The sequence below is a fragment of the Marivirga lumbricoides genome, from assembly GCF_014636295.1.
Lineage (GTDB): Bacteria > Bacteroidota > Bacteroidia > Cytophagales > Cyclobacteriaceae > Marivirga > Marivirga lumbricoides.
This window is the reverse complement of record NZ_BMEC01000007.1, coordinates 115,344-173,014: the sequence shown is the minus strand read 5'-3', so window position 1 is coordinate 173,014 and position 57,671 is coordinate 115,344. Positions and strand designations below refer to the sequence as shown.

Sequence of the window (57,671 nt, the reverse complement as noted above, 5' to 3'; positions counted from 1 at the left end):
TTCACTATCCTCCAATAGAAAACCCTGATGCTTTACCCGATGGAGCTGTACGTGCCGCTCAACATGGCGACATCAACCTGATCACTCTTTTAATGGGAGCAAGCGCAGATGGTTTACAAGTATTAAGAAGAGATGGTGAATGGATACCTATTACTGCTTTACCAAACCAGTTAGTAGTTAATGTGGGCGATATGTTAGCTCGATTGACCAATGACAAGCTGAAATCTACTATTCATAGAGTGGTTAACCCTCCAAAAGAGCAGATGAAAAACTCAAGGTTTAGTATTCCATTTTTCATGCACCCTATTTCTCAAATGGATTTAACATGTCTGGATAGTTGTGTTGATGATGAAAACCCTAAACATTATAAAGACATGACTGCCGGAGAATTCCTGCAAGAACGTTTGGCAGAGATAGGCTTATTGAAGAAAAAATAAGTGGTTCGGAGCATCCGATATTATATTTTTCTTAAAGATATATTTATCATATCTGTCACTGCTTTTGGAGGAGTAACAGCAACTTTTGCTCTTTTTTTAGATTACCTCGTCAAAAAAAGAGGGTATTTAACCGAGGAAGAACTAATAGAGATGAATGCCCTGTGTCAAATTTTACCAGGACCTTCCTCTACGCAGATTCTTTGTGGATTAGCTTATAAAATTGGAGGAGCTCCTTTTGCTTTCCTGACATTATTTGTATGGGCCATCCCCGGAGTGGCTCTGATGACGGCTTTTGCCATCCTCATGTCTAATATACAGTCAAAGGAGCTTTCTACTGAGTTTACTCGTTTTATCCAGCCAATTGCAGTTGGATTTGTGGGGGTAGCTGCTTACAGAATTTGCCTAAAAGTTATCCATACAAAAAGCAGCTTCATTTTATTGGTGATATCTGCAGTGATTACTGTTTTTACAAGTTCACCTTACTTATTCCCTATACTGATTCTCTGTGGAGGTTTAGCAACTACCTTCAAATATAAAAGACAACCCATTCAGCAAAAAAATAAAATGAATGTTCGGTGGACAGCTTTAATTATTTGGATAGGAGTACTTGTTCTTATCGCTATCATCGGTACAATTACATATTCACTACCGATCAGGCTTTTAGAGAACTTTTATAGAAACGGGAGTCTGATATTTGGAGGAGGGCAGGTATTGGTGCCATTTCTCTACACTGAGTTTGTGGATTTTAAAGACTATTTAAGTTCAGAAGAATTCTTAAGTGGTTTTGCAATTGCTCAAGCCATTCCGGGGCCAACCTTTTCATTCGCTTCATATATTGGCGCACTCTCAATGAGAGAATATGGCACATGGGGAGAGATATTGGGTGGATTTTTGGCAGCAGTAGGTATATTTGTACCGGGCACCTTAATGATATTCTTCCTGGTACGTTTCTGGGATGAACTAAAAAAGTATAGAATCATTAAAGCTTCTTTGGAAGGAATTACTGCTGTGAGTTCCGGAATGGTAGTAGCTGCAGTTATTCTATTGTTTGAGCCTGTAGAAAATACCGCACTAAACTTCTCAATTATTATCGGCACTATTTGTATATTAATTTTCACAAAAATACCAGCTCCTTACATAGTAATAGCTGGTTTGCTAGCCGGATTTATATTCAAATAGGGTGTTTAGGTAGATAAATGATCATTTGTATTTGAGAATAAAAGTGATGATTTACCCATGGCAACAGTCAACTGTACATTCCCACCATGCATTAATGGTACATTTTCATCACCATGGCCAAAGGGGAAATTAAAACCCACTGGGAAGTTATAGTCAGAGCAATGCCTTAGAATAATTTCTTCAACACACTCACCATACAATTCTTTACTCTCACTCGTATTCGTAAATTGACCTACTACCAGCCCTCTTAAGTACTGGAGCTTTCCTGCACGTTTCAATTGCACCAACATGCGGTCTACATGATATAGTGGTTCAGCTACCTCCTCAACAAAAAGAATTCTATCCTTATAATCAATTTCAGTAGCAGACCCTAATTGGTGCACGAGAAGAGACAAATTTCCACCAATCAAATCCCCTTGAGCCTCTCCTACTTTATTAAATTTACTTAATGCAGTTAGAATTGAGAAATCCCCCTTTAACGTTTTGATGACTGCTTCCTTATTTGCACTGTTCAATTTGGAAAGACCCTGTACCACACTGGCATGAATGCTGGCAAAACCTTGAATATACGCAGCATGAAGCAAAGCAGTAATATCACTAAAACCAATAATCCATTTAGCATTCTGCTGAAACTTTTCCCAATTCAGTTGATCAATAATATGGGTAATACCAAAACCACCCCGGGCACAAAAGATAGCTTTTGCCTCTGAGTGATCCATAGCATATTGCAAATCATATAAGCGTTGAATTTCCGTACCTGCAAACTTGTAATGCTTGGTAAAAACATTAGATGCCAATTCAACTTTAAAACCAGCCTTCCGCAATAAGAAAATCCCTTCCTGTACTGCTGCTTCATTTACTACACCAGAGGGACTAACGACAAGAATTAAATCTCCTGCTTTCAGAAAAGTGGGAAGTTGAATCATAAAAAAAGCCCTGAATTTTGTTCAGGGCTAATATCACTATTATTTAATAAATTTCTAAAATTTTACTCTTCAGTTTTTGCTGGTGGCTCTACTCCTAATTTTCTCAATACCATATCAGAAATATCACCTTTTTTCTCATCTGAAATAAAGAGTAAAGCTTCTGCTCTTAAAATATGAGTGTAACCATTCTCAGCAGCCACTTTATCAATTGCTGTTTGAATTTTTCCATATAATGGCTGGTACAACTCCTGCTGCTTCTTTACAATAGATTGCTCAGCATCTTGCTGAAACTTTTGCAAACTTTGGTTTTCAGCTTGTAACTCCTGTTCCTTTTGTGCTCTTACCTGCTCCGTCATAGTAGGCGCATTTTGCTGATATTCAGCAACTTTAGTTTGAAAATCCTGATATTTTTGTTGTATAGAATTAGTGAATTGCTTTTCATATGCTGCTATTTGAGATTCTACTTCTTTAGTCTCAGGCATCAAGCTCAACACATAATCTGCGTTCGTAAAACCTATTTTTGTGTTCTGCGCATAAGCATTAAAGAATAACCCGAATGCTAACATTAATACTAAAACCTTTTTCATCGTTTTTCTCAATTTTTAATTTTTATTTAAATCATTGTCATCTATTAAACCCAGTTCTTCTAATACTAAATCAGTATAATCATGAATAGGATCCGTATAAATCATTATTAATTCACCGGATTTATCAAACACAATTTGTAGTCTTTCCTTCTTAGCAACTATTTCAGCAGCCTCAAATACTTTATCCTGAACCGGCTTAATTAATTCTTTCTTCTTAAGGAAAAACAAGCCATCAAATCCAAAAACCTTTTTTTGATACTCTTTTACCTCCAGTTCTTTTTTCTCGATTTCGGCTAAACGCTCATCTTTTAATTCCTTTGTAAGAAGCACTTCCTCCGCTTTTAGTTCGGAATACATAGATTCAATTTCTTTCCTCATTCCTTGAATTTCATTTTGCCATGCCGTTGATAAAGCTTCAATTTCCTGCTGAGCTTCTTTATACTCTGGCATTTTACTCAAAACAAACTTTGAATCAATGTATCCAATCTTTTGTGCTTTCACATTCTGAAAACACAGCACCAAAAATACAATGCTTATACCAATATTAACAAATCTCATACCAATTTATCTAATCTGATTTCCGATTGTAAAGTGAATTTGTCCTCCGCTTGCTACATTTGTTCCAGGAGCCGGGTCAAACCCGTAACCCCAATCAATACCAATAGTACCAAATGCAGGCATAAATATTCTGGCTCCTACTCCTGCAGACCTCTTCAGATCGTAAGGATTATAGTCCTTAAAGTTAGTCCATGTGTTACCAGCTTCTCCAAATCCTAATACATAAATTGTAGCAGAAGGGTTCAAAGATATTGGATAGCGTAGTTCCATTACAAACTTATTGTAAATCGTTCCACCTGTAAGGGTCCTCACATCTGTTTCCCCTCCTTCAAAACTGGTTACAAATTCAGTTGGTCTTAGAGAGTTATCTTCATACCCTCTTAAACCTATTATTTCAGAGCCCAGCAGGAAGTTTTGACCTCCTAAACCTGAACCACCTAATGTAAATCGTTCAAAAGGACCTACACCAACTCCTTTTTGATAACTTCCAATCAAACCGAAGTTAGCCCTTGTATTAATAACCAAATCCCCTACTATTTTATTGAAGAAAGAAGCATCAAACATCCACTTGTGGTATTCAATGAAATTGATTGACTCATCAAAAGATATTCTGTCATAGTCCTTATTGTTCAATAGACTGTAAGGAGGGGTTAGTGACAAGCTTAAGCTGATATTAGAGCCAGATCTTGGGAAAATAGGATTATCTACACTATTTCTGGCCAAAGTTGTTTTGAAAAGAATATTATTTGCTTCACAATCTGTACAACCTAATTGAAGACCCGCAAAGTTATTAATAGTATATTTTGAATATTCTATACTATTAGCCAAAGTAAAGAAGTTATCCGGCCACTTTAATCTTCTTGAAAGGCTAACAAATCCCCTTGCAATAGTAAATGAGCCTGTAGCATCTGCTCTTGGATTTCTGAAATTAATATTTGCTCTGTAAGAATAGCTCCCCCCAACAGTTAAAGCATTCGGCTTTTTACCTCCTAACCAAGGCTCAGTGAACGAAGCATTGTAACTTTGGAATTGTCTTCCATTTGCCTGAAAAGACAAAGAAAGAATTTGACCATCACCAACTGGTAAAGGATCCCAGTTGCCGAAATCCATAAAGTTCTGCAAAGAAAAGTTGTTGAAAGTGATTCCCAAACTACCCACAAAACCTATCTGGCCACCCCAGCCACCGGATAGTTGAATTTGATCGTTAGAAACCTCTTCTAATTCCCAATTAATATCCACTGTTCCATCAGCCGGGTTAGGTACTGGAACAGGATTTACAGTTTCAGGATTGAAGTAACCTAATTGAGATAAACGTCTTTGTGTTTCAATAAGATCTCTTCTACTAAACTTTTCCCCCGGAATAGTTTGCAGTTCACGGATAATCACATGATCGTTCGTTCTGGTATTTCCTGAAATATTTACCTGATTAATAGTTGCCTGTGGACCTTCTGAAATTCTGAGCTCCACATCAATAGAATCATTTTCAACCCTTACCTCAACCGGAGTTACGTTGAAGAACAAATATCCGTTATCCATATAAAGGGAGCTGATATCATTTCCGGTAGGATCATACTGCAATTTTCTATTAATTTTTTCAAGGTTATAAACATCTCCGCTCTCAATACTCAAAATAGTACTAAGCACTTTATCGGAATAAGTAAAATTACCTTCCCAATTAAGGTCTCTGAAATAATACTTTTTCCCTTCGTAGATACCTATTTCAATAGCCAAGCCTCCTTTTTCAGTAAAAATACTGTCATAGGTAATCTCAGCATCTCTAAATCCTTTTGAATTATAGAAAGCAATGATAGCTTCCTTATCAGCCTCATAGTCAGACTTAACTAATTTGGAGGATTTAAAGAAATTCACATTTACATGCTCTCCTAGGTAATCCAGTAATCTGTTGGGGGAAACTGAATCTTGCTTAAAAAAGAACTGGAAGTAATTTTTTGGCTTTGAATGAAGCGCACGGCTAAAAATATCAGAAAATAGTGTAAATTTTAATTTCTCACTTGTCTCCTTCATTCTTGATTTCAGCCTCCTATCACCAAATTCTTTATTACCTACAAAGTAAATCTCCTGAATCTTTACCTTGTTCTTCTTATCAACATCAAATATGAGCTCCACGCCATTTCCTATTAATGTATCAGGTCTTTGCCTGGAACTAACTTCAACATTTAAGAAACCTTTCCCTTTATAAAATCTCTCAATATTTAATTCTGCATTTTTTATGGAAGCATCAGTGAGAATTCTACCTTTCACTAAGGTAAGTTCATCAGATAACTCTGTTTGTTTTGACTTTTTAACTCCCCTAAATGTATACTGGGTTAATCGAGGGCGTTCCAAAAGGTCAAGGATTAATTTTATTTTTCCTTCATCTACTATTTCATAAAGAATGGTAACATCCGCAAAAAGACCCTGTCTCCATAATTTTTTAATAGCAAATGAAATATCATCACCGGGAATATCAATTCTGTCCCCCACCCTAATTCCTGTTATTGAAACAACAGCGTTGGAGTCAAGATACTCCAGTCCTTTGGTTTGGATTTCAACTACTTCATATTTCCTCGGATTATTGTAATCCAGGGATTTGTTGATTTGGGCAGATAATGTTGTGCTTGCAAATATTAATAAGATTATCGTAAATATATTCTTCATTCACTTAGTACTTTTCCGAACCTTCTTTCGCGTTTCTGATAATTTTTTAATGCTTCTATCAAATGTTCCTTTCTGAAATCAGGCCATAAGATTTCTGTGATATAAATTTCTGTATAGGCCATTTGCCACAACATAAAATTACTAATTCTGAACTCACCGCTTGTTCTTATAAGCAACTCGGGGTCAGGTACTTTAGCGGTAGAAAGATAAGACTCAAATAAAGAGTGGTCAATATTTTCCGGCTCAATATTTTTCTCCTTTGCATATTGAGCTACTTTTTGAACTGCCTGCAGTATGTCCCATTTACCGCTATAATTCAAAGCAAGTATTAAATTCAGCCCATCATTAGAAGCCGTATTTTCAATAGCATATTTCAACTCTTTAAAACATTTAGCAGGTAATTTGTCAATATCGCCTATTGCAGTAAGTCTTACATTATTATCCTGCAATGTTTTCATCTCATTTTTAATAGTACTTACCAGCAATTGCATAAGAGCATCGACTTCCATTTTTGGTCTTGCCCAATTTTCAGTTGAAAAAGCATACAAACTCAGGTGCTTTATCCCTAATTCTGCTGATCCTTCCACAGCATCCCGCACTGCTTTTATTGCATTTTTATGTCCGAAAACCCTGGCAGCACCTTGCTTTTTTGCCCATCTTCCGTTGCCGTCCATTATAACGGCTATGTGTTCTGGTAAATTGCTTTTATCTAATTCTTTCTCCATGTAATAAAAAGGCTGGGAAATAAGGTCGCAAGGTACAAAATTGATTCTTATTAATAAACCACTGGCACACTTGTTATCTTATTATTTTGCAAGAGGAACAGGGCAATGTACATTCCAAAAAGTATAACTTATAGAGAGACCCGTGAAATAATACCAATCATTATCCTCCCAGTTTCCGAATTGGAATTCAGAATTTCTCTTATCTGTAACCTGTTCCTCCGAGATATTATCTATGTAGTCATAAAATAGCTTCCTTGCAGAAAACTCAAAGTTAATTGTCCAAAATGGATTAATTCTATATTTAACACCTCCACCAAAGGGAATCATTAATTGAATATCGCTATACTCTGCATTTTTATCAGCTCTGTTAATTAACATAAATCCAGCTCCTACACTTACATAAGGACTGAATTTTACGAGTGCTTTATCTGATCTGAAGTCCAGAAAATCATAATTTACCTGAGCAGAAATTTCGGTTAAAAACTCTTTAAAGGAGGCTGATCTAGCCTCAGCCAAAGGATCAATAGGGTTTTTATCGCTTCCCTTTATATTGCCTGCTGCCAGTGCAAGTTTTCCACTCCATCCTCTTTGATAATTCTTTACATAATAAATCTGAGCACCCAGCGATTGATTAGTAATATCATATTGACGAATAAGATCCCCTGTATAATTAAAACTTGCTATACCCCCACCTATCTCTTTAGACTGGCTAAAACTGTTGAAGCTTAAGATGCATAATATAAAAACTAAAAAAGGAAAGCAACAAAGCTTCCCTTCTGTGAAAGTCTGTCGGATCATAAATTATCTAAATTTAGCTCCTCTAACGAATGAACGTCCTAAAATGTATGTCAATTGAATATTTGTTACAATAAAAATATCATTATCACTATTGTTTCCTCTTATGTTGCTTCTTGTATCATTATTCCCAAACCCTGCTGCGTTACCGTATCCGGCAGCTCTTCTCCAGGTAAGGTCAGGATCTAAGAGGGAAGTATTATTAGTTATATTATCACTATAAGTAAATTCCTGAATTCGGTTAAATTCTTCTTGAGTAAACTGGTTTGACATGTCAGACATGGCCATAGCAGTATAATCTGGATTACCTTCAGAGTCTACAAATCCTCCTAAGTCTACATATTCACCACCTACATCATCTAGATAGTCCGTAAATGTATGTCTGTAGCTAATTTCCAATGCGATATCAAAGTTACTACTAAGTTTATATCTTGCTCCTAATCCTACGGGGATTACAATTTGTATTCTGCTGTATGGCTTAGGTAAATCTTTACCATATAATTCTTTATACTGAGCTTTATCAAAGTTCTGCCCTTCAGTTCCTAACTCTCTTAAGCTAACCCACTGCCCGGCATTTTCAAGGGCTACCTTCTCACCTGGAGCGTCCATATGCTCTCCACCATAATAAAATTCAGGCACCTGAGCTTTCGGATTATGATACAAAATACCAATGCCTCCAAACGCATATAAGTTCATAGGAGCCCTGGATGTATACCTGCCACTATGACTGAATAAATCAATTTGAGTTGTTGCAGATAGCTCAAAAATATCATTTCTGAAATTAAGATTTCTTAAATATCTATTGGCATTTTCAGTGGTGAAATTATCTGTACCGACAACTTCAGTATCGCTCGCTTGCAACCTGCCCCACATAAAATTGGCTCTCCAATGATACCTGTCACCAAATTTTTGCTTTACAAAAAGATTCACCCCGGGGCGAGTAAAAGAAATATCAGTACTTAATATTCCTGATGTTGGTGCTATATCCCCAAAATAATTAAGCGCATTTACACCGCCACCAAACCCATAATAGGAAATAGCAGGATTAACCAACCTTTTAGTTCCTGCAAAAGATCCAATTTTTTTACTGCCCCCTCTTCTTCTTCTTTGTGCTTCTACATTATCAGGAAGTATGGTTAAAACAGCTAGCAAAAATACAACTAAAAGATAAAATTTTCTCATGGTAATGGAATCAAACAATTCGAGCCTCAAAAATAAGACAATTATTTTAAATAAATGACAATCAATTTCTTAAATCCAATCCCCAATTTAATTTTTGCCTGAGTGTGTCAAAATAATTGAGGTGGTTAAACGTAATAAGTTTTGCCTGAAAATCCTCTTTTCTTACTGTTAATTTCACATAAGAATCGACAGACTCTGATTTTGAGTCGAGGGAAATCAAAAATTTGTTGCTGCGCGCCTCTACTTTAAAGGAAATTTCACTTAAGTCAGATACGATCAGAGGTCTTACATTTAAATTATGAGCACTTACTGGGGTGATTACAAAATTGTTAGAATGCGGTAAAACAATTGGCCCCCCACAGCTTAAAGAATAACCTGTTGAGCCAGTTGGGGTAGAAACAATTAAACCATCCGCCCAATAGGAATTGAGATACTCCCCATCTACATACGTATGAACAGTAATCATTGATGAAGAGTCTGTTTTAAGTATAGCCATTTCATTCAGTGCAAACCTGGCTTGTTTAAAAATATCTGCGTTTGTTTCAAGCTTAATTAATGTTCGGCAATCCAACTTATAATTCTTTTGTAGCAGATCTTTTAATGATTGGTCAATGAGGTCTTTAGGAGTGGTGGCCAAAAACCCTAAACGCCCGGTATTTATACCTAATATGGGCGTTTCTGTTTTGCCTACTAAAGATACGGTCTCCAACAAGGTACCATCTCCACCCAAACTAATGACATAATCTACCTTGTGTGAGGGTGTAATTCTTCTGAAAATCTCAAAGTTTCCAGGCTGGGAAAATGATTGAACGTATTTATCAGAAAATTTTTTGGAAATTATAATCTCTATGCCATTGGCTTGCAAAAAACCTATTACTTGCTGGATGCAGGGCTTAACTTCCTCATTAAAAACATTTCCATGTAAAGCTATCCTCATAAGCTATTAAGTCTCAAGGTACCGCATCAAAATATCAAATCTCTCCTTTTCGTTAGTTATCGCTCCGGCTTCCTGGTACTTAGCCACAACTTTGTAATCAAATCTTTCCAAAGTGGCAATAATGTGGGTAAGATCAACTTTATTAATTTTTAATGTAAGCCTGAATTTGGTAGGATCATTTTTATCAATGTTCATGCTTGAGCCTAATACCCGGGCATTATTAGATTCTACCAGTCGTGCCACTTCACTTAAGGAATAATCTATTTGGTTAATTGCCAAAACGATTACTCCTCCCGGACTTTGAATTGTTGCTGATTGAGAAAAAACCGACAAAGCATCGGACAAAATAATTACGCCCTTATAGTCAAAGTTTTCATCCACTACCACCACGCAATCAAAATGATGATCTGTAGCTTGTTTTACGCCATCATAAATATGTTGATGAACCTGAATAAAGCATTTTTCACCTTTCAGTTGAAAATCACCAACTTTCTTATATACATCATTATCTTCAATGATCATATCTTCTGTGAGAAAACCCAGAAATTTACGATCAGTTACCACAGGCAAAACATGTAGCCGAAGTTCTTCCATCCACACTAATGCTTTAGCAGCATCATCAGTTACCTTAAGAGGTGGAATCATTTCGTTTATTAATTCTACAGTCATTCGCTTGTTAGTACTTCTTTATTTTCCAAATATTCTTCCAGGATGCTATTAAACTCTTCTGATTTTTCCATCATGGGAGCATGTCCGCACTGATCTATAAACTTCAACGTAGTATTCGGAATAAGTTTATCAAATTCATGTGCCACCATAGGTGGGGTAATTGTATCGTTAAGTCCCCAGACTAAAAGAGTAGGTACTTTTATTTTCGTGATCTCCTCTGCCATGTTGTGCCTTTGAGCAGATTTGGCAATGGCTACTATTCGCATACACTTAGGAATACTCTTGGTAGTTTCAAATACTTCATCTACCAACTCTTTAGTAGCGGTTTTAGGATCATAAAAAGTATAAGCTACTCTTTCTTTGATGTACTCATAACTTCCTCTCTTCGGAAAAGAACCTCCCATTGTATTCTCAAACAATCCACTACTGCCTGTTAAAACAAGGCGTTTAATCTGGTCCTGATGACGTAAAGTATAAATAAGCGCTACATGACCTCCTAATGAGTTACCTATTAGCGTCATGTTGCTGAGATTTTTCATCTTCACAAAACCTTCCACAAAATCTGTTAAAGCCCCAAGACCTGCCTGCTTAATAGGCATGTCATAAATTGGAAGTAAAGGTATTAATACTCTGTAGTTAACAGAAAATCTATTTACCACCCCTTCCCAGTTACTCAAAGCTCCAAATAAACCGTGCAATAAAACTAATGGTTCACCTTCTCCCTCGTCAATAAAACTATAATCTCCTTCTTTATGAATTTTCATTTTCTTAATCATTTTACTGGCAGTACCAGACAACTAATAACTGCCTTAAGTAAACAGTAGTTTAAATCCGCTACTCTTCACTACTATAATTACGTTTTAATTATACCTGTAGATTTTTTGCTTGTAAAGCTTATTTATTGCCACAATAAAAGTGCCTAAAGCGCTAAAAAATCCTAAACAGATGCTTAAATATATTAAAATAGTTGATAAACCTACAATTTTATAGGTATTGCCAACTCCTGATTTCTAACATTGATGAGCCAATTTTTTAATATTTCTATCCCACACTCAGTAAGTGCGGCTTCAGGATGATACTGTATTCCATAGATTTCCAACCATTTATGTTTTAGAACCATGAGTTCATCATCTAAAGTCACAGCCAAACTCATTAACTTTGTTTTTTCTAAGTTTTTCACCACCAATGAATGATATCTTACCACATTCCAAACAATTGGCAATCCCTTAAAAATTGGATCTTCATTTGTTTTCTTTATAGATGATAGTTTACCATGCATTGGCTTAATAGCCTTTTCTATTTTTGCTCCAAAATATTGCGCAATGGCCTGATGTCCAAGGCAGATACCCAAAATAGGCAATCTATTTTTAAAGTGCTCTAAATAGTCTAATAAAAAACCAGCTTTCTCAGGGACACCGGGCCCGGGTGATAAAACCAATTTAGTAAATTTTAAATCAGGTAAATCTACAGGCGAAATATCATTCCTTACTATGTAGCACTGTTCTCCCAACTGTTCGAAGTAATCGACCAGGTTGTAAGTAAAGGAATCAAAATTATCAACCAATAGAATCATCCGCTGGCAATCAGAACAAAAATTTTGATTTCAAACTATCAAAAACTTCACCGATAAAAGGTAAATAAGCTGAGAATAAATCTAACACATAAGGAGCAAATGAAGCTACTGTAGGGTAAATATAGGTTCCTTCAGCCATTTCAGCAGGAACACTAATATCAATAGATTCCGCTAACCACAATACAAGGCTTACTCCGAATGCCCACTTAAACAAGCCTAAAACTGCTCCGGCAAAGTTATCCAAACCACCCAATAATGTGAGGTCCAGAATTTTTTTCACCACTTTACCAATCAGGTTCACAACCAACAAAATAATTATAAACAGTAAAATAAATGAAAAAATTGGCAGTGCCTGATCCCACTTTGCAAAATATGGTTTCAAAATATCTATACCAAAATCAAGCAATTTGAATGCTCCAATTATAGCCAGAAAGAAAGCTACTAAAGAGACAATTTCAAGTAAAAGTCCTTTTCTGAAACCTAAGTAGGCTCCAAATAATAAAGGGATCAGAAGCAGGATATCAAGTGTTCTCAAGAATTCAGCACATTTTTAACTGTAGTAGAAATAGCTTTCCCATCTGCTTTTCCTGCTAATTCTTTGGTAGCAACTCCCATTACTTTACCCATATCTGAAGGACCTGTTGCACCTACTTTCTTTACAATTTCCTCAATTTTGGTCTTTAATTCCTCATCGGACATTTGTTTGGGCAGATAGCGCTCTATTACTCTCAACTCTACTAATTCAGCTTCAGCCAACTCAGGCCTATTATTAGCCTGATAAGTCTCTGCAGATTCTTTTCTTTGCTTGGCAGCCCTCATTAACAATTTCATTTCAGTATCTTCAGAGATACTTTCCTTACTTCCTTTTTCCGTTTCAGCTAATAAAATAAGAGATTTGATAGAGCGTAATGCCGTAAGCTCCTCTTTATTTTTAGCTTTCATTGCCTCTTTAATATCTGAATCAATTTGTTCTTTTAAGCTCATAGTAAATTTTTAAAATCATTAACTTGCACGCAAAGTTATCATATAAAACTAAAATTATGACAAGACTTAGCGTCAATATCAATAAGATAGCTACTTTGCGTAACGCACGCGGAGGAAATAACCCTAATGTAGTACAAGTGGCAAAAGATTGTGAAAGATTTGGTGCTCAAGGAATTACTATCCACCCCAGGCCGGATGAAAGGCATATAACCACTCAGGATGTTTACGACTTAAAGCAGGTAGTAACCACTGAGTTTAACATTGAAGGATATCCGGATCAAAGGTTTATGGATTTAGTGAAGGAAATTAAACCTGCACAAGCCACCTTAGTACCGGACCCTCCTCACGTACTTACTTCCAATGCTGGATGGGATACTATCAAACAAAAGTCATTTTTAAAAGAAGTAATTGCGGATCTAAAAGAAGCCGGCATCAGAACTTCTATTTTCATCGGGACTGAAACTCATTTAATTGAAGCTGCCGCAGATACAGGAACTGACAGAATAGAGCTCTATACAGAACCTTATGCCACTAATTACGCTAAGAATAAAAAAGAGGCTGTTGTTCCTTTTGTAAATGCAGCGGAAATAGCCTTAAAACAAAATTTAGGTATAAATGCAGGCCATGACCTAAGCTTAGAAAACTTGAAATATCTATACGAACAAATTCCTGAAATGGAAGAGGTTTCGATAGGTCATGCATTAATATCAGATGCTTTGTATTTTGGCTTAGAGAATACTATTCAGCTTTATTTACGACAACTGAAACAGTAATAATCATTTTTAGAATATTTAATAACATGAAATTACATTACCAGGAATTGGGAGAAGGGAAACCGCTTATCATCCTTCATGGTCTTTTCGGCTCTTCAGATAATTGGATGACCATTGGTAGAAAGCTGGCTGACACCTTTAAAGTATATTTAATTGACCAGCGCAACCATGGGGACTCCCCACACTCAGATACACACAATTACGAGGTGATGGCTGCTGACCTTAAAGAGTTTATTGAGACAGAGAAAATTCAAAACCCTCATATTATGGGGCATTCAATGGGAGGGAAAACTGCAATGCAATTTGCTGTTGAAAATCCAGACATGTTCGATCAACTGATTATAGTTGATATAGCTCCAAAAGCTTACCCTGTACACCACGCCACCATATTAAAGGGTTTAAAGAGTATTAATTTATCAGAATTAAAGTCCAGAAATGATGCCGATAAAGCTTTGGCGGAATATGTACCGGAAAAAGGAGTGCGCCAATTTTTACTCAAAAACCTCACCCGGGATGATGATAAAAATTTCACATGGAAAATAAATCTTCCTGTTATTGAAGCTTCTATTGAAACTATAGGGCAGGGGTTAGAGAAAAAGCTTGCCACAGAAAAAGATGTTCTTTTTATTGGAGGAGCTGATTCGGATTACATAAGAAAAGAAGATAATATTACTATAATTAACTTCTTCCCAAATGCCAGTGTAAAAATGATTGAGGGGGCAGGCCACTGGATTCATGCCGAAAAGCCTGAAGAATTTCTAGAGATAGTTTTAGGCTTTTTAAGTAAAAAATGAAAAAAGGAACCCTCTACCTGATTCCCACAGTAATTGCTCCTGGCACTGAAGAAAAAGTGCTACCTCCTGACCTTAAAGCGCTATGTAATGGAATTAGTTATTATTTGGCAGAAAATATCAGAACAGCAAGACGCTGCTTAAGTGCCATGAGAATTGACAGAACTATTGAAGAGCTGGAGTTTAAAGAACTAAGTAAAAAAACTCCTGCAACAGAGATTGACTCACTTATGGCTCCCCTACTCAAGGGAGAATCTATTGGAATTATGTCAGAAGCAGGATGCCCGGGCATAGCTGACCCTGGAGCTCAGGCTGTAGAATATGCCCACCGGAATGGAATACAGGTGATACCTTATGTAGGACCTTCCTCTATTTTCTTAGCACTAATGGCTTCAGGCCTAAGCGGACAGTCATTTACATTTAGTGGTTATTTGCCCATTGATAAAAGCGAAAAAATCCAAAGCATAAAACAGTTGGAAAGCCTGGCTTCCAAACTAGGTCAAACACAAATATTTATGGAAACTCCATACAGGAATAATCAATTAATGGAAGACCTTCTAAAAACCTGTTCGGGAAACCTTAAACTTTGTATTGCCAGAGATATTACTGGCAGTAATGAGATGATAGTTACCGACACCATCAATAATTGGAAAAAGAAAAAACCTGACCTGCATAAACAGCCGTGTATTTTTCTAATTGGCTCTAATTAAAAGAGAAGGTATACAGCAGTTTTATTACCTTTATGATGCTATAAATCAATGTTGTATAATAATCAGTATAGTATTTAAATAAATCTAAATAGTCTGCTAAATTTGCGGACTGAAAAAATATAAGATACATGTCATATTTATTTACCTCGGAGTCCGTTTCTGAAGGACATCCGGACAAAGTTGCCGATCAGATTTCAGATGCTCTTTTAGATAATTTTCTAGCTTTTGATGCAAAATCCAAAGTTGCTTGTGAAACATTGGTGACAACGGGATTAACTGTATTAAGCGGGGAAGTGAGAAGCAGCTCATATGTAGATGTGCAGATGGTTGCACGTGAAGTGATTAATAGAATTGGCTACACCAAAGGCGAGTATATGTTTGATGGTAACTCATGTGGGGTTATATCTACTATTCATGAGCAGTCTCAGGATATTAACCAAGGGGTAGATAAAGCAAATCCGGAGGAGCAAGGTGCAGGTGACCAGGGAATGATGTTTGGATACGCAACTAAAGAAACAGAAAATTACATGCCGCTGGCTTTAGACTTAAGCCACAAAATCCTAATGGAACTGGCGCTTTTAAGAAGAGAAAATAAAGACATTACTTATTTACGCCCAGATGCAAAGTCGCAAGTAACAATTGAATACTCTGATGACAATGTGCCTCAGCGAATTGTTGCTATAGTTGTTTCCACTCAACATGATGAATTTGATGCAGATGATGCTATGTTGAGCAAAATTAAAAGTGATATCATTAATATTCTTATTCCAAGAGTTAAAGCACAATTAAAACCCGAGTTACAAAATCTCTTCACCGATGATATAAAATACCACATTAATCCGACCGGAAAGTTTGTGATTGGTGGCCCACACGGAGATGCCGGACTTACAGGAAGAAAAATTATTGTTGATACTTACGGAGGAAAGGGAGCCCATGGTGGTGGTGCATTCTCTGGCAAGGATCCTTCCAAAGTGGATAGATCAGCTGCTTATGCCACAAGGCATATTGCTAAAAATTTGGTAGCTGCTGGTGTGGCTGATGAAATTCTTGTACAGGTATCCTACGCTATTGGTGTGGTTGAGCCAATGGGTATTTATGTAAACACTTACGGATCCGCGAATGTGAATCTTTCTGATGGAGAAATAGCTTCTAAAATTGAAGAAATTTTCGATATGAGACCATATGCTATTGAAAAAAGATTAAAACTCCGTAATCCGATATATAGCGAATCCGCAGCTTATGGACATATGGGAAGAGAACCTAAAATGGTAACCAAAACTTTCAACGCCAGCAATGGGGATAAAATAACAACGGAAGTTGAGTTGTTTACCTGGGAAAAACTTGACTATGTTGATAAAGTTAAGTCAGCCTTTGGCATTTAACCTAAGCTGTCTTTTAAAATCAGAAAAGGCCTCTCATTTTTGAAATGAGAGGCCTTTTCAGTTAAAGAAGTCATTTAAATGCTCTATCTTACATTTTGCTTTCTTATAATTTTCGCAAATAAATTTGGCAGAAAACGTTTTAAAAGAATGCCATATTTCTCTTTACCGCCTATTACTACCTCAAGCTTTTCCTTTTCCACTGCCTGAATAATTTTTTGAGCACAAATACTGGCTGGCATTCCATTGGCCTGTGCATTATCCATTTCACCGGTAGGCTTTCCATCAGCCCCTAAAGCATTTACCGATACATCCGTTTTAATAAAGCCGGGACATATCAGAGTAACCTTAATATCATGATCAAAAACTTCTGTTCTTAAAGAATCGAAGAACCCATGGAGAGCATGTTTTGCAGCCGCGTAGGAAGAGCGCCATGGTGAACCAAACTTCCCAACCAGGCTGGTAGTAACTGCTATATGTCCTGATTTCTGCTTTACCATTTGAGGCAAAACAGCTTTTGTTAAGGCTATAGTACCAAAATAGTCAATCTCCATTATTTTTCTGTCAACTTCCAAAGGAGTATCCAGCGCCATACTTCTTTGGCTAATGCCTCCATTATTAAAAAGCATGTCAATCTGACCAAAATGGTTGACCACTTCTTCTACTTTGCTATCAAAATCACTTATTTGAGACAAGTCTAATGGAAGAATGAATACATCAGAAGAATTTTCACACCTAGCCTTCACCTCTTCAAGAACTTCCTTCCGTCTGGCTGAAATAATCAGCTTTGCTCCTCTTTTAGATAGCTCCAAGGCCAGCGCTTCACCAATTCCTGAACTTGCCCCGGTGATCCATGCTACTTTTCCACTAATTTGAGTCATATGCTAGTACTTTAATATTTGCTTAAAATCAGAATTTCACGATAAAAGCTCCTGGAAAGCGATCGATAACTTTCAGCTTTAAATCATCAGCCTTTTTTCTGCTATTATATTGGCCTAAAATAATAGCATATGCCTTTTTATCCTGCAGATCTTTCACTTCAATAATAATATCTTCCCTATAGGATTTCTGAAGGTTCTCTGATAAACGCAGCATATTGTCGAAGCCTTGAAAGCTGCCAACTTGCACACCCCACCCTTTAGGCTCTTCCTGTCTAACATCCAGTGCAAAATAGCTCTTTATGTCTACAGTCTGATCTATTTGAAAAATACGGTTACTCCCTGACCTTCCATCTCCAGCATCTACAACCTCAATTTCTACCTCGGTAAGACCTTGAGCTGTAAATTTCAACTTCTCAGCAGCTGAACGGGAAACATCAACCACCCTTCCTTCAACAAAAGGGCCCCTATCGTTCACTCTTACTTCTACAGATTCATTATTGGAAAGGTTGGTCACTTTTATTAAGGTACCAAAGGGCAGGAATTTATGTGCTGCTGTTAATTTTTTATGATCATACTTTTCTCCACTTGCTGTCAATTTTCCATCAAATTTATCGGCATAAAAAGAAGCAATGCCTTTTTGTTTCTGGGCAAAGGCCGAAGAAGTTAGTAAAAGAGTAAAAATGAAAAATTGAATAATATTTTTTTTCATACAAATAATGATTTTTAAATTACCATAGCATTTTAATTAGCCATTGCTATGCAAAAGATTATATTATTTAAAGCTATAATTTTGTAACAACATCTACATAATAATATAGCTACTTTGCGCTGCCAAATTTATGACATTCTTGAGTAGATAAAGCCAGAAGTGTAAGAATTTCATTTTATTTTAAAATAAATTCTGATAAATGCATGAAAATAATGTTTGTCGTTCTATTTTCACAAAAAAATATTAATCTGTTAATTTGCCCTCGATAAAGCTTACTTTTAAAACATTGATTTCAGAAAAAGGACTTTTACGATTATCATTACTTTTCGCCATTCTATTTTGGCTGGCACTTATAGTATCAGACCTATTTCTACTCTTTGCGCAAATAAATCAGGCAAATGCCGGAATAACTCAGGAAATACCTTATTTATTTCTGCTACTTTTTATCATTTTCGTTTTCTTTTATTTTCGTTTAAGAATCCAAAAAGCAGAAAGTATTAATTTTATTGATCTGCTATGGCATGTGTTTTCCACAGGTTTAATTGTTTCATTGGTTCAGCTTGCTATTGGCCTGTTCTTCTACTTATTAAGCGATAGCAAGCTTTTGCAGAACGATTTAGCAGTAAACTTCTTTTACCACATCAATATTGCTGCAATTATCGTTTTTCTCACTTCAACTTTTGTGGTTTGGAAGCGCCTGATTCTTTATCAGAAAAATAAAAGACTTTTACTTATTTGGCAGTTTTTCGAGTACGGGCTACTTGCCACACTGCTTTTCAATTTCTTTCAAAGTGAATTTCAGGATTGGGTATTTATAGGATTATTAGGCATTTTCTTCCTTTTTGGACTTATACTTTCCTTTAACCTCAAATGGATAGCCTATCTTAATTTTAAGCAAAAATGGAGAAGCATCTTGTTGTTAGCCTTGGTGCTACTGTATCTCTATTATTTTTTAACCAACCTTTTCAATTTCTCAGAAGAGTTTAACCTAATTCTGGACCTATTGCCAAATGTATTTGTACTTTCTCTTTCTGCCTTCATTTTTATATATGCATTAATCTCTATATTGGTAATTTTATTCAATTTACCCACTTCTTCTGTTTTTGAACAAAAAATCAGTGAAGTCTTAAACTTTCAAAGATTAAGTCAGTCTATTCAAAAAGGGGACAATGAAGACCAGGTATACAATGTATTGCTAGAAAGCTCTACCAACGCAGTTTTTTCCCTTAGTGCATGGTTAGAAATTTATGAGAAAGATAGAAAAACAAGAATATTTAAGTCAAATATTACAGACGCCAAAATACAACAGGTAAAAAAGAGTATTCAGGAGAGTCAGATTTTTCCTTATTTACATAAACATCAATCGGAAAGCTTTCAAAAAAACCTAAACCCCAACAAGCTTACCGCTAACCTCAACGATCCTGACTATCCCTCAACATTAGTAGTACCATTAGTTATACAAGACAGGCAAATAGGGCTTCTGGTGCTTCTGAAGGATGTTGAAGATGGCTTTAACAAAGAAATGATTGATATTATCAATTCTTTTGTAAGCCAGGCATGTATATCAATAGAGAATTTTGAACTACTTTCAGAGGCTTTAAAAAATGAACGATATAAGGAAGAGCTGAAAATTGCCATGAGGGTACAAAAAAGCCTCCTGCCACAGGAACTCATCAATGATGATAATTTTGAGATGTTCGCTTTTTATGAATCGGCAGATGAAGTAGGTGGCGACTACTACGATTATTTTCGAGTTAACGAGAATAAAACTGCTATTATAATAGGAGATGTGTCGGGCAAAGGAACTTCTGCCGCTTTTAATATGTCTCAAATGAAGGGAGTTTTTCATAGTTTGGTTCAACTGGAATTAGATCCTCAGTCTTTTCTCACAAAGGCAAACAGCGCACTCAGTTTCTGTCTTGAGAAAACCTCTTTCATCACAGCTGCTTACTATATGATTGATTCAGTGGAAAAAACAGTTACCTTTTCCAGAGCAGGACATTGCCCTGCTTTATTCTACAATCATGAAGGCAAAAGCGTGAACTATTTCCATAATCGCGGCTTAGGTTTAGGAATAGTAAGAAGTAATAACTACGAGAAGTATATTGATGTAAACCAAATAAGTTACAAGCCGGGAGATAAACTTTTTCTTTACACAGATGGTATAGTAGAAGCAAAAAATCCCGAAGGCGAAGAATTTGGTTATGATCGTTTAAGTGATGTTGTATCCACATATGGCAGCGAAAGCCCGGAAAAAATTAAGGAGAAGGTTATTGAATCGCTTTATAGTTTCATCGACTCAGAAGGTCTTGATGACGACTATACAATTGTAATCATCGGCTTTTTCTGACATGCCACCAACCTACTGATAATAAGCACGTAATAGAGTTTGTATGATAAATATTGAGATAACAAAAGAAGATGAAATTAGTATTATTACTGTGGCCGGAGATGTTGATGCCAGTTCCAGTATTCACCTGGACGAAGCGTTGACAAAACTGGTGAAGGAATCTTCCGTTAAGCTAATAATGATAGATGGAACGCAGTTAGATTATATTTCTTCTGCCGGTTTGGGAGTATTTATGTCATATATTGATGATTTTAAAACAAATAATATTAAAATGGTATTATTTGGATTAAGTAAAAAAGTACAAAATGTGTTTGAAATACTAGGATTAGATCAGCTACTCAATATTGTAGCAGATAAAAAAGAAGCGAAGGAGAAGTTATATGAAATTCAATCTTAAAGTATATTGCGAAAAGACGCGCCTTAAAGATATTCGGGATTTTGTAGAAGAAAAGTTAAAGCCGCACACTGATGATGAGCTTATCATTAATCAGTTAGTGCTAGCTGTAGATGAAATTTGTGCAAACCTTATTATTCATTCAAATTCCTGTAATCCTGCCGAAGAAATTAACCTACAGGTAAGGGTAGATACAAATGGCGTTACTTTTAAAATTACTGATAAAGGAAAGCAGTTCAATTTTAAAGATTATAAGGAACCTTCCATTCAGGAAGTAGTTGAAACCAAAAAGAAAGGTGGAATAGGTTTACTTTTAGTAAAAAGAATAATGGACAGAGTAGAGTTTTCTTCCAAAGAGCAAAGCAATACCTGCATATTGTACAAGCAATTCTCTAAATAAGTAGACTGCCCCGTCTTACTATCCCCAATTACAAAGCCTGCATTATTTATTGACACAAATCTCCAGCTTTACTTTATTAAAATAATTTAATTATCAGTATTTGTAAATTGCTTCTCTCAATAACTTTCTCAAATTAAACTGTTTGTATAAATTGCTGCTTGAAATATAACAGGATTTATATGCGCTATATAATATTATTTTTAGTCTTCCCTATATTACTTGTTTCCTGCAAAAGCTCTCAGTCAGGCAAAAAAGCTGTGAAGCCGGAAGTAAAGCCACCACTCTTTTCTATTAACGAAACAAAAGTATACCCTGATGAGTTTATGTATGCTTACGAAAAAAGCAATAAGAATAAAGGTGAGACCGAAGCCATTGAAGACTATCTTGAGCTATATGTCAATTTTAAATTAAAAGTTGAAGCTGCTAAAAAAGCAGGCCTTGACACGCTTCCATCCTACCAAAGAGAATTGAAGGGCTACCTGGAGGATATTAAAAAGCCTTACTTAGCAACGGAACAGGTCACTGAAAACTTAATTGAAGAAACATTTAAGAGGTTACAGGAAGAAATAAATGCCTCTCACATACTTATAAAGGTAAGTGAAGATGCCCAACCGGAAGATACCTTAAAAGCCTATCTAAAAATAAAAGATATCAAGCAGAAGCATGCTGAAGGCAAAGAATTCTCTGAACTTGCTTTTCAATATTCTGAAGATCCTTCTGCTAAGGCCAATAATGGTGAATTAGGCTGGTTTACTGCATTTCAAATGGTTTATCCTTTTGAATCAGCGGCCTACAATACTCCTGAAGGAGAAGTATCAGACATAGTAAGAACAAAATTCGGCTATCATATTGTAAAAGTTAACGAAAGAAGAGAAACACTCGGTAGGATAAAGCTGGCCCACATCATGTTACGCTACCCTCAGAATGCAAATCAACAGGATAGCTCTGCAGTCGAAGAGAAAATTTTCACAGTGTATGACTCTCTAAAAAATGGCGGTGAATGGTTCTCTTTGGCATCCCAATATTCAGAGGATCTGAATACTAAAAATCAGGGTGGCAGCTTACCCTGGTTTGGTGCAGGAAACCTTCCTGCAAGTCTGGAAAAAGTAGCTTTTGATCTATCTCAGCCTAATGAAATTTCAGAACCAGTACAGAGCCCGTATGGTTGGCATATTTTAAAATTAGAAGAAAAAAGGGGAGTAGGAAGTTTGGAGAGTATGAGGGAAAGCCTGGAAAGAAGAATTCAAAGAGATCAAAGATCGGAATTAAAAATATCTCAAATCCTTGACACGCTGAAAAAAGAAAATAAATTCCGAAGAAATGAAGTGATTTATAAACAATTAAATACTACCAACCTTATGTCTGACAGTGCTCTTACAGCTATCAATAAAGAGGAAGTTCTTTTCTCTATTGCTGATGAAGACTATAAGGTAAGGCAATGGCTTGCCGAGAGCTCAAAGAAAGGAAAAGTTAAAGATGCATTACAGGAATTTGAAAAAAATAAACTTTTGGCTTACGAAGACGATCATCTGCCTGAAAAATATCCTGAGTATAGAATGTTGGCGAATGAGTACCGTGATGGCTTACTTCTATTTGAAATTATGAGCAGAAAGGTTTGGGATAAGGTAAGTTCAGATACAATAGGTCTGAAGCAGTTTTATAATGAGAATAAGGAGGCATATAAAAGAGAAGCAGCTGTAGTTGCAGATATTTTTATATTTAATGACACATCACAAATTGACCGATTTAAAAATCCAATCCAAAATAACTTCTATAGTTTATCTGAGCCAATTCTTTACACCAATAAGGCTTCAATAACTAAAGCATTAGATTCACTGAAAAAATATTCTGACACAATTTTTGTACAGGTTGAAAGACCAGTGATGATGAAAAAAGCTGACTCCCTACAGCTATACACAACATTAAAAACCACTATTAATCAGATGGAATTGCTGAATCCTATCAATTCCGGTGAAAATAAAATATATTTGCATTTCTTGGGGAGAGCAACAGAAGAACTTCTTAAGGTGTATGACGGTTTGAAGGCTGTAAAAAGCGGAGAATTTAGTGAAGAAGAAAAGCTTTACGGTATGAAAATACCATCAAAAACGGGGTTCTCTCAATCATTTAATAATAATGGAGATCTTCAATTAATATTTGTGAAAGAAAAAGTTTCTGTCAGATTAAAATCTTTTGAAGAATCTAAACCTGAACTAATCACCGACTATCAAAATTATTTGGAAAACAAATGGATAGAACAATTAAAGCAGGAAAACCAAGTTACTATTAATCAGGAATTATTAGATCAATTAAAAAGTGAAGTTGAGGAACAAAATTTATAAATCATCTTTTTTATTATGCCTCCTGATTATATTAGGAAGCTGCGACTATATTAACCTAAAGCAATATTCTTCGGATGAAAAAGAGGAAGAGAAAACACCGATAGCAAGGGTTAAAAATTCCATCCTTTACCTGGAGGACTTAAAAGGTATAGTATCCAAGGAGACTTCCAGCGCGGACAGTGCCAATATTATGAACAGGTATGTAAATTCCTGGGTTAAAAAGCAGTTGCTTATTAATGAAGCGTCCGAAAAAATAAACTTTGATGTGGCTTCTATCGACAGAAAAGTTCTTGATTATAAGTATGCCCTTATGGTACATGAATACAAGAAATATTATGTTGATCAAAAGTTGGATACCTCAATTAGTGAGTCAGAAATTCAAAAGTATTATGAAGAGAATAAAAGTAACTTTGAACTGAAGCAGAATATCATAAGAGGACATTTTATTAAGATTGCTAAAAACGCTCCAAAAATTAAGCGACTTAAAAGTCTGGTGACTTCTACTAAAGAAAGTGATATGAATGAGCTAAAATCATACTGCTTTCGTTATGCAGAAACATATTTTCTTGAAGATTCAGTTTGGATTAATTTTGATGAAGTGATTAGAAATACTCCTTTTGTGAGTGTCACCAATAAAGTGCAGTTTCTGAAAACGAATAATTATGTGGAAGAGGAAGATGACAAATACCTTTACATCCTAAAAATTAAGGAATATAAAATCTCTGATCAAATATCTCCACTTGAATTTGTCAGGAATGATATCAACCAAATTATCTTAAATAAAAGAAAAGTGGCTATTGCCAATCAACTAGAGGAAGATGTGTTTGAAAAAGCACAGCAGGCGAACAAATATGAAATTTATAATTAACAGAATGAAATTAATAAGTGCATTAATAATTATTTGCTTAGCACAATTACCTGCTGCCTATTCACAACAGGCTCAGGTAGCGGACCAAATAATTGGCAAAGTAGATAATTTTATAATCCTTGAGTCTGATTTAGAATTAGCCTACAAAGATTACCTTTCGAGAGGGAATAATGCCAATGAGTCTTCTGTATGCACAGTACTTGAAGGGCTTATTGTAAACAAATTAATGCTGGCCAAGGCAGAAATAGATTCTGTGGTAGTTAGTGACCAGCAAGTTGATGCACAATTAGAGAACAGAATGAAAATGATGGTAAATCAAATTGGTTCTGAGGAAAAAATTGAAGAATACTACGGTAAAACTTTGGAGGAATTTAAAGTTGAAATCCGTGATGATATTAAGGAGCAGCTAGTAATGAGTGAAATGCAAAGAACCATTACTCAGGACATTGAAGTAACACCAAAAGAAGTACAGGAGTTTTTCAGAAATATACCAAAGGATAGTTTACCTTATTATTCCACTCAGGTTCAGGTTGGGCAGATTGTCCGCAATCCTGTAATGAGTAAAGAAGCTAAAAATAGTGTAAAAGCGAGATTAGAAGGCCTCAGAGAAAGGATTTTAGAAGGTGAAGATTTTGAAGAGGTAGCAAGATTGTATTCACAAGAACCAGGTGCCAGAAAAACTGGTGGTAATATTGGTTTTTTTCAAAGAGGCGAACTTGCTCCTGAATATGAAGCTACCGCTTTACGCTTAAAGCCCGGAGAAATATCTAAACCTGTGGAAACAGATTTCGGCTTTCACTTGATTCAATTGATCGAGAGAAGAGGGAATGAATTTAATACGAGGCATATTCTTATCCGACCAACTTTTAGAGAAGCTGATCTTCAAATAGCCAGAAACTTCCTTGACAGCCTGCGTACTAATATTTTGAATGACAGTATAAAATTTGAAAAAGCAGCTAAAGAATATTCTGATGACATGAATACTTCTTCCAGTGGAGGTTATTTTCTTGATGGGCAGTCTGGAAGCACAAAAATTTCAGTTGAGGATCTTGATCCTAATGTATTTTTCACAATTGATACTATGAAACTTGGTAGCATCACGAAACCACTTACTTTTACTAAACAAGATGGCTCCCAGGCTGTTAGAATACTTTTCTATAAGGACAGATTGAGGCCACATCAGGCAGATATCAGGTTGGACTACCAGCGTATTCAAAAAGCTGCTCTCAATAGAAAAAGAAGTGAAATCCTTAATAAATGGTTTGAAGAATCGCAATCTGAAGTTTTCGTTACAATAGACGAAAAATATGATAGCTGCAATATTCTTAAAAAATAAGTATGGAGAAATTCAAAAATGAAGTTGAAGCGGCTGATGCTTTGCACAAAAAATACGAGGAGTTAAGAAAAGAAATTAATAAGGTAATTGTAGGGCAAGATGAAGTAGTAAAGCTTGTGATAAGCTCTTTATTCTGCCATGGCCATAGCCTCCTTATTGGGGTTCCCGGCCTTGCTAAAACCTTGCTCATAAAAACAGTAGCTTCTGCAATGAGCCTCAAATTTAACAGGATACAGTTCACCCCGGACTTAATGCCTTCTGATATTTTAGGCGCAGAAACTCTTGACAAGGACAGGAATTTCAAATTCATTAAAGGAGCTATCTTTAACAACATTATTCTGGCAGATGAAATCAACAGAACGCCTCCTAAAACGCAGGCTGCATTGTTAGAAGCCATGCAGGAGAAAAATGTAACTGTGGCAGGCCAAACGTATGAACTTCCGAACCCATTTTTTGTACTAGCTACACAAAATCCAATAGAACAAGAAGGTACTTACCCTTTACCGGAAGCTCAGCTCGACAGGTTTATGTTTAATATTACTTTAGGTTATCCAACTTATCAGGACGAGATTAACATAGTTAAAAATGCTGCCTCACAATCGGATCAAATAATTAATCCTGTACTCACAGCAGAAGAAATTCTTGCATTCCAGGCATTGGTGGAGAAAGTTCCTGTGCCTGATAACGTAGTGGAGTATGCCGTAAGATTAGTTCATAGCACCCGTCCAAATACAGAAATGGCCTCAGGTTTAACTAACAATTATATTGAATGGGGTGCAGGTCCAAGAGCTTCTCAGTTCTTAATCAAAGGAGCTAAATGCCATGCATTACTAAATGGAAAATACTCGCCAGATATCGAGGATGTAAAAGCTATCGCTGTTCCAATTTTAAGACACAGGCTGGTGAAGAATTTTAAAGCCGATGCTGAAGGTATTTCTATTGAAGAAATAATTACTGAGCTAAGCAAGGAAAAATAGTTGTCACAAGTTTTTTAATAGCTTTAATTATCAGAAACTATAAGGTTATTCCCTGACAACTGAGTTCTGTATTCTCTTAATTTACGAGGAGATGGGCCACTGGTGGGGAAGCCTTTATCATTGTAGAAAGATTCTCCACAACCGCACTCTAGGTAGGAGCCAGTAGGGCCAAGGTTAACATGTGATACAATAGCACAATCTCTTTCAGGCTCGTGGGGGCAATTTCTCTCAAAAGCCGCATAATCGCTTTCTCCTCTCTTAATTACTACTACACCTTTTAGGCCCACATCATCTAAGTACAAGTGATTTTCTGTTTGTAGCGTTTGATTACTAATAAGGCTTAAATTCAAAAAAACTTCAAATGGTGGGGTAAGCGGTAGCTCATCAATGAAAGCCTCAGAATTTTCTTCTTTACATGATGTGAAACAGAAAAACGATAAAATCACAACTGCTAAAATACTTCTATTTATACTCATAAAATCCCTTTCCGGTTTTTTTACCATGATGGCCTGCATCTACTTTCTGTTGTTGAATCCGGCTTGGCCTAAATTTTGGATCATAGTGAAATGATTCAAACATGGAGGTAGTGACGGAGAAATTAGTATCCACTCCTATCAAGTCCATTAACCTAAAAGGCCCCATTTTAAATCCCGAACTTTCTACTAATTTGTCAATCGCTTCAAAATCTGCCACTCCTTCTTCAGCAATTTTTAAACTTTCTACATAGAAGTGCCTTGCCACTCTATTAACGATAAAGCCAGGTGAATCTTTTGCCATCACTGCTTTTTTACCCAGCTTTTCTGCCAGCTGTTTAATAGTTACAGCCACATTTTGATCTGTAGCTACTCCTGAAATAACTTCTACCAGCTTCATAATATGAGCCGGATTAAAGAAATGCATGCCCACTAACCTATTGGGGAACCTCAAACCAGCACCTATTTGGGTGATTGGAATAGAAGAAGTATTTGTAGCAAAAATGGTACTTTCAGAGTTTATTTCTTCCAATTTTGAGAACAAGTCTATTTTAACTTGCAATTTCTCTATTACTGCCTCTATAATCACATCTGCCTTAAGCTTTAATAAATCTGAGACAAAAGTAATTTTGGAAAGGCACTCTTCTTTTTGTTGTTCAGATACCTTCCCTTTCTCAATTCCTTTTTCTAAGTTTTTTGAAATAATCTCCTTAGACTTAAGTAAAGCCTGCTCATTAATATCAAATAGAAAAGTACTATAACCTGACATTGCTGCTACCTGAGCTATCCCGGCCCCCATAGTGCCTGCCCCTATTACTGCAATTGATTGAATATTCTCTAATTTCATATTAATATATTTTATGATTTACTACATCATACAACTTGTCTTGGAAAGTAATTTTTAACTGATGTTCTTAAACTGGTTAAGAAACCTCACATCATTTTCAGAATACAAGCGTAAATCGTTCACCTGAAACTTTAACATAGCGATTCTTTCAATCCCCATTCCAAACGCAAATCCTGTGTATTCTTCAGAATCGATACCACAATTTTCCAATACGTTAGGATCAATCATTCCTGAACCTAAAATCTCTACCCAGCCTGTATATTTGCATACATTACAGCCTTTACCTTTGCAGATATTGCAAGAAATATCCATTTCAGCACTTGGCTCGGTAAAAGGAAAGTAGGAAGGTCTGAAACGCACTTGAGTATCCTGACCGAAAAGCTCCTTAGCGAAGTAATATAAAGTTTGTTTTAAATCAACCAGGCCAACATTCTTATCAACAAAAAAGCCTTCTACCTGATGAAAAAAACAATGTGCTCTGGCAGAAATCGCTTCATTTCTAAATACTCGTCCCGGAGCCAGCGTTCTGAAGGGTGGCTTCTGGTTTTCCATCACCCTTATTTGAATAGAAGAAGTATGCGTTCTTAAAGCAATATCCGGGTTGCTTTCTATGAAGAATGTATCTTGCATTTCCCGTGCGGGATGATTCTCAGGGAAATTTAAAGCAGTAAAGTTATGGAAATCATCTTCTATTTCAGGTCCATCAGCTACATTAAACCCTATTTTCTGAAATATCTCTACTATTCTATTGTGGATGATAGTAAGAGGATGAACTGTACCTAAATTAACAACCGGAGGCAGAGAGAGATCAATGGGAGCCTTTGAAGCTGAACTTTCACTACCATTTTCCAACTCTTCAATTAAAGCCCGGAATTTCTCTTCCGCCAATTGTTTCACCTCATTAACAGCCTGACCATATGCCTTCCTGTTTTCGGGTGCTACATTTTTCATCTCACTAAATAAGTCGCCCAGCACGCTCTTTCGGCTTATGAATTTAATGCGATATGCCTCCAGTTCTTCCTGATTTGCTGCAGTAAACTGTTTGATTTCCTCGCTCAGCTCTTGTATTTTATCCGCCATTTATATTATGAATGAATAATTCTTTATTATAAATAACAAAGTTAAAGTATTTAGTGGGATTAATAAATTGCATATTACCTTTTCCCCTACAAAAACAAAAAGCCTGAAGATTTACTCCCCAGGCTTTCAATAGATTTATAGAAAATTAAATAATCATACCAGCACCCACTGTCTCATGAGTAAACTCATCAATAATAATCAATGAACCAGTATTCCTGTTTTTCCTGTAAGAATCATATAATAATGGACGTGCAGTTTTTATGGTAATCCTGCCTATATCATTGGCAGAAATGCTCTTATCTTCCTCATTCTTTTCCAGTGTATTTACATTCACTTTGTATTTCACATCCTTTATAATGCACTTTGCCTCATTAGTAGTATGCTTAATTAAATATTTACCGCCCAACTTAAGCGGATTTATATTTAACCAGCAAACCATTAACTCTATATCCTGACCTACAGTGGGCTGGTTATTGGGCTTAGCCAGCATATCACCTCGGCTAATATCTATTTCGTCTTCCAATTGAATAGTGACAGACATTGGAGGGAATGCCTCTTTTAATTCACCATCCATGGTTGAAATGGACTTAATTTTAGAAGTAAATCCGGAAGGCAAAACTGTTACCTCCTCCCCTTTTCTAAATATGCCTCCACTAATCAAACCGGCATAGCCTCTAAAGTCATGATATTTATCTGACTGTGGTCTAATTACCCACTGAACAGGCATTCTGCTATCAATAAAGTTTCTATCAGAGGCAACTTGTACATTCTCTAAAGTCCAAAGGAGAGATGGACCTTTGTACCAGTCCATATTAGTCGATTTATCTACAACATTGTCTCCATTCAATGCTGAAATAGGGATAAATCGAATGTCAGGAATTTCAAGTTTAGCATCAAAACTGAGAAAGTCTTTTTGAATCTGGTTAAAGACTTCTTCAGAATAGTCAACCAAATCCATTTTATTAATACAAACTACTATGTGTTTGATTTGCAACAAAGAAGCTATAAAAGAATGGCGTTTAGTCTGCTCAATCACTCCTTTTCTGGCATCTATCAAAATAATAGCAAGATTAGCTGTAGAAGCACCGGTAACCATATTTCGGGTATACTGGATGTGTCCTGGAGTATCTGCTATAATAAATTTTCTTTTTGGAGTAGCGAAATAACGGTAGGCCACATCAATAGTAATCCCCTGCTCTCTTTCTGCTTTTAATCCATCCGTTAACAAAGCAAGGTTTACATGTTCATCTCCCCGGTTTCTGCTGGATTCCTCCATTGCGTCCATCTGATCCTGAAAGATAGATTTTGTATCATACATCAACCGTCCAATCAATGTACTTTTACCATCATCTACGCTTCCAGCGGTTGAAAAGCGTAATAAATCCATGTCGAGATAGCCTGCAGTTGCAGTATTATTAATATCTTTTACTTCTTCCATTTTTTGAAATTCTAGAGGTTAACTCCCAGGTTTTAAAATTTTATTTACTAGCACTGTGAGGGAGATTGAGGTTAAATGTATGTTTAGAAATATCCCTGTCTCTTTCTGTCTTCCATTGCAGCTTCAGACCTTTTATCGTCAGCCCTATTACCACGTTCTGTTTGCCTGGCCGCAGCTACTTCCTCAATAATTTTATCAAGGGTATCAGCGTCAGAATTTACAGCTCCGGTAATTGTCATACATCCCAGCGTTCTGTATCTGATAATTTGCTTTTCGTACTTTTCACCTTCCAGTAAAGTATTGTAAGGAGATTCAGCAATTAATACTCCATTTCTGTTGACTACATTTCTTTCATGTGAGAAATATATGCTAGGCAATTCAATTTTCTCCTTTTTAATATACTGCCAAACATCCATTTCTGTCCAATTACTGATGGGGAAGATTCTAAATGACTCCCCTGGCGCTTTCATTCCATTATATAGGTTCCAAAGTTCAGACCTCTGATTTTTAGGATCCCACTGTCCAAAGTCATCTCTATGGGAGAAAAATCTTTCTTTTGCTCTGGCCTTTTCTTCATCTCTTCGTCCCCCACCAAAGGCAGCGTCATATTTGCCTTCCTCCAGCTTTTCGAGTAGCGTAATTGATTGTAAAGTATTTCTGCTAGGATTAAGTCCCTTTTCCTCTTTTGCAGTTCCCCTATCTATAGAATCCTGAACCAGACCTACATCTAATTTCACATTGTATTTCTTCGCCAGATTATCTCTGAATTCTATTGCTTCAGGAAAATTATGTCCAGTATCAATATGAAGTAATGGGAAAGGTATCTTAGCAGGCCAAAAAGCTTTTTGTGCCAGGTGTACCATTGTGATAGAATCTTTTCCACCGGAGAATAAAATCACCGGTTTTTCGAATTGTGCTGCTACTTCTCTAAAAATGTAAATAGCTTCTGATTCCAGCTGTTCAAGATGTGATAAGTTGTATGATCCCATTTTAATATTTTATTCTCTCTATTATCTGATTTACTAATTGCTGATGGCTGCTCTCCAATTCCTGGTTAGCAGTATCAATTTTAATTTCAGGCTGTTTCGGTATTTCAAAAGGTGCGCTGATCCCTGTAAATTCTTTAATTTCTCCTTTTCTTGCTTTTGCGTAAAGACCTTTAACATCCCTGCTTTCACACACCTCTAAAGGACAATCAATATATACTTCCACATAACCTTCACCAATAATCTCTCTGGCCATTGCTCTGATTTCTTCAGTAGGGCTGATAAAAGAACAAATTGTTACCAAACCTGCATTCATAAAAAGTTTGGCAGTTTCAGCAGCACGCCTGATATTTTCCTTTCTATCTTCAGGACTAAATGTAAGGTTATTATTAATACCAACTCTTAAATTATCCCCATCCAACAGTTGAGTTAAATTACCTCTGGCATGTAAAGAATTTTCCAAAGCTGTAGCCAAGGTACTCTTGCCAGAACCTGACAGCCCTACCATCCATACTACTAAGCCCTTCTGTTTTAGCAGCTTTTCCTTATCATTTCTGGTAAGGACAGTGTCGAAAATTGGATATATATTATTCAAATTATTTTATTTCCTACAAAGTTAATAGACTATTACTATTAATATCAAATAATGTCATGTAATTTTAAGGCACAGAAAGAAAGAAATGAAATTAGGCAGTGATTAATCTCTATAAATTGCCTTAAAACCTCACCTTTTTTTTTATTGTCTGAAATTTGAAAAAAATAAAATTATGAATACCCAAGAATTACTGATTGAACTTAAAAATATAGCTAAAGATGCTGGAGATGCTATTATGCATATTTACAATGATGCTGATTTAAGTACTGTAGTAGACCATAAAGCAGATGATAGCCCGCTTACTTTAGCAGACAAAGCTGCGGATGATGTAATAAAGAAAGGTTTGGAATCACTGGCTGTCAAATATCCTATTTTATCCGAGGAAGGCAAACATATTGGCTATAGTGAAAGAAAAAGCTGGGATACCTTTTGGTTAGTGGATCCCTTAGACGGAACTAAAGAATTTATAAAAAGAAATGGACAGTTCACTGTGAATATTGCCCTTATAAAAGAAGGCTATCCTTTGCTTGGAATGATCTATGTTCCTGCCACTGAAACATACTATTATGGAAGTGAATTGGGGGCTTACAAAGTAGAGGGTTCAAAAGAAACTCAACTAAAAGTGAACCATAAGCAAGCTAATAGAATCGCTGTGAGGAGTGCTTCACACGCTTCACCTGAAGAAGATACTTTATTAGCTAAATATGATGTGACAGATAATATTTCCAAAGGAAGCTCTTTAAAATTTTGTATGGTGGCAGAAGGTAAAGCAGATATTTATTATCGACACGGACCTACTATGGAATGGGATACTGGTGCTGGTCAGGCGGTTTTAGAAGCTGCCGGAGGAAAAGTATTCAAAGGTGATAAGGAAGAGGAAAGGTTTAATTACAATAAGGAAAACTTGTTGAACGGGAGTTTCTTGTGCTTAGGGTTTTGATATGATTCGCATCGAGCATTTCCAAAAATTGATACCTGGAAATGCTCTTACTACTTAATCTCTTCGAAACTTTTTGATCTCTCTTTTCTTTCTGGCAATTGAAGATTTCACTAAGGTATCCAAGCTTACGCTAAGGATTACACAAATACCAATAACAATCGGAACAAGCAGATTATCTCCCAAAAAATCTAACGCTAAAGCAATGCCGATTATCACCAGGTTCAGCACAATCATTATCAAAGTAGTTTGGGCATGACTATAACCCAACCTCATCAGCATGTGGTGGATATGGGTTTTATCCGGAGAAAAAGGCGATCTTTTCTTCATAGCCCTGGAAATAAATACTCTTAAAGTATCAAATAACGGAATAATTATAATTGCCACTGCCACTCCTACAGAGGAATGTAGTTTAAATGGTGTTTCTTCGGGTAAGAAATAATTAAAATCAATAAATTTTATAGAAACTACAGAAAGTACAAACCCGATTAATAAAGCTCCTGTATCACCCATAAAGATTCTTGAGGGCTCCCAATTAAAATTCAGAAACGCGATTAAAGCCCCAATAAAGCCAAAGCAGATCATGGCAAAATAGATCTGGCCTACCAAAAAGAAGAAGATTCCAAATACAAAGAATGCAATGATTCCAATGCTGCTGGCCAGCCCATCTAAACCATCAATAAGATTATAAGAATTAGTGATAACAATAAATGTAAATAACGTAATCAATACGCTGAGCCCATATGGTATTTCACTTACAGTAAAGATATCGTAAAGTGCTCTCAATCTTACATCCATCAAAAAAACCACCATGCACGAGGATAGCAATTGAGCCGCTAACTTTACAGAAGGCCTTACTGGCACCAAGTCATCCCTTAGGCCTACTACAAACATAATAGCAATGGCTCCAAAGAAAAATTTAAAAGTTCCCAATCCTCTTAGAGGCATCCAGATCAGGATAGCAAGGATAACACCCAAAAAGATAGCTATCCCACCCATGCTTGGGGTATTGTCAGTGTGAATTTTTCTACCGCCTGGTATATCCATGATATTCTTCTTTTTGAAGAAGCCAATCACTAATGGCGTCAACAAAAACGTAAGAATAAAGGATGTTATAAGACTAGCTAGGGTTTGGGGCATTTTTTAAGTTTGATAACTCAGTCATTTATTAATGATTGCAAATTTAGAGGGTTTTAGGGAATTAGCTAATTTTCTAAAAAGACCTTTTAAAACTAAATTCAAAGCAACTCTTTTAATTCTTTCAACATTTGTTTAGCCAAATTTTTACGATCATAGGCTTTGGCGAGATATGAACAATTATTTTTGATTTGATCTTTTAATTCTAAATTATCGATTAACCTATTAAGCTTCAAACTAAAATCATCAAAATTTCCTGGTTCAAAATACAGGCCAGCATCGTGCTCTTCCATTATTTCCCGGGCCTGACCATCAACTCCCAGCAATATAGGCTTTCCCATGGCTGCAGCCTCAAATATTTTTGATGGGATCACTGTTTTAAAAGTATCATCCCTTTTTAGGGGGATCAGTGCAAAATCTGCTAAAGCCCAGTATTTTACTATCTCAGTTTTAGGCACCGGGTCTAAAAATTGAACATTTTTTAAATTCAATTCTTCTGCTTTCTGAACTAATAGTTTTTTGTTGGCTCCATCTCCAATAAATAGAAATTCCACCTTGCTATTTTCGATTTTATCAAGATTTGATACATACAGCTCTAAATCATGAGCTAGTCCATGAGTTCCTATGTAAGAAACTACAATTTTATCATTCAAATTTAACTTGTTTCTAAGTTCGGAAGCATCCACTTGGGGGTCAAATAATTCTAAGTTACAGCCATTTGTAACCACAACTATTTTTTCAGCATCTATACCTCTATTAATAAGATTACTTTTAAAAGCATCAGTTACAGCTATAATTAAATTAGCATTTTTATAAAGTCTTAACTCTATCTTTTCTAGAAGGTTGAGTATCCACTGGTTGCTCATAGAAGTAACAGAGCGAATCGAATCAGGCCAAAGGTCACGAAGTTCGAAAATCCATTTTTTTCTTTTAAAGAATGCTAACCAAAAACCCGAGATTGCTGTAAAGAATTGGGGAGAGGTAGCCACTATTAAATCTGTTTTTTCAAATAAGCCTACTATAAATGCTGACAATGAATAACTGATATAATCTATTGTTCTTTTAAAGAATCCTTCATTCTTAGTAATATAGGACCATACTCTAATAACATTAATCCCTTCTACTACTTCTTTTTGTGGGAGAAATCTATTTTTGTATCCATCATAAACTTTACCCTGTGGAAAATTAGGGTTGCAAGTTATAACAGTAACCTCTACTCCTTCTTTTATCCACTCCTTACAATGCTCAAAGGTTCTTGTAGCAGGAGCATTTACTTCCGGCGGGAAATTATCTGTAAGGAATAGGATTTTCATCTAAAAAATTTGGGTCTCAAGTGATTTATTAAAATGAACTGCTAATTTATCACATGTAATATAACTATTAAAGCCATCAGGACAATTATATTTTTCAACATCAATTGAAATAGCATTTGCAAACTTCATTATAACACCATTATCAAAAGAGATTTCGTCAGTTCCTTTATCTACAATTTTTATACTCTTTGACAAATGGAAATATGCTATGGCACTGCAATTACGACTTCCTATCGATAATACGTCTTGAATTGTGATAAGAGTGTCAGAAAACTGAAACTCTCTTATGTGATCACCACAAATTGATTTGTAGCCATTATGAGATAATTTCAAATAGCTACCTGACTCCTTTAGAATTTTTACTTCTGCTCGTTTACCTAATCTAAAACCTCCCCAAACATCCGATTGATTTTTAGCATCTACTACTACAGTATTGTGGAATTCAGTTGATCTTTCTAAATTTCTTCTTCCATTTTTTTCATAAGTCGAAATGCCTGGATCTATTATAAATGGTTTATTATTATTATACAATATAAAATTACCTATGTCGGCATGCGAATGTCCTGGTATATACTCAGGCCCTGGCTTTCCAGCATCAGTAATTAATTCCCAATTTGGACTTTTATATTTTCTATATCCACTAGACTTTAATATTGTATTTTCAGATGCAGTTACTCCTATGCTCTGGGCATATTCAATTAATGCATCGGCAGATTTAGCAATTTCAAGACCTGAATCATTTAAAAGAGGCATATCGCCATTGCTCATTTTCATTTTCTCCATCCAGCTGAGCATTACTTCAGCTTTTTTTGATAGAAAATCTAAGAATGTTTGATCTTCGAATTCGGTCGAAGATTTTGCAAAATTTATAGAATCTAATAATCGCTCTAATAGAATATGATGATACATTGGAGACAACTCAAAATGAGCACCATCATCTAAAATTTGTTCTGTCAATTCGGTTTTTAAATTTCTTTTTGCTCTCTCATACAGCTTTTCATCATTAAAATAAATTGACCCCATGAATATTGAAAAGGCATTTTCAAGTAAATGGTTTCCCAATAAATGATACTCTAAGTTCTTTAGTAAATGGAGGTAACATGAATAGATAAAAGAATCAATCTTTTTATTACTAATGTGATGAATTGTTAAGAATTTTATCCAATTAATATTTCTCAAGGATATAGGGTAAGGCTCTAGTCCATCTTTAAGGACTTCTGCTTTAGATATGTAGTCATTGATAAGTTTTAAGCCTTCTTCTTTTGACAAATCTTGTTGTAGCAAGAAGTCAAAATAATTAAGGTTGTAGCACCAAAGTTTACCAAATTCAAAATAGTTCCAATCTATATTTCTGAACGATTTAAATTTCTTAGAAAAATTCAAAAACTCAAAATCTGCTATGTTTTTATATGAAACTCGGCTTTTGGGAAATTCTAATAAAGGCAGGTCAGACTTTTTATCTATTGGGTAGGAAACAAATTTTAAGTTATTTCCAAATATTTTATTTCTTAAAAAATAAAACCCGCGAAAATAAAATTGCACGGGCTTCAAATATTTTAAAGTATGATAGATTCTAAGGAGTCTTTTAAACATTTACCCAGCTGTTAGTTTTTAAACTTTCAATACAAGCAAATGAAGCTTTAGTTGAGTTAATTATCTCTTCTAAACTAATCAAAGGTTGGCCCCCTTTAACCAAAAACTTATTGTATAATTCAAATTGCTTTTTATGCCCCTTATCCAATCTTGTATTAAGATTTGATGATTTGAATCCGTAGAAGTTTGTCCTTCTAAAGTTATCCAGTATTGCAGTTCTTTCATTAGAATATACTTCTATTCTTTCCTTAGAATAAGATTTACTTCCATTAGCAAAGTAATTAATCACCGCATTAGAACCGTTTTCAAATTTTAATAGAATACTTGTATTGTCGGTATTTTCACTAGCATTCGTGCCTAAACTGTTCATACAGACTTTTGTCACTTTTGATGTAGTTAGGTAAATCAATAAATCGATATAATGGCATGCTTCACCAATAATACGACCACCTCCAACTTCCATATCTTGAACCCATACATCTTGAGGGATAAATCCGGCATTCATTGTGGCATTTATGTTTATGGGGCCAGAATTATTACCAATAGCTTTCTTAATAGCTTCAGTATGTGGAGAGAAGCGTCTATTATAGCCGACCATAATATTCTTTGAAGAAATTCTCTGCTCTTCTATAATTTGGCTCAGTTCTTCATTATTTAAAGCCAAAGGTTTTTCAACGAAGACATGCTTCCCTTTTTTCAAAGATTCGATTACCATAGATGCATGTAAATTATGTCTCGTGGTAACAATGACACTATCGACTGTTTCGTCATTTAAAATCTCCTGATAATCAGTAGTAGATTCACCAATATCAAACTTCTTTGCCAGGATAGTTCCAGACAGGCCACCAGAACTTGCAATTGATTTAACTTTCGCATTGCACTTTTTTAATGAAGGCAATATTGTTGAAGATGTAAAATTACCCGCACCAATAATACCGATATTACCGTTACCTTTTTGAAAATTGGCGTCTGATATTTTAATGCTGCGACTTATACTGGCATTATCACTGTACTTAATAATAGTTGCGATAGATTTTGATGTTGAAATCTTTTCATAGATTTTAACAACATCTTCTAAAGCAATTTCTTCACTAATTAAAGGTGTGACATCTAATGTTTTATTAGACAATGCCTTTAGTATAGCCTCAAAATTTCTTTTTTCTGTCCATCTAACGTAAGGCAGAGGATAATCAACTCCCTTCTGTTCATAGTCTTCATCATATCTTCCTGGACCATAACTACAAGAAACCTGGAAGGTTAATTCCTTCTCATAAAAATCTGCTCTACTTATGTCTAAACCAATTACTCCTATTAAAATAACCCTTCCTCTTTTTCTGGACATTTGGGCCGCCTGAGAAATGATATCATTCGATTTATTTGAGGCAGTAATAATGACCCCATCAGCACCAATTTGAGAAGTAGCATTGTTCACGAACCGCACTGGGTCTGTACCATCGCTGAGGTTTACTGCATTAATTCCTTTACTTTTTGCTATTTCAACCTTTTGCTCGTCATAATCTAAACCGATCACATTACATCCATTCGCTTGCAAAAGTTCAGCGGTGATTAATCCTATTAGACCTAGGCCTGTAACGACAATCGTCTCTCCAAAAGTCGGATTACATAATCTTATACCTTGTAAACCTATAGCACCAATTACTGTAAAAGCAGCCTCTTGATCTGAAACATTATCAGGGATTTTGGCAACAAGATTTTTAGGAATATTTACAAATTCCGCATGATTTCCGTTAGAAATAACTCTGTCTCCTACTTGAAAATCATCAACGCCTTTACCAACAGCCTCAACAATACCAACATTACAATAACCTAAAGGTAAGGGTTGTCCTAATTTATTGAATACAGCCTCAACAGTTGGCATAACGCCATCAGTTTTCATTTTATCCAAAACTTGTTTCACTTTATCAGGCTGCTGCCTGGCTTTATCAATAAAATTAGCCTTTCCAAACTCTACAAGCATCTTTTCAGTACCTGCAGATATTAAACTTTTAGTTGACCTTATTAAAACACTACCTGATTTTACTTGAGGCATTGGAACTTCCTCTAATATTGTTTCACCTGACTTGAGGTTTTGTATGATTTGTTTCATTTAAATTACTTTATTTCAGAAATGACAAATTTAACTTTACCGGCTGATGTTCTTTCAATTTTGTTTTTAAACACAATTTTAAAATTGGCAGTAGGTAAAAATTTCGTGATTTTACTGTTAAGCTCAATCTTATCTTGTTCGCTAAAGTTTTCAGATTTTACAATCCTAAAGTCTATGTTATAGTTGGAATGCTGGTATATTTGAGCTTCTTTTATGTTGACTAAATCCTTAAAAATATGATCTAATCTACCAATTTTTGTTCCATTCTTCAAAGTTAAAAAATCTTCTCGCCTTCCCTCGATATTTCTTACAACTCTACCATGATATCCACAGTCGCATTTATCCTGCTCATAGAATTCTACTAAATCATTGGTGTCATATCTCAAAAATTGTAAACATTCATTAAAAATAGATGTCCCAACAATCTTATAATAGTTTTCAAAAGAATGAATTAGTTCAACATGAGAGTAGTCTTCATCTACATGCAAGTGACCCTTTATACATTGGAATATGTTAGCTACGGGCTCGCTTAACCCGTAATGTTCAATTGGATTTATTCCAAAAGCTTTCTTTATAAGTTTCTTTTGGCTCAAAAGTAAATTCTCAGCCCCCGTAGTTATCCACTGAACTTTATGTTTGAAAGCAAGTTTTTTTTCAATAATAAGAGCTGCGAAATAACTCAGAGTACTGGGATAACCGTGTAGCCATCTTATACTATTCTCATTTATTGATTTTACATAACTATCAACTGTATTATGGTTAAGATGATACATACTGAACATTAGCTGTTTAGTTGTGTGAACTTTTAGAAAAGGTTTCTTGTACGATTTATTGGTTGGTAATATTACTTTACCTCCAAAGTAGCCACACCATTCTTTCTGGGTTATCCCATGTAATTCACGGTATCTCCACCAGATTGCCCATTTTTCCTTTTCGCTCCTCAGACTTTCTGGGAAGACTAACCCAGATCCGGTGGTTCCACTTGTATTCGAAGTTATGTAAGGAACTGATCGGGTATCTGAAATTACCGCATTTAAGTTCTCCTTTATAAATACCTTCGTCTGAATTGGGAAATTAGATAATTGATCAAATGATTTTATCCTGAAATTCTCCGGAATTAGTTCAGAGTAATAAACTGAATTGTTTTTTGCCTCAACTAGCCTCCTATTTAATAATTTTAATTTAAAATCATTTATCTTTTCTTCATCCCATTTTAGTCTTTCTTTACTCTTAACATAAATACTTCTGAAAGCCTTATTGTATCTTCTTTTATTAATAAAAAAACCTTTTATATTTATTAGAAATAATTTAAACAAATAGGGGGATTGCAAGTAGATTTTTTCAACCATATTCCAAAAAAATGTTTATTGATATTCTCACTTAAGACCAAGTTTTAACAATAGTACAATTGTACAATGTCGCAAAGATATCCAAAGAAGTTTTAACTTTACTGTTAATGTTGAATCCTTATATTTAAATATTGGTAAAAGTTTTTTCTGAAATCGATTTTGAGAAAACCATTTAGTATATTGTTTATTTGAAATACCTGAAAAAGGAGTTAGTTCCTGTATTTTTTCAGACCCACTAAATTTTTCCGACCTGATATAATTTAATTTAGATTTTTTTCGATCTAACTCAAACCAATGAATTTCTAAATTGCTCAAATCATTAAAGTCTATCTCGACTGCCATTTGAGTAAGGGTGAAATCAGGAAATTTTAATTTATTATCCCAAAAAATCTCCTGAGGAAATAACCAGTTACCAAGACCATAAATGATTGGTTTATTATTATAATATTCTATCCCTTGACATCTGTGAGCATGTGATCCTAAAATCACATCCACACCTTTTTGAATTAATTCTCTTGAGAACTCCCTATCAAATGGTTGGGGGTAAATTTCCAATTCATAGTTCCAATGAAAATAAATTACAATTTTATCATCTTTGGTGATGCTTTGCTTTAGCACATCCAAACAGTATAAGACATTATCTCTCCTGTAAGGATTTACACCTTGTTTATCCTCTGAAGAAGGTTTACAACTATTCGCTTCCCATCCAAACCCTAAAAAATATATTCTACTTCCATCTTCCTCTAAAAAAATTGAACGCTGAGCTTTAAATAAATTCTCTCCTGCTCCAAAAAGCTTTAAATCAAGATGCTGAATATTGGCGAAAGTATTCGAGATATCATTTACATCTAAGATATGGTTATTTGCTATCGAGAAAGCTTTAAAATTAAAATCACTGCACAATTTCTCAATAGAATTCAGGCTATTAAAGACATGGTGCTCCCTAGTAGAACTGAATTTTGTCAAACTGCCCTCTAGATTACCCACAATAGATTTTCCGCCAAAAACCTCGCGTGCTTCAGTATAATCAATCGAAGCTGAATCAGGCAGTGCTATGTCTCCAACAAAAATCATTTCATTATAAATTTAAGAGTTTGATGATATGTATTCTTCCAATCAAATTGGCTGGCTGTTTTTATGGTATTTTCATTTAACTCGCCATTATGAACCCTATTTGATTCTTGTAAAATGATATCTTTAAATTCTTTAACTGATTTTGGATTAAAATAAATTAAAGAATCTCCTCCAAATTCTGGCATTGGATAACAATTTGATGAATAAATGATTTTACCCATAGACATAGATTCTATCAAAATATTAGGACAATTTTCACATGATGAGGCATAAATTACTGAATCAGCATTCTGGTAGTATTTAGGAAGTTTTTCATATTCAATTTTCCCAACATAAACTATTTGGTTTTCCAGTTTCAATTCCTTGATTTTATTTAATAATTTATCTCCATATTCACTCCCAACAGAACCTACCAATAAAATTCTCTTTACCTTAACACCAATTTGAACTAATTGATAATATGCTTCAATTAATTCATGTTGATGTTTATAAACAGTAATTGTTGAAACGTAAATTATGTAAGGCTCTATTAATAAATCAGGAATTTCTTCAGATTTTGGAATTTTGTGTGGGTTGAATAAATCATTTTTTCCATGATAAATGGTTTCGGATTTAGCATCTATACTTGGAATATATTTCTCAATCACTTGTTTGGCATGGCTGGAAATAAAAACAACTTTATCTGCACCTTTAAAAGAGAGTAAACTCAATTTTTTAAGTAATTGTAATCTTAATCTTTCTTTAAAATTATAGTGTTTAAAAACTTCCTTGTAGAAAGGAAGCATATTTCTAAAAGCTACTATAGTAGTAACATTGCCTATTTTAAATGGGACCATTATTCCGCCTGGGCAATAGTAGTGGGTGACTCTATTACTGTTTATTAATGTTTCCATGTTAAAAAATTCCCAAAATATTCGATACCAAATATTATTAGTTTTTGGAATATATATTTTTTGTATGTTTTTTAAATGTATCTTCTCTATTTTATCCTTGTTTCCTGAATTAAGAAGTAATATGATTTCTAGATTCTTTTCTTTGTCAAATAGAGGTAAAATATTAGTCAAATAGGTTATTCCGCCACCATCTTGAGCCGCTAAAGCGTTAATTAATAACTTTTTTTTCATGAGAACAGATAAATAGTAATAATAAATTTAACGGCAATAAATGCCTGGCAAAAATGAATGATTCCTTCAACTCCAATATTAAAATCATCGATGTAAAGATGAATAGTAATTGATAGGAAGGAATATTAAATTTAGAAAAACCATATTTAAAACCTAAGTAGAGCATATAAATGTATGGAAGATATATAGATAACATTCCGATAATACCCGCACCATAAAAGACTCTTATGTAGCCTATATCTGATTCAAGCAAGTGATCAGGATGCCTACCAAAGTAAGATGTGCCAAAAAGGTATTGAATTCTATCTAAATCTGGCAAAAAATACATTTCAAATATAATATGGAATGTGTTCCTTTTCGATTGGAATGTATTTAGAAACCGAGTAATGGAAGTTTCCATGAAAAAATCATAGTATTCCGCAGGAATTAAAAATAATGACAATATACCAACAAAAAATAATATAATTATAAAAGCGAAAACTCTTTTAAGTATCGCTCCATTTATTTTAAACCTGAATTTATGTAAAACAATATATAGGATGGGGAAAAAAATTACTAAAACATAAATCCCTGTTCTGCCGGTAAGTAAAATTGAAACGATTAGTAAAATATTGGAGATTAAGAAATAAGCAAAAGAGATTTGTTTTTTTACAAGCAAATAGCCTGACAAAATTATACCAGATGACTGAAGAACACTTAATAACGCACCACCACCACCAGAAAACCCCGCAATTCTAAATTCCCCAATTTGTGTCAACATTAAATCGTTTACGTCACTGAACTCATAAAAAAGATTTCTTAGGTCTGGAGAAAGAAAAAAAACAATTATTATAATAGCATGTAAGACGATTGAATAATTAATATGTAATAATAATATCTCACTTGAATAATATTTTAAGTAAAGTTTTGAAATAAAAAATGCAAAGATTGAGAATAGGATTAATTTAATTGCAAAATTTATTATATCAACTGAATCTGATGAATTTAAAGTCAGAGATATACAAAAAGAAATTATAATTGGAATTGAAAAACTGATAAGAATTAATAAGATTTTTGATATACTAAACCTATTATTTACAACATAGATTAACCCATATGTTATTGTAAATAAAAATGGGATAGCAATATTTAAATCGATAGAAATAGGGTCTTTTAATTTTAACCCTATGATTAAAAAAAAAGTAGTGACAAGAAAAATAATTTTACGAAGCATTATGTCAAAATATTGTACTTTTAATCAGTTTATTTGAGTTTTTAAAGAAAGCCCAGTAATAATTAAGGCAGAATTTCTTGGAGCATTTAACGCAATTCTCTTCCTCTTTCTTTAATTGACACCGTACCTATTTCATAGAAAAAATTCATATTGCAAGTCTTTTTCTAAAAACGTTATACGCCCTTAGTAAATTTATAAGGCATTATTTTAATTAAAAAAAGTTCTCACATAACAGACCGTATAACATTATTTATTTTAAATGCTCTTGAATTATAAGTGTAATTTCTAAGAAATAATTTATGTGCTTTCTCTGCTAATGATTTATATGAATCAGGGGATTCATTAAATTTTTTTAACTGTTCAACCCATTCATCAACCATATCTGGGTTAATTAAAATCGAATTTTCCTCACTTAATACCTCCCTTAAAATAGGCAAATCTGAAGCAAAAATCACCTTTTTAGAAGACATGTATTCAAATAACTTCATAGGTGAGGTATATTTACCTATATCTTCCTTACCATCAGCACCAAATACACTTCTTTGATTAGGCAATAAAACAGCATCAAAAGACTTCAAAAAAGAAGGAATAACTTTTTGGGATTGATGTCCATAAAAAAAAATATTATTATCCTCAGAATGCTTTTTTTGCCATGTATCAATTTGGTTTTCATTTCCCCCTACGATATGAAAGTTTATAGTATTTATCTTTAAAGCAATTTCAGATATAAGTTCTATTCCCTTTCCTGAGTGCAAACTACCAACATAACCTATATTAATTTTTCCGGAATCGCCTTTCAGAGAAAATGGAGGAACTTCGTCTAACTCTACAGAATCGGCTGCATCTGGAAGTACAACTATTTTATCATGATGAAGTTTATATTTTTTTATCAAGTCAGTTTTTAAAGAGTTAGATATTGCAACAATTTTTTTACAGGAATCATTTTTAAAAAGACTCTTTTCAAAGAAATTATAAATTCTATTTTTTATCATAGAATGGCTTTCATAAATGACATTATAACCAAACAATGAAAGAATATATGCTGAATACACATTTAAACTATATATCATCACGGATTTCCTCTCATAGTCAAATAGAATCTGAGATGGAAATACAAATAAACTTATAAATCTACTATGTAGTTTATTAAGCTTATTTGTAAGCTTAAGAGTAAAATTCTCCTTCACATTGTATACATCGTACAAATCATTATGTGACTCAATCTTTTGATTCTTTTTTGCAAATAAAACTGTTGACAATTTATTTTCAGCAAAAGCGCTAGCCATTTTCATAACGTGTACCGAGTTAGCACTATTATGAGGTATTATTGAATCTGATATTAATAATAGCTTAAATTTATTTTCACTCATTTCTTTCACTTATTCTTTTAAATAAAGCCCTTAAAGTTAAATATGTTTTACAGCCTAATTTACCATTTATCAAACCTAGCATATATTGAAAACGCTATGTAAATTAGTTCCTCTGTTATCATAAATATGTTTTTTTTTATACCAAAAACAAACTTTATCACTAATCCAAATTTTTGGCGTCAAAATATCATAGAGATCAAACCTGAAATGATCAAATTTATCAATCCAATAATCAACCCATTGTCCGTTAGGTGATTCTTTCCTCATTAATTAAGAGTTGTAGCTGAAAAAAGAATCATATGACTAGCACTTACTAATTCATAACAATAATATCTACAAATTCTTTTATTAAATATTCTGCCATTTCCAAGTATACAACTAAGTCATATTTAGTCTCTACATTACCTGTTGCTTACAATTCAGCAACAGTAAATTCCTCCATTTTTAAAATTCTTAAAATTTGTTCTTCTCTAGCCCGATACCATCTAATCGAATAGCTTTTCCTACTCCATGACAAAACATTGAGAAAAGTTTCTATAACACATCCAAAATCAATAATGCTTTATTTGAGCTTTACTAACTCTTGAACATTGGAAACTATCCCCCTTGGAGATTGGATTTTATCATTTGCCTCTGAGTGCACATCTTTTTTCATAAGTCTTATACTTATAGGTAGATTATAATTTAAATAAAAACAGAATTAAGAACAAACATTAATGTAAAACAAAAAAACTAAGAGTGAAGTATACTATTTAGATATTTGTCACTCATTATAAAATGAGACCTTTCTACTTTTTATTATATTGGAGCATAATCAAAATGTTAGATACATCAGCGAATAACTTAACTGATATAATCGTAAATAGCGAAATTACATTAAAATAATAAATAATTATTACCCCTAATATATATACAAGTAGGGAGTAAATGAGAGATTTTGAATAATATTTATTCTTATTTTTAACGATAAGTAAAGTAGTTAATTGATAAATAATATTGACTATTGGAATTAAAAGTCCGTAGTAAATTAAATAATAGTAATTGCTTCTTTCCAAAGTTGCGCCACTTAGAATTGAAAAAATAACTTCTCCTGTCATCAATAATAGGAGGTATATTGCTAAAGAAGAAATCAGGCTAATTTTAAATACCTTATTAAATAACTTTAAATCCTTTTTTTCGGCGATTGCTGGGTATGAAGATTGATTTAGTAAATTAAAAGGAATTAACAATGCCCCTACAATTTTTTCTAAAATATCATATATTGCTACCCAATTATAACCTAGAAATGTACCGATTAAAACAGAATTTGACCTAGTCATAATAACTGAGGACGCCCTTGAAAAGAAAAAAGGATATGACTTCTTAAAAAAGCCGTAAATATTTTTCATTTGTGATCTAACGAATCGAATTTTATATTTTTTTATCATTAAACAAAAACCAAATAAACTACTAAAAAGAGCATTTAATCCAAATATTAAAGGAACTAAGTAAAGGTCGTTACTTGATTTTATGACGAAAAATATTGAGCAGGTAAAGAATAATTTTATAATTACGTTTGAATAAGTAAAGGTCTTCAAATCAGACAATCCTTGAAAGAACCACATTGGCATAAAAAATTCACCAATACACATTAAAAATCCTATTATGTATAAATATTTGTGATTACTAATTTCAGGTATTAGAAATATTGTAAAAAGCAAAAACACTCCGGATGTCAAAAGAAGTACTAATTTTGCTGAATAAATAGACGAAACTATACTATTTAGTCTATTATTATTATTTCTGTTTTCTGCTATTTCTTTAACCGCATATATATTGAAACCAAAGTTAATCAACAATGTGAAAAATGAAAGAATTGCTTGAGAATACACGTACATCCCATATAATGATTTGCCTAATGTGTCTATTAAATAAGGTAATACTACTAAAGGTAGTGCCAAGTTGAAGAATTGAAATACTGTTAAAAACGAAAAATTTTTCAGTATTTTTTTATTAAGAAAATTTATTTTCATGAACTAACATAGTTTGTTGACTTTGCAGATAATAACAGTCCGTAAAAGAAGGAAAAGAAAACAACACCTTTCTGAACAGAAAGAACGTTCTCAACTAAAAAGAAAGACAACATTATAAATATTAGTGAGTGAAAAAGGCTGCTAAACACTGAATTTTTTATGCGTACGGTATAGATGAAAGGAATTAAAAAAAAAAGTAATCCTACAATACCGCTTCTATTATATATATTCAAATACATATTATGTTCATTGTATTGTTTATCAAAATGACTTTTAGCATTAGATTCTGCATAGCATTCTAATGCCGCTTCTTTAAACCATCTATAACCATTCCCAAAAATCGGTTCGATTCTTTTATTGAGTTGAAACCAACATTTATAAATAATTAATCTTGGAGATTTATTATCGGAAAGGTTTTCAAATCCTTCTCCTCTCAATATTTCATTTAGATTATTTGTTTTATTTATAATGCTCTCCTTAAAGTCAGGAATAAACAATAGAACACATATTATTGTAGTAAAAACCGCGCCAAGGAATTTAGATTTATAGTTTAAAAAATTAAAATAAAAGAAATGGATTAGAAACAATATTATTCCAATTCTTGAATCAATTAAAATAAATAAAAACAAATTTACAGCATCAAATCCAACCTTTAATAAAAGATTTTTGATTTTGAAGTAAATATTGAAAATTACATAAGTAAATAATAAATAAATGGAAATATAAGAAGGGTGAATACCAATAAAGGTAGTTAAGTAAGATTTTTGATATTTTGGATTGTGAAGTAAATATGAGAGAGGATCTTCCCAGTGATTTAACTTAATAAAAATTCCTATTAAACAAATTGCAATTGCAAAATAAACAGACACTATTAGTACCTTGAATATTCTCTTGATAACTTGCTTTTCTGTAATTTTAGGATAGAAATGATAGATAAATGGAATAAAAAACAACCCTGATTGGGATTCTAAGGCCTTAAACCACAAATCATAATCTAAAAAAAAAATAACACTATATAATATTGGAATTACCGGCAATAATAGAATAAAAGTAAGTTTTCTTTTGCCTATTTCTTCCTTGCCTCTTTTAAGAAAAATAATTAAAATGAATAAAATAACTAAAAGATAAGTATTGAGATTTGGATGAAAAGGAATAGAAAAAACCCATAAATAGGTACATAATATCTTTAAGTCCCGGAATACAATATTTAATCTAAACTGCAAAACCATATTGATCCAGAATGCAAATTTACTTTCTTAAACTCTCTATGGGCAACCAAGAAAACCATTATATCAGCTTTTTCTCTTGCTTCCTGAACAGAATAAACCTGAAACTCTTCATGGCTATCAATATTGGGTTCTACCGGCATAACCTCTAAGCCTTCTTCAATTAAAGCCTTAGTGACATTTAAAGCCGGGCTTTCTCTTAGATCATCTATATCAGGTTTAAAAGCAAGTCCCATGCAAGCTACTTTAGGTTTTCGTTTATGTTTTAATTCAAATTGCAAGGAGGCATTTTTTATTTTTTCAATAACCCAATCTGTTTTGTAATTATTGATTTCCCTTGCCGCTCTGATAATTTTCGCTTCTTCTGGAAATTCAGATACAATAAACCATGGATCAACTGCAATGCAGTGTCCACCTACACCTGTTCCAGGTTGTAAAATATTTACCCGGGGGTGTTTATTGGCCAATCGTATCAATTCCCAAACATCAATACCCGCTTTATCACAAATCATGCTCAATTCATTTGCAAAAGCTATATTTACATCTCGAGATGAGTTTTCTACCAGCTTACACATTTCAGCTGTACGTGCATTAGTGGCATGTAATTCTCCTTTTACAAAATTTCTGTAGAAGTTAATGGCTTTTTCGGTGGCAAGTTCATTAATACCACCAATAGATCGATCATTGTATTCCAGTTCATGAATTACATTGCCAGGTAAAACTCGTTCAGGGCAATAAGCTATATGTAATTTCCCTTTGAGTTCAGGTCGCTCTTGATCAATAATTTCTTTAACTCTTTCAGTCGTACCAACTGGACTTGTTGATTCCAATATAACCAAATTCCCCTCTTGAAGAAAAGGAGATAAAGTTCTAGTTGCTGTCTCTACATAGGAAATATCAGGTTCATGATCCCCCTTAAAAGGAGTAGGTACGGCAATAAGGAATACATCAGCATTAGCGGGTTTTGTATCCGCAATTAAATAACCTTCATCAACGACATTTCGCACCAAGCCATCTAAATCAGGTTCAATAATATGGATTTCGCCTCTATTGATTGTGTCTACAGCATGCTGATTAACATCTACTCCGTGTACATGAATTCCTCTACTGGCCATTAAAGCGGCAGTTGGTAACCCAATGTACCCCAAGCCTACCATTACTGCCTTAATATTTCTGTTTTTTTTAACCATGAGATTCAGTTTCTTTTAGAATACTTAAAACTTTTTGACTAGTGGTACCATCTCCATAAGGATTGACTGAATTTGCCATGTTTTTATAATGCTCCTCATCATCTAAAAGCAATTTAGCCTCTTTCAAGATAACATTGTAATCAGTACCTACTAATTTTGCAGTTCCCGCTTCAACGCCTTCTTGCCTTTCTGTAACATCACGCATAACCAAAACGGGTTTTCCTAATGAAGGTGCTTCTTCCTGAATCCCTCCGGAATCTGTTAAAACAAAGTAAGACTTATTCATTAGCCAAATTAAGAAAGGGTAAGCTAATGGCTCAATAAGTTTAACATTATCCACTCCCGTTAATATCTCATTCACAGTGTTTCTTACGTTAGGATTTAAATGAACAGGATAAACTAATTCTGTATCTGGATATGCTAATGCAATATCCTTCATGGCCTTACACATATTTTCAAAAGGATCTCCAAAGCTCTCACGCCTGTGCCCTGTCACTAAAATCATCCTCTTAGAGAAATCTATATCTTTAAAGAAATCCTGATATGATTCTTCCCCCTTTTTCTTTATAATATCAAGCCCTAATAACAGCGCATCTATCACTGTATTCCCTACTTGATAAACATTATGAGTTACGCCTTCCTGTTTTAAATTACTTACTGCTCTGTCGGTTGGCGCAAAATGAAAATTTGCCAGATGACCAGCTAATTTTCTGTTGCCTTCTTCAGGAAACGGTGAATATAAATCTCCACTTCTTAATCCTGCTTCAATATGAGAAACCTTGATCTTCTCATAAAATCCAGCCAAAGCACCAATAAAAGCAGTTGTAGTATCTCCCTGAACAAAAATATTATCCGGCTTTTCCTGATTTAAAATAGGCTTTAACCCTAGCAAGGCTTTAGCAGTGATGTCATATAAGGTTTGATTTGGAGCCATTAAATTCAAATCATGATCAGGCTCAATATCAAAAAACTCCAAAACCTGATCCAACATTTCTCTGTGTTGGCCTGTAACGCAAACAACTACCTCCTGACTTTTATCGGCTTGAAATATTTTAATTAGCGGAGCCATTTTAATGGCTTCAGGTCGAGTACCAAATACGAATAAATGTTTCAAAATATTACAACCTCTTATTTACTTTATCCTTCTCAAAAAATCCTTTAATGTCATAAGTGACCCCATTTGAGTTCAAATGGTTGGATAAGTTGAAATCTTTAAACTCATTGTGAGAAACTGCCAGAATGATAGCGCTGTAATCATTAGAAGGTTTATCCACTAAATTAACATTATACTCATGTTGCACTTCCTCTTTATCTGCTTGAGGATCATATGTGTCTACCTCTATTCCGTAGGACTCCAACTCATGAATTACATCAATCACTTTACTGTTTCTGATGTCAGGACAGTTTTCTTTAAAAGTGATTCCTAAAACTAAGGCTTTACTTCCTTTTATCACAGAACCTTTTTGTGCCATTAATTTTACTACTGAACTAGCAACATACGCCCCCATATTATCATTAATTCTTCTTCCTGCCAATATCACTTGCGGATGATAACCTAATGCCTCCGCTTTATGAGTCAAATAATAAGGGTCTACTCCTATGCAATGGCCTCCCACCAAACCCGGCTTAAAAGGAAGAAAGTTCCACTTTGTACCTGCTGCCTCCAAGACATCTGCGGTATCAATATTCATTTTATCAAATATTAGAGCAAGCTCATTTACAAAAGCAATATTAAGGTCCCGTTGAGAATTCTCAATTACCTTAGCAGCTTCTGCCACTTTGATTGAAGCCGCTTTATGTGTTCCAGCGGTAATAACTTCCTTATAAAGTTGATCTACTTCCTCTGCAATTTCCGGAGTGCTTCCTGAAGTCACTTTCTTTATAGTAGGTAGCCTGTGCTCTTTATCTCCGGGATTAATTCGTTCCGGAGAATAGCCACAAAAGAAATCAACATTATATTTTAAACCGCTTTCTTTCTCAAGGATAGGCACACAATCCTCCTCTGTACAACCGGGGTAAACAGTTGATTCGTAAATTACTATATTACCCTTTTTTAAGGTTTTACCAACTGTGGCAGAAGCCATTTTTAAAGGTGTTAAATCCGGTTGCTTGTATTCGTTAACAGGTGTGGGAACAGTTACAATATAAATATCAGCATCAGCCAAATCCTGTAGGTTAGAACTAAAGGATAAATGCTTTGCTTCTTTTAACTCTTCGCTTTCAACCTCTAAAGTTCTGTCGTGTCCTTTAGAAAGCTCTTCAATTCTTTTCTGATTAATATCAAAACCTAAAACTTCTCTCTTTCTGCCAAACTCAGCAGCTAATGGAAGTCCTACGTATCCAAGTCCTATTACGGCTATTTTTTTCATAAAATCTTAATTGATGTGCAAAATTAATGAATTAATATGAGGATAAAAGCGATTGTATGTAATTGATGCAATATTTCAATTGTGAAATGGTAAATTTGAAATGAAAAGCTCATGTTAGATGACTACTAAAAAGAAATATATTACCCTAAGCCTGGCAATACTAAATAGAAAAAGAAAGCAGTTGAATGATGAACTGCAGGAGCTTCAAATTTCAATGGCATCGGAAACGAAAAGCTCTGCAGGAGATAAGTATGAAACCGCAAGAGAAATGATCAATCAGGAGAAAAATAAGATACTGACGCAGTTATCAGAAATAGGGAAGCAGGAAAATCTCTTATCCCAAATTAACCCCATAGAAAACCATAAAGTAATTAAAACAGGAAGTATTGTAACTACTGATAAGGAAGCCTATTTTATTTCTGTTTCTTTAGGAAAGGTATCAGATGATAACCTACAGTTTATGGCTATCTCTCCGGCTTCCCCCATAGGGCAACTTTTATTAAATAAAAAATCAGGCGAAAGCATTGAGTGGAGAGGTAAATCAGAAAATATTATATCTGTGGAGTAATTAGGCTAATCCTAAAAAATGAATATGCTGGCCTTAATATATATTTCTATAACAAATTAGTATTCGCTATCTTTTTGCTACTATACAACTAGCTCTGTTAGACAGTAGTTAAGCCACCTTTTTAGTCATCCAAAGGCTGGTTTGTAGTCCCTCCCGCTCTCCAAATTAAAATTGCCAGTTATTCGAAATAATTCATGAGATTCTTCCATGCTTAGAATCTATTAACATTCTTTTAAAGCTCTTTCCTCAGAATTTCCAATGGTGGTTTATTAACTACTGATCTGCTGTTCAGTAAACCTATTAAAACAGTTAAGCCTGTAATAGCAAAATAAGAAATCAGCGCACCCGTAAAGTTGGGAACAAAGGCTGTTTCAAAGCTAAAATAAGCCAATGCCCATGCCGATAAAATAGCGATGAAAATTCCTGTAAGTGAAGCAATACTCCCCAAAAAGAAGTATTCCATCATATTTATTCTAATAATCTGCTTTTTGCTAGCTCCTATTGTTCTAAGTAGAACAGCTTCCTGAATCCGCTGGAATTTACTGATACTGACTGAACCAATAAGCACGATGATTCCAGTAATAATGCTGAAAAACGCCATAAATTGGATAATGAATGATATTTTACCGAGTACTTCATCCAACGTTTCTAAAATCAGGTCAAGATCAATAATGGAAATATTTGGGAATTTCCTCACCACTTTCTGTTGGAAAGCAGCTGACTGGTTCACATTGTCATAGTGTGTTAGCAGCACGTGAAATTTAGGGGCTTCTTCAAGCACTCCTTCAGGAAAAAGTACCAAAAAGTTAGTCTGCACCCTTTGCCAGTCAATCTCCCTTAAGCTCCCAACATAAGTTTTGATTGGAGCCCCCTGAACATTGAAAGTGATAGGATCACCTATGTCCACTTTCATATCTTCAGCCACTCCTTTCTCTAAAGAGATAAAAATACTGTCATTCTCATTTTCTACCACGCCATCATATTCCCCAGCTACCAAGGTTTCCGAATCAATTAAACTATCTCTGTAGGTTACTCTGTATTCTCTATTCAGGACCCAATCCCTGATATCCGTAGCGGTGTCTCTCTTAATTTGCTCTACTCCCACATCATTCAGTGAACTTAGCCGCATAGTAACAATTGGTACTTGTTGAATGACTGGTAAACTATCCGCTTTGGTCATTTCAGTGAGTTCATCCACTTGATGACTTTGGATATCAAAAAGCACCATATTAGGCTGATTAGCACTGCTACTGAGTTTTACTTTATCCAATAACAAATCCTGACTGAGGAATAAAGTAGTAATTAATGCTGTACCTAACCCAATGGTAATTACTAAAATTAAGGTTTGATTATTAGGCCTGTAAAGATTGGCAAGCCCTTGCCTTACCACAAAGGAACTTCCTGAAGGAAAGTATTTTCTTACTGCCCAAATAATCAACCTGCCCACTCCGAACAAGATTAAAGTAGCTATGATCAATCCCACAGTAAATACTCCGGCATCCATCCAATCTCTTAATTGAGAAAAAGAAAAGCTGAATATGAACAGGATAACAAAGAAATACACAAAATATTTCGAGCGATCTTTCTCAGCAGATTCAAATGAGGCCCGCAACACTTTTAAGGGTGAAATTTTTCTGATCTGAAGTAAAGGAAATAAGGCAAACAAAATAGCTGTAATCACACCAATTAAAACTCCTTGCAAAATGGCTGAAACACTGATTGCCAATTCAATCTCAAAAGGAAGGAAGTCCTGAAAAAGCTGAGGAAGGAAGAACTGAATAAGAGTTCCCAGGCCGGCACCAATTACTGAACCGATTAATCCCATAAAAGCTATTTGGATAAGATAAATCCATACTCCCTGAGAGGAAGAGGCTCCGATGCAGCGCAAAATAGCCACCGACTGCACCTTTTCCTTTACATACACCTGCACTGAACTTGCTACTCCCATGCAACCCAGCAATAAAGCGATAAAAGCAGTTAAATTGAGAAATCCGGTTAAGTCAGAATAAGCGTCTCCAAGTTCTTGTTTGCGTTCTTCCACGTCATCATAGCGTACTTCTTCCTTCTCCAACCTCGGCTCAATATTCTCTTCAAAGAAGGTTTTACTATCCACCCCCTCAGGAAATTTAACATACAGCTTATAATTAATTCTACTGCCTGTTTGTAACAATCCAGTCGCTTCTAGTTCAGAAAGAGGCACAAAAACAGGTGGTGCAACTGTTGTGGTTATGGCTGATTGACCGGGAGTTTTATTAATTTCCCCTTCAATTAAAAAAGTAGTATTTCCCACTTTTACGGAATCCCCCTGCTGAGCATTAAACTGAAGCATTAAAGATTGATCTACCAGTGCGGATTGCTCCGCAGAAAATCTATTTGCTGCTGTAGCCGGAGTTGTTACTATTTCACCATAAAAAGGATAATTTCCTTCTACAGCTCGCACATTGATTAACCTTGTGCCTCCATCTTTAGGAAAGTACACCATACTGGCAAAACTCAATTCTTCTGATTGAGTCACCTTCAGTTCACTCAAAAATTGCTTTAAAGAATCCGGAATGGGACTTCTGCTTTCTATTTCCAAATCTGCTCCCAGAAGCTCCCTGGCTTCAGAATTTATCTGGGTTGTTAGATTATCACCAAAAGAATTGATAGCCACCAAAGCTCCAATTCCTAACACTATACTACTCATAAAGAGGAACAAGCGGGAACGGTTCTTCCGACTATCACGCCAGGCCATTTTTAAAAGCCAGGAAAATTTCTGCATCTGGTCTGTTATTTTAAGTTTTATTAAGAATTAGAAAGGGAAGCTTCCTGCTGGGTGTCTTCTGCTAATTTGCCGCCTTTTAATTTTAGGATACGATTAGTTTTATTAGCGAGCTCTCCATCGTGCGTTACCATCACTAGCGTTGTGCCTAACTCTTTATTTAAGTTGAAAATCAAATCCTCAATTTTAGCACCAGTTTCTTCGTCCAAATTACCTGTTGGCTCATCTGCAAAAAGTACCTTTGGCTGATTAGCAAAAGCACGTGCAATGGACACTCGTTGCTGTTCACCCCCAGACAATTGAGTAGGATAATGATTTATTCTTTCTTTCAACCCTACCTTTTCCAATAAGTCGATGGCCTGCGGCTTCACATTTTTCATTCCCAACAGTTCTAAAGGAACCATTACATTTTCCAAAGCAGTTAGTGTAGGGAGCAGATTAAAACTTTGAAAGATAAACCCTACATGTTTATTACGAATAGCAGCTCTCTCATCTTCACTTAAACTATCTAAACTTTGTCCATTAAGTACAATATTTCCGGAACTTGCTCCATCCAAACCGGCACAAAGACCTAAAAGCGTAGTTTTACCGCTTCCTGAAGGACCAACAATTGCCACTGAACTTCCTGGCTTAATTTCAAAACTGATATCATTCAGAACCGTAAGAGACTTATTACCGCTTTGATATACCTTAGTTACATGATTTACTAAAAGGATTGAACTCATTGATTTAACCTTATTCTATAATTGAATACTTTTACCAAACGGTTTCGTGTTAAAACAGTTTATTTTTTTACCTGATCGGTACTAACTAAAAATTAATTGATAAAAATGAAAAAAATTTGGCTAATTCCTGTTCTGCTGCTTTCTATAGCCTGTAGCTCGGAAAAGAAGAACTCAAAAGATAATATTCAAGCTACCGCTACTGAAAAACAGGATGCTCAGCCATCACGAGAAACTCCTTCAGAGCAAAACATCATTTTCTTTGGCAACAGCCTGACAGCTGGCTATGGTGTTGACCCTTCTGAAGCCTTCGCTGGACTCATTCAGGAAAGAATTGATTCCTTAGACTATGACTATAATGTAATTAATGCCGGAGTAAGTGGAGAAACTACCGCCACAGGTCTTTCCAGGGTAGAATGGGTTATAAAAAGGCAACCTGTAGATGTATTTGTACTGGAATTAGGAGGAAATGATGGTTTAAGAGGCATCAATCCGAAAGAGACAAAAAAGAATTTAATTGCTATCATAGAGAAAGTTAGGGGCATCCACCCTGAAGTAGAAATTCTGTTGGCAGGCATGATGATTCCCCCGAATATGGGTGAAGATTATGCCAATGAATTTAAAAAGATATATGCTGAAATAGCAGAGACTAAAAATGTAAAACTAATCCCCTTTCTCCTCAAAGATGTAGGCGGCATTGCTGATCTGAATTTACCTGATGGAATTCACCCAACTCCGGCAGGCCATAAAATAGTTGCTGAAACTGTCTGGGAATATTTAAAACCTCTGCTGTAATTCTCATTTGCAGCAGTCTCCTACTCTAAAAAACTCTGCTATTTTAATGTCCAGTTGATTCCTCCAAAAATATTTCTGCCAGGAGCCGGTTGGTAGTATCTTCCTCCAAATGCATTCAAGTCATTTCCTAAGCTATATTTAATATCAGCAATATTCTCAACACCCACGTAAAAATCTAATTGACTTTTAGATAATGGTAAACCGTAGTTTAATTTGATATTTACTAAATGATAAGGAGCTGCTTCAACTGTATTATCGTCCGTAAGAGGCAC

Annotated in this window: 54 protein-coding genes (2 of these 54 cut by a window edge); 16 read left to right on the top strand and 38 right to left on the bottom strand. The window is 34.8% G+C overall.

From position 1 onward, the window contains the following. Positions 1 to 437: the end of an isopenicillin N synthase family dioxygenase gene (locus IEV85_RS12150; RefSeq protein WP_188463665.1), read on the top strand. Its footprint begins 541 nt before the window's first position; 437 of the gene's 978 nt are visible here — the last part of the coding sequence; the start codon falls outside the window, past its left edge; its stop codon occupies positions 435 to 437. After that, on the top strand, positions 438 to 1,616 hold the full coding sequence (gene chrA / locus IEV85_RS12145) for a chromate efflux transporter (protein ID WP_188463663.1): 1,179 nt from the start codon (positions 438 to 440) through the stop codon (positions 1,614 to 1,616). Between the two features lie 5 nt (positions 1,617 to 1,621). Here the strand turns inward: chrA and IEV85_RS12140 are convergent, their stop codons facing one another. From IEV85_RS12140 to IEV85_RS12080, 13 genes are all read right to left on the bottom strand, one after another. Further along, positions 1,622 to 2,542, bottom strand: a complete 921-nt coding sequence (locus IEV85_RS12140; RefSeq protein WP_188463661.1) for a S66 peptidase family protein — start codon at positions 2,540 to 2,542, stop codon at positions 1,622 to 1,624. A gap of 62 nt (positions 2,543 to 2,604) precedes the next feature. After that, positions 2,605 to 3,129, bottom strand: coding sequence for an OmpH/Skp family outer membrane protein (locus tag IEV85_RS12135; protein ID WP_188463659.1), 525 nt, complete (start codon positions 3,127 to 3,129; stop codon positions 2,605 to 2,607). A 15-nt stretch (positions 3,130 to 3,144) separates the two neighbouring features. Then, positions 3,145 to 3,687 carry an OmpH/Skp family outer membrane protein gene (locus IEV85_RS12130; protein ID WP_188463657.1) on the bottom strand — a complete coding sequence of 181 codons (543 nt, stop codon included), beginning with the start codon at positions 3,685 to 3,687 and terminating at the stop codon, positions 3,145 to 3,147. A gap of 6 nt (positions 3,688 to 3,693) precedes the next feature. After that, positions 3,694 to 6,345, bottom strand: coding sequence for a BamA/OMP85 family outer membrane protein (locus tag IEV85_RS12125; protein ID WP_188463655.1), 2,652 nt, complete (start codon positions 6,343 to 6,345; stop codon positions 3,694 to 3,696). After that, complete coding sequence (gene uppS, locus IEV85_RS12120) at positions 6,342 to 7,070, bottom strand: undecaprenyl pyrophosphate synthase (protein ID WP_188463653.1); 729 nt, start codon at positions 7,068 to 7,070, stop codon at positions 6,342 to 6,344. The genes IEV85_RS12125 and uppS overlap by 4 nt, the downstream gene beginning before the upstream one ends. 81 nt (positions 7,071 to 7,151) lie before the next feature. Continuing rightward, the gene (gene porG / locus IEV85_RS12115) at positions 7,152 to 7,868 is read right to left on the bottom strand and encodes a type IX secretion system protein PorG (protein WP_188463651.1); all 717 of its coding nucleotides are present in this window, start codon (positions 7,866 to 7,868) and stop codon (positions 7,152 to 7,154) included. 3 nt (positions 7,869 to 7,871) lie between these two features. Beyond that, positions 7,872 to 9,047, bottom strand: a complete 1,176-nt coding sequence (locus IEV85_RS12110) for a DUF6089 family protein (protein ID WP_188463649.1) — start codon at positions 9,045 to 9,047, stop codon at positions 7,872 to 7,874. Positions 9,048 to 9,108: 61 nt separating this feature from the next. Then, positions 9,109 to 9,984, bottom strand: coding sequence for an NAD kinase (locus tag IEV85_RS12105; RefSeq protein WP_188463647.1), 876 nt, complete (start codon positions 9,982 to 9,984; stop codon positions 9,109 to 9,111). Between the two features lie 6 nt (positions 9,985 to 9,990). Next, the gene (locus tag IEV85_RS12100) at positions 9,991 to 10,653 is read right to left on the bottom strand and encodes a CBS domain-containing protein (RefSeq protein ID WP_188463645.1); all 663 of its coding nucleotides are present in this window, start codon (positions 10,651 to 10,653) and stop codon (positions 9,991 to 9,993) included. After that, positions 10,650 to 11,417, bottom strand: a complete 768-nt coding sequence (locus IEV85_RS12095; RefSeq protein ID WP_188463644.1) for an alpha/beta fold hydrolase — start codon at positions 11,415 to 11,417, stop codon at positions 10,650 to 10,652. The genes IEV85_RS12100 and IEV85_RS12095 overlap by 4 nt, the downstream gene beginning before the upstream one ends. Before the next feature lie 212 nt (positions 11,418 to 11,629). After that, positions 11,630 to 12,226 carry an anthranilate synthase component II gene (locus IEV85_RS12090; RefSeq protein ID WP_188463642.1) on the bottom strand — a complete coding sequence of 199 codons (597 nt, stop codon included), beginning with the start codon at positions 12,224 to 12,226 and terminating at the stop codon, positions 11,630 to 11,632. A 10-nt stretch (positions 12,227 to 12,236) separates the two neighbouring features. Then, a complete protein-coding gene (locus IEV85_RS12085; protein ID WP_188463640.1) occupies positions 12,237 to 12,761 on the bottom strand; it encodes a CvpA family protein in 525 nt (174 codons plus the stop codon). Continuing rightward, entirely contained in the window at positions 12,758 to 13,210 is a 453-nt protein-coding gene (locus IEV85_RS12080) for a GatB/YqeY domain-containing protein (protein WP_188463638.1), read from the bottom strand. The genes IEV85_RS12085 and IEV85_RS12080 overlap by 4 nt, the downstream gene beginning before the upstream one ends. Before the next feature lie 56 nt (positions 13,211 to 13,266). Here IEV85_RS12080 and IEV85_RS12075 point away from each other — a divergent pair, with 56 nt between their 5' ends. The 4 genes from IEV85_RS12075 (at position 13,267) to metK (ending at position 16,866) form a co-directional block, all read left to right on the top strand. After that, positions 13,267 to 13,983 carry a pyridoxine 5'-phosphate synthase gene (locus IEV85_RS12075; protein WP_188463636.1) on the top strand — a complete coding sequence of 239 codons (717 nt, stop codon included), beginning with the start codon at positions 13,267 to 13,269 and terminating at the stop codon, positions 13,981 to 13,983. Positions 13,984 to 14,009: 26 nt separating this feature from the next. Next, the gene (locus tag IEV85_RS12070) at positions 14,010 to 14,777 is read left to right on the top strand and encodes an alpha/beta fold hydrolase (RefSeq protein ID WP_188463634.1); all 768 of its coding nucleotides are present in this window, start codon (positions 14,010 to 14,012) and stop codon (positions 14,775 to 14,777) included. Further along, on the top strand, positions 14,774 to 15,484 hold the full coding sequence (locus tag IEV85_RS12065; RefSeq protein ID WP_188463632.1) for an SAM-dependent methyltransferase: 711 nt from the start codon (positions 14,774 to 14,776) through the stop codon (positions 15,482 to 15,484). Before IEV85_RS12070 ends, IEV85_RS12065 begins: the two co-directional genes overlap by 4 nt. Positions 15,485 to 15,612: 128 nt before the next feature. Beyond that, a complete protein-coding gene (metK, locus tag IEV85_RS12060) occupies positions 15,613 to 16,866 on the top strand; it encodes a methionine adenosyltransferase (protein ID WP_188463630.1) in 1,254 nt (417 codons plus the stop codon). Positions 16,867 to 16,949: 83 nt separating this feature from the next. On the opposite strand, the gene IEV85_RS12055 is transcribed toward metK, so the two are convergent. Both IEV85_RS12055 and IEV85_RS12050 read right to left on the bottom strand, forming a co-directional pair. Beyond that, positions 16,950 to 17,744 (bottom strand): SDR family oxidoreductase, encoded by a 795-nt coding sequence (locus IEV85_RS12055; RefSeq protein ID WP_188463628.1) that lies wholly within the window; start codon positions 17,742 to 17,744, stop codon positions 16,950 to 16,952. A gap of 28 nt (positions 17,745 to 17,772) precedes the next feature. Next, positions 17,773 to 18,453 (bottom strand): SPOR domain-containing protein, encoded by a 681-nt coding sequence (locus tag IEV85_RS12050; protein ID WP_188463626.1) that lies wholly within the window; start codon positions 18,451 to 18,453, stop codon positions 17,773 to 17,775. Positions 18,454 to 18,739: 286 nt separating this feature from the next. On the opposite strand from IEV85_RS12050, the gene IEV85_RS12045 reads away from it, so the two are divergent. The 7 genes from IEV85_RS12045 to IEV85_RS12015 all read left to right on the top strand — a co-directional run bounded on the left by IEV85_RS12045 (position 18,740) and on the right by IEV85_RS12015 (position 27,120). Beyond that, positions 18,740 to 20,803 carry a SpoIIE family protein phosphatase gene (locus tag IEV85_RS12045; protein ID WP_188463624.1) on the top strand — a complete coding sequence of 688 codons (2,064 nt, stop codon included), beginning with the start codon at positions 18,740 to 18,742 and terminating at the stop codon, positions 20,801 to 20,803. A gap of 43 nt (positions 20,804 to 20,846) precedes the next feature. Further along, positions 20,847 to 21,200: an STAS domain-containing protein gene (locus IEV85_RS12040; protein ID WP_188463622.1), complete on the top strand. Its 354-nt coding sequence runs from the start codon at positions 20,847 to 20,849 to the stop codon at positions 21,198 to 21,200. Beyond that, complete coding sequence (locus IEV85_RS12035) at positions 21,184 to 21,597, top strand: ATP-binding protein (protein ID WP_188463620.1); 414 nt, start codon at positions 21,184 to 21,186, stop codon at positions 21,595 to 21,597. The genes IEV85_RS12040 and IEV85_RS12035 overlap by 17 nt, the downstream gene beginning before the upstream one ends. Before the next feature lie 179 nt (positions 21,598 to 21,776). After that, positions 21,777 to 23,939 (top strand): peptidylprolyl isomerase, encoded by a 2,163-nt coding sequence (locus tag IEV85_RS12030; RefSeq protein ID WP_188463618.1) that lies wholly within the window; start codon positions 21,777 to 21,779, stop codon positions 23,937 to 23,939. Next, complete coding sequence (locus tag IEV85_RS12025) at positions 23,920 to 24,807, top strand: peptidylprolyl isomerase (protein WP_229712581.1); 888 nt, start codon at positions 23,920 to 23,922, stop codon at positions 24,805 to 24,807. The genes IEV85_RS12030 and IEV85_RS12025 overlap by 20 nt, the downstream gene beginning before the upstream one ends. A gap of 4 nt (positions 24,808 to 24,811) precedes the next feature. Next, positions 24,812 to 26,143 (top strand): peptidylprolyl isomerase, encoded by a 1,332-nt coding sequence (locus IEV85_RS12020; RefSeq protein ID WP_188463911.1) that lies wholly within the window; start codon positions 24,812 to 24,814, stop codon positions 26,141 to 26,143. A gap of 2 nt (positions 26,144 to 26,145) precedes the next feature. Then, positions 26,146 to 27,120 (top strand): AAA family ATPase, encoded by a 975-nt coding sequence (locus IEV85_RS12015; protein WP_188463617.1) that lies wholly within the window; start codon positions 26,146 to 26,148, stop codon positions 27,118 to 27,120. 23 nt (positions 27,121 to 27,143) lie between these two features. Here the strand turns inward: IEV85_RS12015 and IEV85_RS12010 are convergent, their stop codons facing one another. From IEV85_RS12010 to cysC, 6 genes are all read right to left on the bottom strand, one after another. After that, complete coding sequence (locus IEV85_RS12010) at positions 27,144 to 27,596, bottom strand: Rieske (2Fe-2S) protein (protein WP_188463615.1); 453 nt, start codon at positions 27,594 to 27,596, stop codon at positions 27,144 to 27,146. Beyond that, entirely contained in the window at positions 27,583 to 28,440 is an 858-nt protein-coding gene (locus IEV85_RS12005) for a 3-hydroxyacyl-CoA dehydrogenase NAD-binding domain-containing protein (RefSeq protein WP_188463613.1), read from the bottom strand. The genes IEV85_RS12010 and IEV85_RS12005 overlap by 14 nt, the downstream gene beginning before the upstream one ends. Positions 28,441 to 28,494: 54 nt before the next feature. Next, positions 28,495 to 29,520, bottom strand: a complete 1,026-nt coding sequence (gene pheS, locus IEV85_RS12000; protein WP_188463611.1) for a phenylalanine--tRNA ligase subunit alpha — start codon at positions 29,518 to 29,520, stop codon at positions 28,495 to 28,497. Positions 29,521 to 29,665: 145 nt separating this feature from the next. Further along, positions 29,666 to 30,958, bottom strand: coding sequence for a sulfate adenylyltransferase subunit CysN (gene cysN, locus IEV85_RS11995; protein WP_188463609.1), 1,293 nt, complete (start codon positions 30,956 to 30,958; stop codon positions 29,666 to 29,668). A gap of 83 nt (positions 30,959 to 31,041) precedes the next feature. Further along, positions 31,042 to 31,947 (bottom strand): sulfate adenylyltransferase subunit CysD, encoded by a 906-nt coding sequence (cysD, locus tag IEV85_RS11990; protein ID WP_188463607.1) that lies wholly within the window; start codon positions 31,945 to 31,947, stop codon positions 31,042 to 31,044. 1 nt (position 31,948) lies between these two features. Beyond that, entirely contained in the window at positions 31,949 to 32,539 is a 591-nt protein-coding gene (cysC, locus tag IEV85_RS11985; protein ID WP_188463605.1) for an adenylyl-sulfate kinase, read from the bottom strand. Between the two features lie 172 nt (positions 32,540 to 32,711). Here cysC and cysQ point away from each other — a divergent pair, with 172 nt between their 5' ends. Next, the gene (gene cysQ, locus IEV85_RS11980) at positions 32,712 to 33,479 is read left to right on the top strand and encodes a 3'(2'),5'-bisphosphate nucleotidase CysQ (protein ID WP_188463603.1); all 768 of its coding nucleotides are present in this window, start codon (positions 32,712 to 32,714) and stop codon (positions 33,477 to 33,479) included. Between the two features lie 54 nt (positions 33,480 to 33,533). On the opposite strand, the gene IEV85_RS11975 is transcribed toward cysQ, so the two are convergent. From IEV85_RS11975 to tviB, 14 genes are all read right to left on the bottom strand, one after another. Next, the gene (locus tag IEV85_RS11975; protein ID WP_229712580.1) at positions 33,534 to 34,523 is read right to left on the bottom strand and encodes an MraY family glycosyltransferase; all 990 of its coding nucleotides are present in this window, start codon (positions 34,521 to 34,523) and stop codon (positions 33,534 to 33,536) included. 191 nt (positions 34,524 to 34,714) lie between these two features. Further along, positions 34,715 to 35,926 (bottom strand): glycosyltransferase family 4 protein, encoded by a 1,212-nt coding sequence (locus IEV85_RS11970; protein ID WP_188463599.1) that lies wholly within the window; start codon positions 35,924 to 35,926, stop codon positions 34,715 to 34,717. Beyond that, positions 35,927 to 37,519, bottom strand: a complete 1,593-nt coding sequence (locus IEV85_RS11965; protein WP_188463597.1) for an alginate lyase family protein — start codon at positions 37,517 to 37,519, stop codon at positions 35,927 to 35,929. Continuing rightward, complete coding sequence (locus IEV85_RS11960) at positions 37,512 to 39,626, bottom strand: bi-domain-containing oxidoreductase (protein ID WP_188463595.1); 2,115 nt, start codon at positions 39,624 to 39,626, stop codon at positions 37,512 to 37,514. Before IEV85_RS11960 ends, IEV85_RS11965 begins: the two co-directional genes overlap by 8 nt. A 5-nt stretch (positions 39,627 to 39,631) precedes the next feature. Next, positions 39,632 to 40,975, bottom strand: coding sequence for a phenylacetate--CoA ligase family protein (locus tag IEV85_RS11955; protein ID WP_188463593.1), 1,344 nt, complete (start codon positions 40,973 to 40,975; stop codon positions 39,632 to 39,634). A gap of 27 nt (positions 40,976 to 41,002) precedes the next feature. After that, complete coding sequence (locus tag IEV85_RS11950) at positions 41,003 to 42,049, bottom strand: CapA family protein (protein WP_188463591.1); 1,047 nt, start codon at positions 42,047 to 42,049, stop codon at positions 41,003 to 41,005. Next, the gene (locus IEV85_RS11945; RefSeq protein WP_188463589.1) at positions 42,046 to 43,173 is read right to left on the bottom strand and encodes a glycosyltransferase family 4 protein; all 1,128 of its coding nucleotides are present in this window, start codon (positions 43,171 to 43,173) and stop codon (positions 42,046 to 42,048) included. Before IEV85_RS11945 ends, IEV85_RS11950 begins: the two co-directional genes overlap by 4 nt. Then, positions 43,151 to 44,386 (bottom strand): hypothetical protein, encoded by a 1,236-nt coding sequence (locus IEV85_RS11940; RefSeq protein ID WP_188463587.1) that lies wholly within the window; start codon positions 44,384 to 44,386, stop codon positions 43,151 to 43,153. The genes IEV85_RS11945 and IEV85_RS11940 overlap by 23 nt, the downstream gene beginning before the upstream one ends. Positions 44,387 to 44,610: 224 nt before the next feature. Beyond that, positions 44,611 to 45,756: a glycosyltransferase gene (locus IEV85_RS11935; protein ID WP_188463585.1), complete on the bottom strand. Its 1,146-nt coding sequence runs from the start codon at positions 45,754 to 45,756 to the stop codon at positions 44,611 to 44,613. 788 nt (positions 45,757 to 46,544) lie between these two features. Then, positions 46,545 to 47,768 (bottom strand): oligosaccharide flippase family protein, encoded by a 1,224-nt coding sequence (locus IEV85_RS11930; RefSeq protein WP_188463583.1) that lies wholly within the window; start codon positions 47,766 to 47,768, stop codon positions 46,545 to 46,547. Then, positions 47,765 to 48,991, bottom strand: coding sequence for an O-antigen ligase family protein (locus IEV85_RS11925; protein WP_188463581.1), 1,227 nt, complete (start codon positions 48,989 to 48,991; stop codon positions 47,765 to 47,767). Before IEV85_RS11925 ends, IEV85_RS11930 begins: the two co-directional genes overlap by 4 nt. Next, positions 48,976 to 50,184: a UDP-N-acetyl-D-mannosamine dehydrogenase gene (wecC, locus tag IEV85_RS11920; protein WP_229712579.1), complete on the bottom strand. Its 1,209-nt coding sequence runs from the start codon at positions 50,182 to 50,184 to the stop codon at positions 48,976 to 48,978. Before wecC ends, IEV85_RS11925 begins: the two co-directional genes overlap by 16 nt. Further along, positions 50,177 to 51,298, bottom strand: coding sequence for a non-hydrolyzing UDP-N-acetylglucosamine 2-epimerase (wecB, locus tag IEV85_RS11915; protein ID WP_345259643.1), 1,122 nt, complete (start codon positions 51,296 to 51,298; stop codon positions 50,177 to 50,179). Before wecB ends, wecC begins: the two co-directional genes overlap by 8 nt. A gap of 4 nt (positions 51,299 to 51,302) precedes the next feature. Continuing rightward, complete coding sequence (gene tviB / locus IEV85_RS11910; protein WP_188463579.1) at positions 51,303 to 52,553, bottom strand: Vi polysaccharide biosynthesis UDP-N-acetylglucosamine C-6 dehydrogenase TviB; 1,251 nt, start codon at positions 52,551 to 52,553, stop codon at positions 51,303 to 51,305. Positions 52,554 to 52,671: 118 nt separating this feature from the next. On the opposite strand from tviB, the gene IEV85_RS11905 reads away from it, so the two are divergent. Beyond that, positions 52,672 to 53,121, top strand: a complete 450-nt coding sequence (locus tag IEV85_RS11905) for a GreA/GreB family elongation factor (protein WP_188463577.1) — start codon at positions 52,672 to 52,674, stop codon at positions 53,119 to 53,121. Positions 53,122 to 53,353: 232 nt separating this feature from the next. Here the strand turns inward: IEV85_RS11905 and IEV85_RS11900 are convergent, their stop codons facing one another. Then, positions 53,354 to 55,882: an FtsX-like permease family protein gene (locus tag IEV85_RS11900; RefSeq protein ID WP_188463574.1), complete on the bottom strand. Its 2,529-nt coding sequence runs from the start codon at positions 55,880 to 55,882 to the stop codon at positions 53,354 to 53,356. 23 nt (positions 55,883 to 55,905) lie between these two features. Beyond that, positions 55,906 to 56,607, bottom strand: a complete 702-nt coding sequence (locus IEV85_RS11895; RefSeq protein ID WP_188463572.1) for an ABC transporter ATP-binding protein — start codon at positions 56,605 to 56,607, stop codon at positions 55,906 to 55,908. Positions 56,608 to 56,712: 105 nt separating this feature from the next. On the opposite strand from IEV85_RS11895, the gene IEV85_RS11890 reads away from it, so the two are divergent. Beyond that, entirely contained in the window at positions 56,713 to 57,399 is a 687-nt protein-coding gene (locus tag IEV85_RS11890) for an arylesterase (RefSeq protein WP_188463570.1), read from the top strand. 38 nt (positions 57,400 to 57,437) lie between these two features. Here IEV85_RS11890 and IEV85_RS11885 read toward each other — a convergent pair whose 3' ends face one another. Beyond that, positions 57,438 to 57,671, bottom strand: the 3' portion of a protein-coding gene (locus IEV85_RS11885; RefSeq protein WP_188463568.1) for a TonB-dependent receptor family protein. The gene runs 1,803 nt beyond the window's last position; 234 of the gene's 2,037 nt are visible here — the last part of the coding sequence; its start codon lies beyond the right edge, outside the window — the gene reads right to left on this strand; its stop codon occupies positions 57,438 to 57,440.

Excerpts from the sequence above, each read along its gene's own strand:
- IEV85_RS12140 (WP_188463661.1), bottom strand. The coding sequence starts at position 2,542 with ATGATTCAACTTCCCACTTTTCTGAAAGCAGGAGATTTAATTCTTGTC.
- IEV85_RS12135 (WP_188463659.1), bottom strand. The coding sequence starts at position 3,129 with ATGAAAAAGGTTTTAGTATTAATGTTAGCATTCGGGTTATTCTTTAAT.
- IEV85_RS12130 (WP_188463657.1), bottom strand. The coding sequence starts at position 3,687 with ATGAGATTTGTTAATATTGGTATAAGCATTGTATTTTTGGTGCTGTGT.
- IEV85_RS12125 (WP_188463655.1), bottom strand. The coding sequence starts at position 6,345 with ATGAAGAATATATTTACGATAATCTTATTAATATTTGCAAGCACAACA.
- uppS (WP_188463653.1), bottom strand. The coding sequence starts at position 7,070 with ATGGAGAAAGAATTAGATAAAAGCAATTTACCAGAACACATAGCCGTT.
- porG (WP_188463651.1), bottom strand. The coding sequence starts at position 7,868 with ATGATCCGACAGACTTTCACAGAAGGGAAGCTTTGTTGCTTTCCTTTT.
- IEV85_RS12110 (WP_188463649.1), bottom strand. The coding sequence starts at position 9,047 with ATGAGAAAATTTTATCTTTTAGTTGTATTTTTGCTAGCTGTTTTAACC.
- IEV85_RS12105 (WP_188463647.1), bottom strand. The coding sequence starts at position 9,984 with ATGAGGATAGCTTTACATGGAAATGTTTTTAATGAGGAAGTTAAGCCC.
- IEV85_RS12100 (WP_188463645.1), bottom strand. The coding sequence starts at position 10,653 with ATGACTGTAGAATTAATAAACGAAATGATTCCACCTCTTAAGGTAACT.
- IEV85_RS12095 (WP_188463644.1), bottom strand. The coding sequence starts at position 11,417 with ATGAAAATTCATAAAGAAGGAGATTATAGTTTTATTGACGAGGGAGAA.
- IEV85_RS12090 (WP_188463642.1), bottom strand. The coding sequence starts at position 12,226 with ATGATTCTATTGGTTGATAATTTTGATTCCTTTACTTACAACCTGGTC.
- IEV85_RS12080 (WP_188463638.1), bottom strand. The coding sequence starts at position 13,210 with ATGAGCTTAAAAGAACAAATTGATTCAGATATTAAAGAGGCAATGAAA.
- IEV85_RS12075 (WP_188463636.1), top strand. The coding sequence starts at position 13,267 with ATGACAAGACTTAGCGTCAATATCAATAAGATAGCTACTTTGCGTAAC.
- IEV85_RS12070 (WP_188463634.1), top strand. The coding sequence starts at position 14,010 with ATGAAATTACATTACCAGGAATTGGGAGAAGGGAAACCGCTTATCATC.
- IEV85_RS12065 (WP_188463632.1), top strand. The coding sequence starts at position 14,774 with ATGAAAAAAGGAACCCTCTACCTGATTCCCACAGTAATTGCTCCTGGC.
- metK (WP_188463630.1), top strand. The coding sequence starts at position 15,613 with ATGTCATATTTATTTACCTCGGAGTCCGTTTCTGAAGGACATCCGGAC.
- IEV85_RS12055 (WP_188463628.1), bottom strand. The coding sequence starts at position 17,744 with ATGACTCAAATTAGTGGAAAAGTAGCATGGATCACCGGGGCAAGTTCA.
- IEV85_RS12050 (WP_188463626.1), bottom strand. The coding sequence starts at position 18,453 with ATGAAAAAAAATATTATTCAATTTTTCATTTTTACTCTTTTACTAACT.
- IEV85_RS12040 (WP_188463622.1), top strand. The coding sequence starts at position 20,847 with ATGATAAATATTGAGATAACAAAAGAAGATGAAATTAGTATTATTACT.
- IEV85_RS12035 (WP_188463620.1), top strand. The coding sequence starts at position 21,184 with ATGAAATTCAATCTTAAAGTATATTGCGAAAAGACGCGCCTTAAAGAT.
- IEV85_RS12030 (WP_188463618.1), top strand. The coding sequence starts at position 21,777 with ATGCGCTATATAATATTATTTTTAGTCTTCCCTATATTACTTGTTTCC.
- IEV85_RS12020 (WP_188463911.1), top strand. The coding sequence starts at position 24,812 with ATGAAATTAATAAGTGCATTAATAATTATTTGCTTAGCACAATTACCT.
- IEV85_RS12015 (WP_188463617.1), top strand. The coding sequence starts at position 26,146 with ATGGAGAAATTCAAAAATGAAGTTGAAGCGGCTGATGCTTTGCACAAA.
- IEV85_RS12010 (WP_188463615.1), bottom strand. The coding sequence starts at position 27,596 with ATGAGTATAAATAGAAGTATTTTAGCAGTTGTGATTTTATCGTTTTTC.
- IEV85_RS12005 (WP_188463613.1), bottom strand. The coding sequence starts at position 28,440 with ATGAAATTAGAGAATATTCAATCAATTGCAGTAATAGGGGCAGGCACT.
- pheS (WP_188463611.1), bottom strand. The coding sequence starts at position 29,520 with ATGGCGGATAAAATACAAGAGCTGAGCGAGGAAATCAAACAGTTTACT.
- cysN (WP_188463609.1), bottom strand. The coding sequence starts at position 30,958 with ATGGAAGAAGTAAAAGATATTAATAATACTGCAACTGCAGGCTATCTC.
- cysD (WP_188463607.1), bottom strand. The coding sequence starts at position 31,947 with ATGGGATCATACAACTTATCACATCTTGAACAGCTGGAATCAGAAGCT.
- cysQ (WP_188463603.1), top strand. The coding sequence starts at position 32,712 with ATGAATACCCAAGAATTACTGATTGAACTTAAAAATATAGCTAAAGAT.
- IEV85_RS11975 (WP_229712580.1), bottom strand. The coding sequence starts at position 34,523 with ATGGATATACCAGGCGGTAGAAAAATTCACACTGACAATACCCCAAGC.
- IEV85_RS11970 (WP_188463599.1), bottom strand. The coding sequence starts at position 35,926 with ATGAAAATCCTATTCCTTACAGATAATTTCCCGCCGGAAGTAAATGCT.
- IEV85_RS11965 (WP_188463597.1), bottom strand. The coding sequence starts at position 37,519 with ATGTTTAAAAGACTCCTTAGAATCTATCATACTTTAAAATATTTGAAG.
- IEV85_RS11960 (WP_188463595.1), bottom strand. The coding sequence starts at position 39,626 with ATGAAACAAATCATACAAAACCTCAAGTCAGGTGAAACAATATTAGAG.
- IEV85_RS11955 (WP_188463593.1), bottom strand. The coding sequence starts at position 40,975 with ATGGTTGAAAAAATCTACTTGCAATCCCCCTATTTGTTTAAATTATTT.
- IEV85_RS11950 (WP_188463591.1), bottom strand. The coding sequence starts at position 42,049 with ATGATTTTTGTTGGAGACATAGCACTGCCTGATTCAGCTTCGATTGAT.
- IEV85_RS11945 (WP_188463589.1), bottom strand. The coding sequence starts at position 43,173 with ATGAAAAAAAAGTTATTAATTAACGCTTTAGCGGCTCAAGATGGTGGC.
- IEV85_RS11940 (WP_188463587.1), bottom strand. The coding sequence starts at position 44,386 with ATGCTTCGTAAAATTATTTTTCTTGTCACTACTTTTTTTTTAATCATA.
- IEV85_RS11935 (WP_188463585.1), bottom strand. The coding sequence starts at position 45,756 with ATGAGTGAAAATAAATTTAAGCTATTATTAATATCAGATTCAATAATA.
- IEV85_RS11930 (WP_188463583.1), bottom strand. The coding sequence starts at position 47,768 with ATGAAAATAAATTTTCTTAATAAAAAAATACTGAAAAATTTTTCGTTT.
- wecC (WP_229712579.1), bottom strand. The coding sequence starts at position 50,184 with ATGGTTAAAAAAAACAGAAATATTAAGGCAGTAATGGTAGGCTTGGGG.
- tviB (WP_188463579.1), bottom strand. The coding sequence starts at position 52,553 with ATGAAAAAAATAGCCGTAATAGGACTTGGATACGTAGGACTTCCATTA.
- IEV85_RS11905 (WP_188463577.1), top strand. The coding sequence starts at position 52,672 with ATGACTACTAAAAAGAAATATATTACCCTAAGCCTGGCAATACTAAAT.
- IEV85_RS11900 (WP_188463574.1), bottom strand. The coding sequence starts at position 55,882 with ATGCAGAAATTTTCCTGGCTTTTAAAAATGGCCTGGCGTGATAGTCGG.
- IEV85_RS11895 (WP_188463572.1), bottom strand. The coding sequence starts at position 56,607 with ATGAGTTCAATCCTTTTAGTAAATCATGTAACTAAGGTATATCAAAGC.
- IEV85_RS11890 (WP_188463570.1), top strand. The coding sequence starts at position 56,713 with ATGAAAAAAATTTGGCTAATTCCTGTTCTGCTGCTTTCTATAGCCTGT.